This is a genomic window from Paenibacillus tundrae (assembly GCF_030812775.1).
Taxonomy (GTDB): domain Bacteria; phylum Bacillota; class Bacilli; order Paenibacillales; family Paenibacillaceae; genus Paenibacillus; species Paenibacillus tundrae_A.
On the sequence record NZ_JAUSTI010000003.1, the window covers coordinates 230,686 to 288,356 of the forward strand.

Annotated in this window: 56 protein-coding genes (2 of these 56 only partly in view); all 56 read left to right on the forward strand. The window is 44.3% G+C overall.

The annotated features are described in order from the left end of the window. Nucleotides 1-278 carry the 3' portion of a flagellar basal body-associated FliL family protein gene (locus tag J2T19_RS06815; RefSeq protein ID WP_307214244.1) on the forward strand. The gene continues 184 nt to the left of window position 1, outside the view, so the window shows 278 of its 462 coding nt (coding positions 185-462); its start codon lies off the left edge, out of view; its stop codon occupies nucleotides 276-278. A gap of 41 nt (nucleotides 279-319) precedes the next feature. Beyond that, nucleotides 320-1,318: a flagellar motor switch protein FliM gene (fliM, locus tag J2T19_RS06820; RefSeq protein WP_307214245.1), complete on the forward strand. Its 999-nt coding sequence runs from the start codon at nucleotides 320-322 to the stop codon at nucleotides 1,316-1,318. After that, entirely contained in the window at nucleotides 1,308-2,627 is a 1,320-nt protein-coding gene (fliY, locus tag J2T19_RS06825; protein ID WP_307214246.1) for a flagellar motor switch phosphatase FliY, read from the forward strand. The genes fliM and fliY overlap by 11 nt, the downstream gene beginning before the upstream one ends. A 28-nt stretch (nucleotides 2,628-2,655) precedes the next feature. Beyond that, nucleotides 2,656-3,021, forward strand: a complete 366-nt coding sequence (locus J2T19_RS06830) for a response regulator (RefSeq protein ID WP_128101407.1) — start codon at nucleotides 2,656-2,658, stop codon at nucleotides 3,019-3,021. A 5-nt stretch (nucleotides 3,022-3,026) separates the two neighbouring features. Beyond that, nucleotides 3,027-3,551, forward strand: a complete 525-nt coding sequence (locus J2T19_RS06835) for a flagellar biosynthetic protein FliO (protein WP_307214247.1) — start codon at nucleotides 3,027-3,029, stop codon at nucleotides 3,549-3,551. 8 nt (nucleotides 3,552-3,559) lie between these two features. Beyond that, nucleotides 3,560-4,315: a flagellar type III secretion system pore protein FliP gene (gene fliP, locus J2T19_RS06840; protein ID WP_307214248.1), complete on the forward strand. Its 756-nt coding sequence runs from the start codon at nucleotides 3,560-3,562 to the stop codon at nucleotides 4,313-4,315. Nucleotides 4,316-4,340: 25 nt separating this feature from the next. Beyond that, nucleotides 4,341-4,610, forward strand: coding sequence for a flagellar biosynthesis protein FliQ (gene fliQ, locus J2T19_RS06845; RefSeq protein ID WP_056700610.1), 270 nt, complete (start codon nucleotides 4,341-4,343; stop codon nucleotides 4,608-4,610). A 10-nt stretch (nucleotides 4,611-4,620) separates the two neighbouring features. Next, entirely contained in the window at nucleotides 4,621-5,409 is a 789-nt protein-coding gene (gene fliR, locus J2T19_RS06850) for a flagellar biosynthetic protein FliR (protein WP_239289520.1), read from the forward strand. A gap of 23 nt (nucleotides 5,410-5,432) precedes the next feature. Beyond that, nucleotides 5,433-6,515 carry a flagellar biosynthesis protein FlhB gene (flhB, locus tag J2T19_RS06855; RefSeq protein ID WP_307214249.1) on the forward strand — a complete coding sequence of 361 codons (1,083 nt, stop codon included), beginning with the start codon at nucleotides 5,433-5,435 and terminating at the stop codon, nucleotides 6,513-6,515. A gap of 25 nt (nucleotides 6,516-6,540) precedes the next feature. Further along, nucleotides 6,541-8,574, forward strand: coding sequence for a flagellar biosynthesis protein FlhA (gene flhA / locus J2T19_RS06860; protein WP_145046320.1), 2,034 nt, complete (start codon nucleotides 6,541-6,543; stop codon nucleotides 8,572-8,574). Next, on the forward strand, nucleotides 8,571-9,920 hold the full coding sequence (gene flhF / locus J2T19_RS06865; RefSeq protein WP_307214250.1) for a flagellar biosynthesis GTPase FlhF: 1,350 nt from the start codon (nucleotides 8,571-8,573) through the stop codon (nucleotides 9,918-9,920). Before flhA ends, flhF begins: the two co-directional genes overlap by 4 nt. Continuing rightward, nucleotides 9,917-10,804: a MinD/ParA family protein gene (locus tag J2T19_RS06870; RefSeq protein ID WP_307214251.1), complete on the forward strand. Its 888-nt coding sequence runs from the start codon at nucleotides 9,917-9,919 to the stop codon at nucleotides 10,802-10,804. Before flhF ends, J2T19_RS06870 begins: the two co-directional genes overlap by 4 nt. 31 nt (nucleotides 10,805-10,835) lie before the next feature. Continuing rightward, complete coding sequence (locus tag J2T19_RS06875; RefSeq protein ID WP_307214252.1) at nucleotides 10,836-12,281, forward strand: protein-glutamate methylesterase/protein-glutamine glutaminase; 1,446 nt, start codon at nucleotides 10,836-10,838, stop codon at nucleotides 12,279-12,281. Between the two features lie 33 nt (nucleotides 12,282-12,314). After that, on the forward strand, nucleotides 12,315-14,387 hold the full coding sequence (locus J2T19_RS06880; protein ID WP_307214253.1) for a chemotaxis protein CheA: 2,073 nt from the start codon (nucleotides 12,315-12,317) through the stop codon (nucleotides 14,385-14,387). A gap of 44 nt (nucleotides 14,388-14,431) precedes the next feature. After that, a complete protein-coding gene (locus tag J2T19_RS06885; RefSeq protein ID WP_056700626.1) occupies nucleotides 14,432-14,893 on the forward strand; it encodes a chemotaxis protein CheW in 462 nt (153 codons plus the stop codon). A gap of 37 nt (nucleotides 14,894-14,930) precedes the next feature. Continuing rightward, on the forward strand, nucleotides 14,931-15,524 hold the full coding sequence (locus tag J2T19_RS06890) for a chemotaxis protein CheC (protein ID WP_307214579.1): 594 nt from the start codon (nucleotides 14,931-14,933) through the stop codon (nucleotides 15,522-15,524). Next, entirely contained in the window at nucleotides 15,517-16,014 is a 498-nt protein-coding gene (locus tag J2T19_RS06895; protein WP_128101415.1) for a chemotaxis protein CheD, read from the forward strand. The genes J2T19_RS06890 and J2T19_RS06895 overlap by 8 nt, the downstream gene beginning before the upstream one ends. A gap of 5 nt (nucleotides 16,015-16,019) precedes the next feature. Further along, complete coding sequence (locus tag J2T19_RS06900; RefSeq protein ID WP_056700631.1) at nucleotides 16,020-16,463, forward strand: hypothetical protein; 444 nt, start codon at nucleotides 16,020-16,022, stop codon at nucleotides 16,461-16,463. A 15-nt stretch (nucleotides 16,464-16,478) separates the two neighbouring features. Beyond that, nucleotides 16,479-17,267 (forward strand): FliA/WhiG family RNA polymerase sigma factor, encoded by a 789-nt coding sequence (locus J2T19_RS06905; RefSeq protein WP_056700634.1) that lies wholly within the window; start codon nucleotides 16,479-16,481, stop codon nucleotides 17,265-17,267. A 58-nt stretch (nucleotides 17,268-17,325) separates the two neighbouring features. Next, nucleotides 17,326-18,735 (forward strand): flagellar assembly protein A, encoded by a 1,410-nt coding sequence (locus J2T19_RS06910; RefSeq protein ID WP_307214254.1) that lies wholly within the window; start codon nucleotides 17,326-17,328, stop codon nucleotides 18,733-18,735. Between the two features lie 51 nt (nucleotides 18,736-18,786). Then, a complete protein-coding gene (locus J2T19_RS06915) occupies nucleotides 18,787-19,101 on the forward strand; it encodes a hypothetical protein (protein ID WP_307214255.1) in 315 nt (104 codons plus the stop codon). 125 nt (nucleotides 19,102-19,226) lie between these two features. Beyond that, nucleotides 19,227-19,799 (forward strand): hypothetical protein, encoded by a 573-nt coding sequence (locus J2T19_RS06920; RefSeq protein ID WP_307214256.1) that lies wholly within the window; start codon nucleotides 19,227-19,229, stop codon nucleotides 19,797-19,799. Between the two features lie 3 nt (nucleotides 19,800-19,802). Beyond that, complete coding sequence (locus tag J2T19_RS06925) at nucleotides 19,803-20,426, forward strand: endolytic transglycosylase MltG (protein WP_307214257.1); 624 nt, start codon at nucleotides 19,803-19,805, stop codon at nucleotides 20,424-20,426. 285 nt (nucleotides 20,427-20,711) lie between these two features. Beyond that, complete coding sequence (gene rpsB, locus J2T19_RS06930; protein ID WP_024630243.1) at nucleotides 20,712-21,410, forward strand: 30S ribosomal protein S2; 699 nt, start codon at nucleotides 20,712-20,714, stop codon at nucleotides 21,408-21,410. A gap of 114 nt (nucleotides 21,411-21,524) precedes the next feature. Continuing rightward, nucleotides 21,525-22,175 carry a translation elongation factor Ts gene (tsf, locus tag J2T19_RS06935; protein ID WP_145046345.1) on the forward strand — a complete coding sequence of 217 codons (651 nt, stop codon included), beginning with the start codon at nucleotides 21,525-21,527 and terminating at the stop codon, nucleotides 22,173-22,175. 232 nt (nucleotides 22,176-22,407) lie between these two features. Continuing rightward, on the forward strand, nucleotides 22,408-23,136 hold the full coding sequence (pyrH, locus tag J2T19_RS06940; protein WP_056701161.1) for a UMP kinase: 729 nt from the start codon (nucleotides 22,408-22,410) through the stop codon (nucleotides 23,134-23,136). Next, nucleotides 23,136-23,690: a ribosome recycling factor gene (frr, locus tag J2T19_RS06945; protein WP_307214258.1), complete on the forward strand. Its 555-nt coding sequence runs from the start codon at nucleotides 23,136-23,138 to the stop codon at nucleotides 23,688-23,690. Before pyrH ends, frr begins: the two co-directional genes overlap by 1 nt. Before the next feature lie 88 nt (nucleotides 23,691-23,778). After that, complete coding sequence (gene uppS / locus J2T19_RS06950) at nucleotides 23,779-24,546, forward strand: undecaprenyl pyrophosphate synthase (RefSeq protein WP_056700645.1); 768 nt, start codon at nucleotides 23,779-23,781, stop codon at nucleotides 24,544-24,546. Nucleotides 24,547-24,562: 16 nt separating this feature from the next. Beyond that, entirely contained in the window at nucleotides 24,563-25,357 is a 795-nt protein-coding gene (locus tag J2T19_RS06955) for a phosphatidate cytidylyltransferase (protein WP_307214259.1), read from the forward strand. Between the two features lie 75 nt (nucleotides 25,358-25,432). Continuing rightward, nucleotides 25,433-26,578, forward strand: a complete 1,146-nt coding sequence (locus J2T19_RS06960) for a 1-deoxy-D-xylulose-5-phosphate reductoisomerase (RefSeq protein ID WP_307214260.1) — start codon at nucleotides 25,433-25,435, stop codon at nucleotides 26,576-26,578. A gap of 657 nt (nucleotides 26,579-27,235) precedes the next feature. Next, nucleotides 27,236-27,370, forward strand: a complete 135-nt coding sequence (locus tag J2T19_RS06965; RefSeq protein ID WP_307214261.1) for a hypothetical protein — start codon at nucleotides 27,236-27,238, stop codon at nucleotides 27,368-27,370. Between the two features lie 75 nt (nucleotides 27,371-27,445). Next, nucleotides 27,446-28,717: an RIP metalloprotease RseP gene (rseP, locus tag J2T19_RS06970; RefSeq protein ID WP_307214581.1), complete on the forward strand. Its 1,272-nt coding sequence runs from the start codon at nucleotides 27,446-27,448 to the stop codon at nucleotides 28,715-28,717. Between the two features lie 61 nt (nucleotides 28,718-28,778). Further along, a complete protein-coding gene (gene proS, locus J2T19_RS06975; RefSeq protein ID WP_307214262.1) occupies nucleotides 28,779-30,233 on the forward strand; it encodes a proline--tRNA ligase in 1,455 nt (484 codons plus the stop codon). 189 nt (nucleotides 30,234-30,422) lie between these two features. Next, nucleotides 30,423-34,742, forward strand: a complete 4,320-nt coding sequence (locus J2T19_RS06980; RefSeq protein ID WP_307214263.1) for a PolC-type DNA polymerase III — start codon at nucleotides 30,423-30,425, stop codon at nucleotides 34,740-34,742. A gap of 252 nt (nucleotides 34,743-34,994) precedes the next feature. Next, nucleotides 34,995-35,456, forward strand: a complete 462-nt coding sequence (rimP, locus tag J2T19_RS06985; protein ID WP_145046355.1) for a ribosome maturation factor RimP — start codon at nucleotides 34,995-34,997, stop codon at nucleotides 35,454-35,456. Between the two features lie 123 nt (nucleotides 35,457-35,579). After that, nucleotides 35,580-36,677 (forward strand): transcription termination factor NusA, encoded by a 1,098-nt coding sequence (gene nusA, locus J2T19_RS06990; protein WP_062326087.1) that lies wholly within the window; start codon nucleotides 35,580-35,582, stop codon nucleotides 36,675-36,677. Between the two features lie 25 nt (nucleotides 36,678-36,702). After that, the gene (gene rnpM / locus J2T19_RS06995) at nucleotides 36,703-37,011 is read left to right on the forward strand and encodes an RNase P modulator RnpM (protein WP_056700658.1); all 309 of its coding nucleotides are present in this window, start codon (nucleotides 36,703-36,705) and stop codon (nucleotides 37,009-37,011) included. Further along, entirely contained in the window at nucleotides 37,001-37,330 is a 330-nt protein-coding gene (locus J2T19_RS07000; RefSeq protein WP_145046357.1) for a YlxQ family RNA-binding protein, read from the forward strand. The genes rnpM and J2T19_RS07000 overlap by 11 nt, the downstream gene beginning before the upstream one ends. After that, nucleotides 37,323-39,896: a translation initiation factor IF-2 gene (gene infB, locus J2T19_RS07005; protein WP_307214264.1), complete on the forward strand. Its 2,574-nt coding sequence runs from the start codon at nucleotides 37,323-37,325 to the stop codon at nucleotides 39,894-39,896. The genes J2T19_RS07000 and infB overlap by 8 nt, the downstream gene beginning before the upstream one ends. Nucleotides 39,897-39,921: 25 nt before the next feature. Continuing rightward, entirely contained in the window at nucleotides 39,922-40,281 is a 360-nt protein-coding gene (gene rbfA, locus J2T19_RS07010) for a 30S ribosome-binding factor RbfA (protein ID WP_056700664.1), read from the forward strand. A 19-nt stretch (nucleotides 40,282-40,300) separates the two neighbouring features. Next, nucleotides 40,301-41,278, forward strand: a complete 978-nt coding sequence (locus tag J2T19_RS07015; protein WP_307214265.1) for a DHH family phosphoesterase — start codon at nucleotides 40,301-40,303, stop codon at nucleotides 41,276-41,278. Then, on the forward strand, nucleotides 41,272-42,195 hold the full coding sequence (truB, locus tag J2T19_RS07020; RefSeq protein ID WP_307214266.1) for a tRNA pseudouridine(55) synthase TruB: 924 nt from the start codon (nucleotides 41,272-41,274) through the stop codon (nucleotides 42,193-42,195). Before J2T19_RS07015 ends, truB begins: the two co-directional genes overlap by 7 nt. Before the next feature lie 67 nt (nucleotides 42,196-42,262). Then, nucleotides 42,263-43,201, forward strand: a complete 939-nt coding sequence (locus J2T19_RS07025; protein ID WP_307214267.1) for a bifunctional riboflavin kinase/FAD synthetase — start codon at nucleotides 42,263-42,265, stop codon at nucleotides 43,199-43,201. Nucleotides 43,202-43,360: 159 nt separating this feature from the next. Then, nucleotides 43,361-43,630, forward strand: a complete 270-nt coding sequence (gene rpsO / locus J2T19_RS07030; RefSeq protein WP_056700672.1) for a 30S ribosomal protein S15 — start codon at nucleotides 43,361-43,363, stop codon at nucleotides 43,628-43,630. Between the two features lie 275 nt (nucleotides 43,631-43,905). Further along, nucleotides 43,906-46,008, forward strand: coding sequence for a polyribonucleotide nucleotidyltransferase (pnp, locus tag J2T19_RS07035; RefSeq protein WP_307214268.1), 2,103 nt, complete (start codon nucleotides 43,906-43,908; stop codon nucleotides 46,006-46,008). A gap of 192 nt (nucleotides 46,009-46,200) precedes the next feature. Further along, entirely contained in the window at nucleotides 46,201-47,196 is a 996-nt protein-coding gene (locus J2T19_RS07040) for a polysaccharide deacetylase family protein (protein ID WP_307214269.1), read from the forward strand. A gap of 102 nt (nucleotides 47,197-47,298) precedes the next feature. Continuing rightward, nucleotides 47,299-48,582 (forward strand): M16 family metallopeptidase, encoded by a 1,284-nt coding sequence (locus J2T19_RS07045; RefSeq protein WP_307214270.1) that lies wholly within the window; start codon nucleotides 47,299-47,301, stop codon nucleotides 48,580-48,582. Then, nucleotides 48,542-48,988: a dUTP diphosphatase gene (dut, locus tag J2T19_RS07050; protein ID WP_307214583.1), complete on the forward strand. Its 447-nt coding sequence runs from the start codon at nucleotides 48,542-48,544 to the stop codon at nucleotides 48,986-48,988. The genes J2T19_RS07045 and dut overlap by 41 nt, the downstream gene beginning before the upstream one ends. Before the next feature lie 178 nt (nucleotides 48,989-49,166). Further along, on the forward strand, nucleotides 49,167-50,066 hold the full coding sequence (gene dpsA, locus J2T19_RS07055) for a dipicolinate synthase subunit DpsA (protein WP_307214271.1): 900 nt from the start codon (nucleotides 49,167-49,169) through the stop codon (nucleotides 50,064-50,066). After that, nucleotides 50,063-50,659 carry a dipicolinate synthase subunit B gene (locus J2T19_RS07060; RefSeq protein ID WP_239289487.1) on the forward strand — a complete coding sequence of 199 codons (597 nt, stop codon included), beginning with the start codon at nucleotides 50,063-50,065 and terminating at the stop codon, nucleotides 50,657-50,659. Before dpsA ends, J2T19_RS07060 begins: the two co-directional genes overlap by 4 nt. 413 nt (nucleotides 50,660-51,072) lie before the next feature. Next, nucleotides 51,073-52,290 carry an aspartate kinase gene (dapG, locus tag J2T19_RS07065; RefSeq protein ID WP_145046377.1) on the forward strand — a complete coding sequence of 406 codons (1,218 nt, stop codon included), beginning with the start codon at nucleotides 51,073-51,075 and terminating at the stop codon, nucleotides 52,288-52,290. Nucleotides 52,291-52,332: 42 nt separating this feature from the next. After that, nucleotides 52,333-53,208, forward strand: coding sequence for a 4-hydroxy-tetrahydrodipicolinate synthase (gene dapA / locus J2T19_RS07070; protein WP_056700689.1), 876 nt, complete (start codon nucleotides 52,333-52,335; stop codon nucleotides 53,206-53,208). A 490-nt stretch (nucleotides 53,209-53,698) separates the two neighbouring features. Further along, complete coding sequence (locus J2T19_RS07075) at nucleotides 53,699-55,378, forward strand: ribonuclease J (protein WP_056700691.1); 1,680 nt, start codon at nucleotides 53,699-53,701, stop codon at nucleotides 55,376-55,378. A 214-nt stretch (nucleotides 55,379-55,592) separates the two neighbouring features. After that, entirely contained in the window at nucleotides 55,593-56,366 is a 774-nt protein-coding gene (locus J2T19_RS07080; protein ID WP_307214272.1) for a ClpP family protease, read from the forward strand. After that, nucleotides 56,363-56,581: a YlzJ-like family protein gene (locus J2T19_RS07085; protein ID WP_307214273.1), complete on the forward strand. Its 219-nt coding sequence runs from the start codon at nucleotides 56,363-56,365 to the stop codon at nucleotides 56,579-56,581. The genes J2T19_RS07080 and J2T19_RS07085 overlap by 4 nt, the downstream gene beginning before the upstream one ends. Nucleotides 56,582-56,683: 102 nt before the next feature. Beyond that, nucleotides 56,684-57,671: the beginning of an FtsK/SpoIIIE family DNA translocase gene (locus J2T19_RS07090; protein ID WP_307214274.1), read on the forward strand. 1,739 nt of this gene lie beyond the right edge of the window; 988 of the gene's 2,727 nt are visible here — the first part of the coding sequence; the start codon lies at nucleotides 56,684-56,686; its stop codon lies off the right edge, out of view.

Here is a 57,671-nt window from a genome sequence, read left to right on the forward strand (position 1 = left end):
TAAAAACGAATCTAGCAGATACAAATCACATTTTACAAGCGAAGTTATCCTTTGAGCTAGCAGATGCTAAATCAAAAGAAGAATTTGAGAAGATCAAAGAAATTACTGTAAAACCGATTATTATTCAGACCCTAGCAGATACACAACCAGAAGAATTAAAAACAGCTAAAGGCCGTTCTGATTTTAACATCAAGCTTACAGAATTAATTAATACTGCCTTACCAGAACCGAAATTGAGCAGTACTAGCTTCACTGATTTCTTAATGGTACCTATGTAATATGAACAGAACACGCTGTAAACCTGTAAGGGGGTGAGAACATGGTGGATGTATTATCACAAAATGAGATTGATGCCCTATTAGCAGCACTTTCCTCAGGTGAGATGGATGCTGAGGAATTGAAAAAGGAAGAAACTCAGAAGAAAATTAGATCTTACGATTTTAAGCGGGCAGTGCGCTTTTCAAAGGATCATATTCGAAGCTTGACCCGGATTCACGAAAACTTTGCACGCTTTCTCACCACTTATTTTTCAGCCCAACTGCGGACGTTCGTTCAGATCAATGTCGTTCAGGTTGAACAATTGCCCTATGATGAATTTATCCGTTCGATACCCAAAATGACCATATTAAATATCTTTGAGGCCGAGCCTTTGCAAGGTCGAATGGTTATGGAGGTACATCCTAACGTTGGTTATGCAATGCTGGATCGGCTGCTTGGTGGAACGGGCAGTGCACCTGCCAAAATAGCTTCAATGACTGAAATTGAGACAACCATTATGGAGCGGATTTTTAGCCGGGCATTTGAAAGCTTGCAGGAAGCATGGAAAACGGTGATGGATATCTCACCCAAATTGGAAGCGTTGGAGACTAACCCTCAATTCATGCAAATTGTATCACCCAATGAAACGATTGCGCTGATCTCACTGAGCACTAAAATCGGTGACACAACAGGTATGATCAATTTGTGTATCCCGCATGTCGTTCTTGAACCCATTATGTCACGTCTGTCTACGCACCAATGGTTTGTTTCCGAGAAAAAAACCAGAGCCCCAGAAGAGTATGAAGCTCTTAGGGAACGTGTCAATAAGGCTAAATTGCCAGTGGTGGCCGAACTTGGAGAGTCCAAAATTTCCATTTCAGAGTTTTTGGGTTTATCGGTTGGGGACGTCATTACGTTAAACAAACCGGTTGAGGAGGGCTTATCCATTAAAGTTGGCGACAGGCTGAAGTATATGGGTAGTCCGGGAACGATTAAAGATCGTGTGGCTATACAAATAGACGAGATTGTCACCGAAGGAGTTGAAGAATTTGACGAGTAAGGATTATTTATCCCAGGACGAGATTGATGCTTTGCTCAGGCAATCTGAATCGATCAACAGCTCTGAACCAGCGGAGAAAACGGTTGACGATTTCTTAACCGAGCTGGAGCAAGATGCACTGGGTGAAATTGGTAATATTACATTTGGCAGTGCAGCAACGGCTTTGTCCACTTTATTGGGACTCAAAGTGGATATTACAACACCTAAGGTTTCGGCGATTAGCCGATCACAATTTGAAGATGCGTTCCCTAAACCTCATGTTGCCGTCCATGTCAATTATGTCGATGGATTCGAAGGAATTAACTCGCTCGTTATCAAAAAACGCGATGCTCAAGTTATTGCTGACTTGATGCTTGGGGGCGAGGGCAATCCAGCGGATGAGGAATTGAATGAAATTCATATCAGCGCTGTGCAGGAAGCTATGAATCAGATGATGGGTTCTTCTGCTACATCCATGTCTACGATATTTAATCGTTTCGTGAATATTTCTCCTCCAGGGATTGATATTCTCAACATGGAAAGTGGTGAGGGTGTAAGCAACCTTCCAGAAGATGAGACTCTCATTCAAGTATCCTTCCGGTTGTTGATTGGTGATCTGATTGATTCCAATCTCATGCAATTGCTTCCTGTTCATTTCGCGAAGCACATGGTTGAATTGTTGATTGGCGGTGCACAGGAGTCTACAGCGAATACACCTGCTCCAGCGGCACAAGAGCCTGTACAGACGCCAGAGCCTCAGGCACCAACACCGGCGGCAGCTCCACCACAACCACCGGTACAGCAGCAGATGCCACCACAGGCGGCACCGCAGCCACCAGCGCAGGATTATAACAGTTATGGACAACCACCAATGGGGATGCCGCAAGGAATGCCTCAGGGAATGCCGCCACAGCAACCGTATGGAATGCCACCACAGCAACCATATGCTATGCCACCACAGCCGCATTATGGTGAACCACAGCACTACGGCGGTGTACCGAATAGGAATGTAAATGTACAGCCTGTACAGTTTGCTAATTTGCAAAATGGTGCATACAGTCAGGTTGATGAAAACAATTTGAATTTATTGATGGACATTCCCCTTAAAGTCACCGTAGAATTAGGAAGGACCCAAAAGCAAATTAAGGATATATTGGAACTATCACAAGGTTCAATTGTCGAGCTTGACAAACTAGCCGGCGAACCTGTCGATATTTTAGTTAATAACAAGCTGATCGCCAAGGGAGAAGTTGTCGTTATCGACGAAAACTTTGGTGTTCGTGTTATAGATATCGTAAGCCAATGGGACCGAATTCAGAAATTACAATAAGCACAATTTAGGGAGGACTTGAATCAAGATGGCAAACCGAATTTTAGTCGTGGACGACGCTGCATTTATGAGAATGATGATCCGGGACATTTTGTCCAAAAACGGATATGAGGTCGTTGGCGAGGCTCAGGATGGAGCACAAGCAATTGAGAAATTTAAGGAACTTCGTCCTGATCTGATCACGATGGATATCACCATGCCTGAGATGGATGGAATCGCGGCTCTGAAAGAAATTAAAAAAATTGATGGCAATGCTAAAGTGATTATGTGCTCTGCAATGGGGCAACAAGCAATGGTAATCGATGCAATTCAAGCAGGAGCCAAAGATTTCATCGTTAAACCATTCCAGTCCGACCGCGTTATTGAAGCGATCAGCAAAACACTGGGCGTGTAAGAGATATGATGATGGCTCAGGATGAAAGTCAATTTGTGGGTACCAATTATTATTTGCAGCTTGTTTGGGTGATTGTTGTCCTGGCCGTCATCCTAGCCCTTATCGTCTACTTGATTCGTTTTCTCAATAAACGGAATCAGCAGTGGTTTCGTAACGGCACAGTCCGGATTTTAGGCGGAGTTGGGCTCGGACCTAATAAATCACTACAGATTATTGAAATTGGCGGTAACGTTTATCTACTTGGTGTAGGTGAGGATATTCAACTTGTAGATAAAATTTCTGATCTGGATGAGGCACAGCGAATCATTGATTCGTTTGAACGAGAAGCTTCTGCATCAAATGGAAGCCTCTCGCCTCTCATCAGCAAGCTAGCTGCTCGTTTCCGCAAAGAAGAACCACCACGGGAAATAGAGCTAGAAGATACAACCTCTTTTCACGAATTGTTTGAATCCAAACTTCGGCAGATGCCTAACCGAAAAGAGAAGATGGAGAAGCTGCTTAAAGAAGAAGACAATACTACAGATCGGTAGAGGGATTCATGAAGAAAAAGATTTGGCTAGCATGTTGTTTGATGGGGCTGATCAGCCTGGCGTCCGTAACAGTCGCCTTTGCCGAACCGATACCGAATATTGATATTCAAATCGGAAATGGGGATGGGGGAGCACCAAGTACAAGCTCATTATCGCTCATCCTATTAATTACGGTACTGAGTATCGCACCGGCATTACTGGTACTGATGACCAGTTTTACCCGAATTGTTATCGTTCTTGGTTTTGTGCGAACTTCCTTGGGGACACAGCAAATGCCACCCAATCAGGTGCTTGTCGGGTTAGCGCTCTTCTTGACATTATTCATTATGTCACCGACATTGTCTTCGATTAATCAGGTAGCACTTCAGCCCTATCTTCAAGGAGAAATTACGCAAACTGAGGCATTGGAAAAGGCAGCAGACCCGATAAAGAAATTTATGTTCTCTCACACTAGGGAAAAAGATCTATTGCTTTTTATGAAATACAATCAAACCGAACAGCCTAGTTCGTATCAAGATATACCGCTCACTGTTATGGTGCCGGCATATGCAATCAGTGAATTAAAGACAGCATTCCAGATGGGATTTATGATTTTCATTCCGTTTCTGGTCATAGACATTGTTGTTGCTAGTACACTGATGGCTATGGGGATGATGATGCTTCCGCCGGTTATGATCTCATTACCTTTCAAAATACTATTATTTGTCCTCGTGGATGGATGGTATCTGGTGGTGAAGTCACTGTTGCTGAGTTTTAATACTTGAGCCGGAAAAGTAAAGGAGGACGGTCATGACTTCGGAATTTATTATCGGTCTGGCCGGGAAAGCAGTTTATACAGCACTGTTGGCCAGCGCACCCATGCTTATACTTGCTCTGGTTGTAGGTCTAATGATCAGCATATTTCAAGCGACAACTCAGATTCAGGAACAGACCTTGGCTTTTGTGCCAAAAATTGTTGCCGTATTATTGGCAGTACTATTGTTTGGACCATGGATATTGAATATATTGGTCGACTTCACGTACAACATACTCGATAATTTATACAGATATATAGGTTAGGCTTTTGCAGATGGAGACATTGTTGCAAAGTTATCCTGTCGCTCTGCTTATGTTTTGTCGAATTGCATCATTTTTTGTAACGGCACCTGTCTTTTCAGCTCGAAATGTGCCTAATACGTTTAAAATTGGAATTTCCGCATTTGTCACGTTAACCGTGTACTTGGTCTATGGCATTAATCAAGAGGTTCCTACAGATCTAAGTTACATTCTACTGGTTATTAGAGAAATTCTCATAGGCCTGTTGCTGGGCTTCGTAGCGTATCTTATTATGACTGCTGTACAGACAGCAGGAGCATTTATTGATTTTCAGATTGGATTTGCCATGGCGAACGTTTATGATCCAATGACTGGTGCTTCCGCACCACTTACGGGTAACTTCAAGTACGCATTTGCCATGCTGTTATTTCTGACGATGAATGGTCATCATTACTTGCTAGATGCGATCGTATACAGTTATCGTTGGATACCATTATCCAATGCATTTTATATTCGTTTGGCAGATGGAAGTATAGCAGAATTTCTAGTACGAACATTGGGCGAGACATTTATGCTTGCATTTCAGATGTCTGCACCGATTGTCGTTGCTTTGTTCTTGACAGACGTAGGTTTAGGCTTTTTAGCCAAAACAGCTCCTCAATTCAACGTATTTGCTGTTGGTATGCCGCTTAAGGTACTTGTCGGGATTGCTATTTTGCTTTTACTGGTTCCGAGTTTTTCCTTTGTATTTAGTCAATTGTTCGAAGTAATGTTCAGATCCATGGAAAAATTGCTTGGGACCATTGGACAGAGGCCGGGCTGAGTGAAATGGAGGACAAGACCCAAATGAAATATCAACTCGACCTCCAGTTGTTTGCAGGAGAAAAGACTGAAAAGGCAACACCGAATAAGAGGCAGGAAACACGTAAAAAGGGACAGGTCGTCAAAAGTATGGAGATATCCGGTGCTGCGATTCTCCTGTTCACCTTTTTGATCTTTATGTTTTTTAGTGACTTTTATAAGGAACGCATGGTTAGGCTTTTCACGGATATCTTCATTAACCGGTTAAGCATGCAAATCACTGGTGAGAATGTAATGGCGCTTATGATGCGTTATGGCATCGAGGTTATGTTGTTACTTGCTCCAGTGTTGCTAGGGGTTGCCCTTATTGCTCTGATTGTAAACTATATGCAGGTTGGGTTTCTACTTGTAGGAGAAGGGCTTAAGCCAAAGCTTGAAAAGCTTGATCCAATCAAGGGATTTAAAAATATTTTCTCATTGCGTTCAGTAGTGGAATTCGCTAAATCCGTATTAAAAATGTCGATTATTGGTTATCTCGTGTACAGCACAATTATCAGTTACCAATCAGACATTGCTTCACTTTCACATTTTTCGGTGGATGCTATTTTACACTTTGCAGCTTCAATTACATTAAGTTTAGGCGTGAAAATTGCAGTAGCGCTTATGATTCTTGCGATTTTCGATTACATGTATCAGAAATATGATTATGAGAAAAACATTCGGATGTCCAAACAAGACATTAAGGATGAGTACAAAAAAATGGAGGGTGACCCACTGATCAAGGGTAAAATTCGAGAGCGCCAGCGTCGTATGGCTATGCAGCGCATGATGCAGGAAGTTCCAAATGCTGACGTGATCATCACAAACCCAACTCACTTTGCGGTTGCGCTGAAGTATGAGGGGTCAGAGATGGAGGCACCTCAAATTATTGCCAAAGGTCAGGACTACGTCGCCTTACGTATTAGAGAAATAGCTAAAGAAAACGGCGTCATTACGATGGAAAACAAGCCGCTGGCACGGGCGTTGTTCCAGAGAGCTGAGATTGGAGACGCCATACCTGCTGATTTGTTTCAAGCGGTAGCCGAAGTGCTGGCTTATGTATATAAATTAAAGGGCAGAACGAAATAAAAGGGGATCGGAGGCCGTACATTCATTGAAAACTAAAGATATTGCTGTCCTTGCGGGTATCATCGGCATCGTATTGATGATGATTCTCCCGATCCCAACCTGGTTGTTGGACATGCTACTCGTTATCAACATTTCAATTGCGCTCATGATTTTGCTCGTTGCAATGAACAGCAAAGAAGCACTCCAGTTCTCGATCTTCCCGGCGATGTTGTTGATTACAACGTTGTTCCGACTAGCGCTGAACATCTCTACAACCAAATTGATCCTTGGTGAAGGGGATGCGGGATCGGTCGTAGCGACCTTCGGTAGCTGGATTGCGGGTGGACAGATTGCAATAGGATTTATCGTGTTCCTGATCCTCGTTGTAGTTCAGTTTATCGTTATCACAAAGGGTTCCGAGCGTGTAGCTGAGGTTGCAGCTCGTTTTACTCTCGATGCGATGCCTGGTAAACAAATGAGTATTGATGCGGATTTGAATGCTGGTCTAATTAACGAGCAACAAGCCCGTGAACGTCGTACTAAGATTGAGCGAGAAGCTGACTTTTACGGAGCTATGGATGGAGCAAGTAAGTTCGTTAAAGGGGATGCGATAGCGAGTATCATCATTCTCATTATCAACCTCATTGGCGGATTTATAATCGGAATGACAGTACATGGAATGGCTTTTGCTGATGCGCTCTCTACTTACTCTGTCTTGACCATCGGGGATGGTCTGGTAAGTCAAATTCCTGCGCTTCTGATCTCGACAGCTGCCGGTCTGATCGTTACACGAGCGTCATCAGAAGGAAATCTTGCGGATGATATTACGGGGCAATTATTTACATACCCGACGCTCATTTATATTGTAGCTTTTGTCATTGCTATGTTGGGCTTCTTTACACCAATTCATGTTATTACAACATTACCTTTAGCTGTTTTACTTGCTTTTACCGCCTGGAAGATGCAGAACACGCTGAAATCCAAACAAGTGGCTGAGGAGCAGCTGGAGGAGGAGCAACAGATCGAAGAAGTTAGAAGCCCTGAGAGTGTGATTAACCTTCTTCAAGTGGATCCGATCGAATTCGAATTTGGGTATGGATTGATTCCACTTGCTGATAATCAGCAAGGTGGAGATTTGTTGGATCGGATTATTATGATTCGTAGACAGTGTGCGCTTGAACTGGGTTTAGTGGTTCCTGTCATTCGCATTCGAGACAACATTCAATTAAGACCTAACGAATATGTGATCAAAATCAAAGGTAATGTTGTAGGTGGTGGTGAGTTGCTTCTGAATCATTACTTGGCGATGAGTCCAGGGTATGAAGAAGAATCTGTAACCGGTATTGAGACGACAGAACCTGCCTTTGGACTTCCGGCTTTGTGGATTGATGAACTGACTAAAGATAGAGCAGAGCTCGCTGGTTATACGGTTGTTGATCCTCCTTCGGTAGTAGCAACACATCTGACTGAATTGATTAAGAAACATGCACATGAATTGCTGGGCAGACAAGAAACGAAAGCTCTTGTGGATAATCTCAGAGAAAATTATGCCGCTCTTGTGGATGAATTGATTCCTTCCGTTCTAGCTATTGGTGATGTACAAAAAGTACTTGCCAAACTATTGCGCGAGAAAATATCCATACGAGACATGGTTACCATCTTTGAGACACTAGCCGATTATGGTACGTATACCAAAGATCCAGACGTTCTGACTGAGTATGTCAGACAATCGCTCTCACGTCAGATTACGCAGCAGTTCTCGCAAAAAGGTGAGACGTTAAGAGTCATCACGGTTGGGCCTGGCTTGGAGAAAAAGATTGCAGAGTCTGTACAACAATCGGATCAAGGTAGCTACCTTGCGTTAGATCCAGTTTCTACACAGAGTGTCTATCAAAAGCTGACAGAACAGGTGAATCGATTGATTCAGTCCGGTCAGCAACCCGTTGTATTAACATCTCCAACGATTCGGATGTACTTGCGGCAAGTGATTGAACGTACTATGCAGGACATACCGGTGCTTTCCTATAGCGAGTTGGAACCGAATGTTGAAATCCAAAGTGTCGGGGTGGTGAACTTATGAGAGTAAAACAATACGTTGTTGAGACCATGCCCGAAGCGATGCTTCAAATTCGTAAAGACTTGGGAAGTGATGCCGTTATCTTGTCTACCAAAGAGATTAAGGTAGGCGGGGTACTCGGTATGTTTCGCAAAAAGAGGATTGAAGTTGTAGCTGCAGTTGATAAGGAAGAGAAAAAAGAAGCGAAGAAGCAAGCTCAACCTCAGTTTGCACCTGTACCGCGCGCTTTTGTTCCTGAAGCCTATCGTCAAACAGCTCGTACGTTTGATAAGGCTTCAGATGCGCCAGCTTCTAAACCAACCGATCATTCGTTAACTGAAGAACGTGCGGATGCTAATCCTGTGTTTGAAACGAGTCAGCTTGATTCAAACACTGATAAGAGCAAATCTGATTTGAACCTCGATTATAAACCGCGACCGGAAGGGGCGGATTTTTCGGGTTCAAGCTCTCCCTCTATACAGCAGGGCAATAATTTAGATCAACAACAACTGATGTCTGAACTGCAAGATCTAAAACAGATGATGTCCAAGATATCCAAGCTAGGAGTCGCGGAAGACAATTTACCAGAACAACTGCGCCTCGTAAGAGATCGTCTGAACGCGCAAGAAGTTTGGGCAGATGTATCGGAATCTTGGATTGAAGTTGTACAGCGGCAAATCAATAATAACGAGTTGAATGAAGATAACATTCATGATGCCCTTGAACAAGAAATTACTCATTTCTTGAAAGATCGTATCGCAGAAGGTATTCTTCCTACCACTCGAATTGTGTATGTAGCTGGACCCACGGGGGTAGGGAAAACAACCACGATTGCCAAGTTGGCTGCCGAACAGATGTTTAAGAACCATCGTAAAGTTGGATTCATCACTTCCGATACTTACCGGATATCAGCAGTGGAACAGCTTAGAACGTATGCTTCTATCTTGAATGTTCCACTTGAAGTGGTACAATCTCCCGGTGATACTCAGCGAGCTATATCTCGACTACAGGAATGTGATCTGATCTTTATGGACACGGCCGGAAGAAATTATAGGAATGAGCTACTGGTTTCCGAGTTACAAAGCCTATTGGCTCCAGTTGAGAACAGTGAAACTTTTTTGGTTATGAGCATGACATCCAAAAGTACAGATATGGTTCAGATCACAGAACACTTTAGCAAATATGGTCTGGACAAGGTAATCTTCACGAAGATGGACGAAACAGGCAGTTGTGGCTCCATGTTCAACCTGTTGTATCAGTTCCCGCTAAAACTCGCGTATGTCACGAATGGACAAAATGTTCCTGATGATCTGCTGAAACCTGAGGCGAGAGCGCTCACGAAACAATTATTGGGAGAGCGAGCACAATGAAAGACCAGGCAGCCTCACTCAGAAGCATGGTTCCTTCCCGAGATGGTATAAACGGAGTCGATTCGGCGAAACGTTCCTCCAAAATCATTACCATTGCTAGTGGAAAAGGTGGAGTTGGAAAATCAAATTTCACTTTGAATTTTGCGCTGGCCTTGCAATCCTTAGGAAGGAAAGTACTCGTTTTTGATGCAGATATAGGGATGGCTAATATTGATGTATTGATGGGAACTTCTTCTCCTTATAATCTGTATCATTTATTGTATCGGCAGAAATCCATTCAGGAAATTATCCAGCTTGGTGCAGGCGGCCTGCCATATATCGCAGGTGGTTCAGGAATGAAAGAGTTATTTTCGTTGTCTGACCGAGATCTTGAGTTTTTTGCACAACAAGTAGAAGAGATTGCCAAGGAAATGGATTACGTGATCTTTGATACAGGGGCCGGACTCTCAAGAGAAAACATGAAATTTATTGGTGCTGCTGATGAATGCTTAATCGTAACCACACCTGAACCGACCTCAATAACCGATGCTTATGCTTTAGTTAAAGTTATGCATGGCCAAGAAAATGCTACACCCTTTCGAATGATTGTTAACCGGGTGGAAGACGAACAAGAGGCGCAGCGAGTGGCAGAGAAGATAGCTGGAGTAGCAAAGCGTTTTTTGCAGACGGATATCCCACTTCTAGGGTACATCTCAGAAGATATCCAGGTGGTAAAGGCGGTTAAAAGGCAGGTGCCTTTTAGCCTAGCATTCCCAAATACCAAGGCATCAAGAGACATAACGCGACTTGCTCTTCGTTATTTGGCTGAACCTGCTACAACCGGATCCGAAACCTTGACAGGAATCAGGGGATTTATGAGAAAGTGGCTTAAGAAGACAACGTGATTTCTGAAAAAAGGAAACAGGGGTGAACAACATGGCGGTGTATCAAGTATTGGTTGTCGATGATTCCGCTTTTATGCGTAAGATTGTTTCAGATTTAATTGAAGCAGATTCGGAATTCAAGGTGGCAGCAACAGCAGCAAACGGGAAAGAAGCTATTCAAAAAGCACTGGATGTAAAGCCCGATATTATAACTATGGATGTTGAAATGCCTGAGATGAACGGTCTTGACGCATTGCAGGTTATCATGAAGCAGTCGTATGTTCCAGTTATTATGTTATCGGGTATTAATGAACAAGGCATGAAAGAGACCATCATGGCTCTGGAGGCCGGGGCATTTGACTTTATTCGTAAGCCATCTATATCGCATGATCAAGATATAGCCCAGGTAGGGAAAGCATTGGTTGAGCGTATGAGAGCAGCGATGAATGAAGTTGAACGAAAAGCGAACCGTGAGGCGTCCCTGCAGAAACGAGAGGAGGCTCAGGGTAACCTGATGAATCAATCTCAGCGAATACAGCGGGATGTAGCCGCTGTGCCGTCGCGTAGGGAACTTGACCAGAAAAAAATAGAACCTGCAAAACTTGAAAAACGAGCGAGTAGTGAACAAACTCCCTCTGTTCAGTCCAAAGTTATACCGAAGAACACACCGCTACTGAGTCAAAAGCCAGCACGTGTGGATCAAAAGACAGAGGTTTCTAAGAGTTCAGATCGTAAGCTTGAACCTAAAGAAATTAAAGAGTTGAGACCGAACAAGCCTGCTGCACCGTCCAAAGAAATCCAATCCGCACGTATTCAACGAGTGGCAGCCGACCAAGTGGCTGCTAAGTCTAACCCGGAGAATACACCTGAAAAAAGTCGAGTAGCTCCTATGCAACGAGGTGTACCGTCCTTAGAGGTTGGATTTAACAAGCTTGTGGCTATTGGGTGCTCAACAGGTGGGCCAAGGGCTCTCAAAACGTTGCTAGAGCAGTTGCCTGCTGATCTTCCGGCGCCTGTGATTATTGTGCAGCACATGCCACCCAATTTCACCAGATCACTTGCCCAGCGATTAAATACGTTCAGTCCACTTCATGTAGTAGAAGCCGAAGAAGGAATGATTCTGAAAAAAGGAACAGCGTATATTGCTCCTGGCGGATATCACATCAAAGTAAACAGAACGTCGGATGGCAAATTCATTCTGAAGCTTACAGAGGAACATCCGGTTAATGGCCACAGACCATCAGTCGATACGATGTTCGAATCTCTTTTGCCGCACACATCGCTGCAGCGTCATTTGGTCTTACTGACTGGGATGGGAAGTGACGGGGCTCGTATGATGAAGAAATTATACGAATCAGGTGTCACTTCAACGTTTGCAGAGAATGAAGAAACATGTGTTGTATATGGAATGCCGCGTTCTGCTGTAGAGCTGCAATGCGTACGGCATCTCCTGCCTTTGCAGGAGATTGCGCCAAAACTTGTTCAAGCTGTGAAATAAATGGAGTGAAACTCATGGAGGAGGTGCCTCACAATGGACATGAACCAATATTTATCCATGTTTATTGATGAGTCTAATGATCATCTGCAGTCGCTTAATGAAAACATGCTACAACTCGAAGGTAACCCGGAGGATTTAGGAATCGTTCAGGTTATATTCCGTTCAGCTCATACCCTGAAAGGTATGGCTGCAACAATGGGCTTTGAAGATTTGGCATCACTGACACACAAGATGGAGAATGTGTTAGATATGGTGCGTAATGAGAAGTTGAAAATGCAAGATTTTATCTTTGACACGCTATTTAAAAGTTTAGATGCGCTCGAAACAATGGTTCAGGATATTACAAATGGTGGAGAAGGTAAAGCGGATGTCTCCGCAATCGTTACTTCACTTCAAGCGATTGAAAGTGGCGAATGGACTGGAGGCGATGCGCCAGCAGCAGCTGTAGCTCAAACGACAGTTCCTGAAACCTTAGCTGCAGTGCAACTGGATGAGTTCCAATATTCAGTACTGGATCAATCCATTGCTGAAGGACACCGGGTATTCTACATTGAGGTGCTGGTAAGTGAACATAGCCAGTTAAAAGGCGTACGTGCTTACATGGTATTTGACCTGTTAGAACGCTCTGGTGAGGTTGTAAAAGCATTCCCATCCGTTCAGGATATTGAACAAGAGAAGTTTGAGCGCAATTTCTCGTTATATTACATAACAACCAAAGAAGCGCAGGAACTTGAACAAGGAATTTTAAGTATTTCTGAAATTGAAAGTGCCAAAGTGATTCAGTTGGATCAAGAAACGCTTGAGCAAATGACGAACCAGGCAGCCGTTGCAGCCGAAGCTGAAGTCGTTGCTGTAAACGATGCGATTGCGGCATCCCAGGTTAAAGAAGCTCCTCCTAAAGCAGAAGCGAAGCCTACCGAAACTAAAGCAGCGGCACCGAAGCAAGCGGCAGCTCCTTCACGTACAATTCGTGTAGATATTGAACGACTTGATGTACTTATGAACCTGTTCAGTGAGTTGTTAATCGACCGTTCACGATTAGAACAATTGGCTAGCGAGACAGGAAATAATGATCTGTCGGATACGGTAGCTCATCTGAGCAGAGTTAGCACTGATTTGCAAAATATTGTATTGAAGCTGCGGATGGTTCCTGTGGATACCGTGTTCAACCGTTTCCCTCGTATGATTCGTGACCTAGCAAAAACACTGGACAAAAAAATCGATCTAGTGATTACTGGTGCCGAGACAGAATTGGATCGTACCGTTATTGATGAGATTGGCGACCCGTTGGTGCACTTGCTGCGTAACGCAGTTGACCATGGTGTTGAGTCGATTGCAGAGCGTGTAGCGGCAGGTAAACTAGAGATGGGAACCGTAAACCTACGGGCATTCCATAGTGGTAACCATGTATTCATTGAGATTGAAGATGATGGCAAAGGGATCTATCGTGAGAAGCTGTTGAAAACAGCCATTTCCAGAGGTGTTGTTACAGAAGAACAAGGTGCCAAAATGAGTGACGATGAAGTCAATCAACTGTTATTTGCACCTGGTTTCAGTACGGCTGATGTGATCTCTGATATTTCCGGACGTGGAGTTGGATTGGACGTAGTTAAATCAAAAATCACTTCACTTGGTGGAAATGTAACCATTCACTCCACACCTGGAAAAGGAACGAACTTTTCTGTTCAACTCCCATTGACCTTATCCATTATTGCAGCAATGCTTGTACGAGTGGGTTCTGAGAAATATGCTATTCCATTGTCCTCAATTGTAGAGACAGCCATTGTGCAACGTGAACAAGTTCGCAATATTCATGGCAACAAAATGATTACGTTCCGTGAGTCATTGATTCCATATCTCTCATTAAATGAAGTGTTCTCTGTACCAGACTTCAATGATGCAGAAGAAAAAGAAACGGAAATTGTTGTTATCCGCAAAGGAGACCGACTTGCAGCCGTATCTGTAGAGGAATTCATTGGACAAAGCGAGATTGTACTCAAATCGATGGGAACTTATCTTCCTGCGATTGAAGGCATTTCAGGAGCAACGATTCTTGGAGATGGACAAGTCGCTCTAATTGTTGATCCTAACGCATTCATCAAATAAACCAATTACGTTTAAGCTCTACATCTAATAGGGAGGTTTTTTACATGGAAGAAGAGTTGAAAGTTATCGTCTTTAAGTTAGGATCAGAGGAGTACGGCATCGAAGTTGAGAGAGTTCAGACGATTGAACGCATGATGCCAATTACACGTGTCCCAAAAACATTTTCATTTGTTAAAGGGGTTATCAATTTACGCGGGGTAGTTATCCCTGTTATTGATCTGCGTGGTCGCTTCTCATTGCCAGAAACGGAATATACCGATCAAACACGTATTGTCATTGTAGGTGTAGGCGATATGCAAGTAGGTTTTATCGTTGACGCTGCTAATGATGTTATTGATATTAAGAGCAGTTCAATCGATAGCCCGCCTGAAGTGGTTGGTGGTGTCAAGGCTAGATATCTTCGTGGTGTAGCGAAGCTTGAAAATGAACGTTTGCTAATCATGTTGAATCTGCATGAAGTCTTAAATAAAAGCGAAGTCGTTCAGCTGGAAAGTGTCGAGGGATAACTCCGTGGAACTATTCAACCGATTTGAGGGATTCCAGATGGATGTGCTCAAAGAGGTCGGTAACATAGGAGCAGGCAACGCCGCAACGGCGTTGTCCCAGCTCCTTAATAGACCGATTGACATGGGCGTTCCAACGGTACAAATGCTTCCGTTCGAAGAAGTTTCTGAGAAAGTAGGCGGAGATGAACGGATCGTCGTTACTGTTTTCTTACGTGTAGAAGGCGAAGCACCAGGGAATCTGTTTTTCATGATGACACCTGAAGCAGCTAAGATGTTGCTTAATCGTCTTGCTGGTTTTGATTTGAGGGAAGGGTTTGACTTCACAGATATGGAACAATCTGCTCTGTCCGAGATTGGAAACATATTGGCTGGGTCTTATCTATCTTCACTTGCGGATTTCACGAAACTGTCCATGTATCCAACGGTTCCAGGACTTGCCATTGATATGGCAGGTGCCATTCTCAGTTATGGTCTATTGCAATTTGGTGAAATGGGCGATGCTGCATTACTGATTGACACATCGTTCTTTGAAGGACAAGATGAAGTGGAAGGTCAGTTCTTCCTCATTCCCGATCCGACATCATTTGCAAAGATATTCGAATCATTAGGGGTGCCGCTAGATCATGATTGAAGATAAAAGCGTCGTTAAAGTCGGTATGGCGGATTTGAATATTGCTCATCTTCCTGGCATAATCCGTACGACTGGCCTTGGTTCATGCGTGGGCTTAACAATGTATGACCCACAATTGAAGCTGGCCGGAATGGCGCATGTCATGCTCCCTACTTCAGATATTGCCCGTGAGGGGAATTTGAATAGAGCCAAATATGCGGATACGGCATTGCCTGAATTATTGGAGAAGATGGTTAAGCTCGGCGCTTCTCAATCACGTATCGTGTCCAAAATGGCGGGAGGATCACAGATGTTTGCTTTTTCGGGAGCTGGTGACACTATGCGCATTGGACCGCGAAATGCTGATTCTTGTCGGGAATGGTTACAAAAGCTCGGTATTCCTCTTCTGGCTGAAGATACGGGCGGCAACTATGGACGAACTATTGAAATGGACTGTGAGACTGGACTTTTAACTATTAGAAGTGTACAAATGGGTGTAAAGGAACTATAACCAATATGATAGGAAACTACCGCATTAATCTTGGAGCAGGCATAGTCGGATTTATTCTGACTTTTTTTGTAGCTTACAGCAGCAATGTGTTGATGACCAGTTTAATTCGCGGGTTAATCGGATTCGTAGCCTGGTTTGCCCTTGCTTATGCATTACGCTGGGGATTGGGGTTGCTGCTGACTCCATCCTTAGATAGCAAGGGATTCGATTATGATCCCCTAAACGGTCAAGAATTAAGAGGTTCACAGGTGGACATTAAACTCGAAGACGATGGTCAAGAGCTAAACGATTTGCTCAAAAATGGACAGAACGCCTCCTCCGGGGAAGATCTTCCGCCATCTGAGACGAAAGCTCCAACGGGTTTTGCCCCATTGGATCCGCCTAAACTCGTTCGGACCAAAGAGCCGGAAGAATTGGCGCAGGCCGTTCGTCACCTGACAGACAAATAAGGAGGGTGAAATCAATTGAACGAGCGTAAAGCTTCACATTTGAACCATGCAGATCTGTGGGAAAAGTGGAAGGAACATGGAGATCTTGAAGCCAAGAAAAATTTAATCGAGAAGTATCTTCATATTGTCAATTATGTATCTGGACGACTGGCAGTCGGATTGCCAAAAAATGTTCCCAAAGATGACTTGGAAAGCAATGGTGTTATGGGTTTAATAGATGCGTTGGAAAAGTTCGATTATGAACGTGGACTCCAGTTTGAAACGTACGCTTCTTGGCGTGTTCGGGGTGCGATACTCGATGGACTAAGACAAGGGGACTGGGTTCCACGTTCCGTGAGGGAGAAAGCTAAGCGCATCGAAGACGCGTATCAGCAACTGGAACAATCGTATCTTAGATCCGTAAGTGATGAAGAGATGAGTGCGTATCTGGATGTGTCCACAAAGGATTTCCAACACATGCTTCAGGAGGTGGCGGTAATGTCACTTTGCTCACTTGAAGACCCTATTCGAGAAGAAGAATCCGAGACACGTCTGTCTTTAATGGTTGACGAAAAGGCGAAAAATCCTGATTATAAGGTCAATGAGTTTTATTTAAAAGAAGCCTTGGTACAGGGTCTTGAGAAGCTGACTGTTAAAGAGCGCACAGTGGTTTCCCTTTTGTATTATGAAGATCTGTCTCTTAGCGAGATTGCAGAGGTCATGTCCTTGTCTCCATCACGAATTTCTCAGCTTCACTCTAAGGCGATCTTAAGACTTAGAGGAACGTTAGATAAACAGAAGGATCTATTACTACGTAAAGATTAATAGAGAGAGTTATGCTGGATTATAGGGAGTGGAAAGTCTAAAAGGGGGAAGAATTGCATTGACACAGCGAATTGCTTTGGAACAATGCTTGAGCATTATTTTATCGGAAGATAAAAGCACGGCCTACCTTGAAGTTTCCAAATTGGAAGAGGGCTTTACCTTCACTTTAGATGAACTCGAGCAATATATTGATAGTAAAGGGATCAAGTATGGTATTTTACGAGAGGCATTGCTTTCATTCGCAAGTCATCCGGAAACCTATCTCAATGATCAGTGTAAAATTGCCGAGGGCATTGCTGCTGTAGCGGGCGAAGATGGATACATCAAGGTACTCGTAGGCATGGACGATTCCAATGAGCGTCGACCACAGGAATCGGAAGATGGTACGGTGGATTACAAAGAAGTGACACGCCTTAATAATGTTCGAGCAGGTCAGATTATTGCAGAACGAATTCCTCCTATGGATGGCATAGTAGGTAGGGCAGTAACGGATGTTGAAATCCCTTTTCGTCCTGGTAAAGAAGCACGTTTTAAAGTTGGAAAAAATGTAGTTGTTAACCCAGATGGAACCGCAATGTATGCTGCACTGGATGGGTTGGTTACCAAAACAGAAGGCAATAAACTAAATGTATTCCCCGTATATGAAATCAATGGTGATGTGGACTATAACATCGGAAATATTGATTTTGTCGGTACAGTGGTTATACGCGGGAATGTTCTAACTGGCTTTAAGGTGAAAGCTGCTGGTGATATCCGAGTTGTTGGTGGTGTCGAAGGCGCCGAGTTAGAAGCAGGTGGCTCGGTCGAAATCACGGGTGGGATAATCGGATATAACAAAGGCCTTGTACATGCTGGGCATAATGTTAAATGTAGCTTTATTCAAGAAGGCAATGTGGATGCCGGTGAAGACGTCCTCGTTTCACAAAGTATTATGCATTCTAATATTCGTGCAGGCAGAGAAGTAATCTGTGCTGGGACAAAAGGGCTTATTGTTGGTGGCTCTATTCAAGCTGGTGAAAAAGTATCAGCACGTATTGTGGGTAATAGCATGTCTACCGTTACTTCCATTGAAGTTGGTGTTCTGCCTAGACTACGTAATGAATTGAACGATCTCCGCAAAGTCATACGAGAACAGATGGATTCATTGGATAAAACCAAGAAAGCTCTGACTCTTTTAGACCAACTGGCAGCAGCAGGACAATTAAGTCCTGATAAAATGTCCATGCGAATTAAATTGACAGCCACACAGAAATCATCCATGCGTCTTAATGAAGAAACAAAGACTCGAATATTTGAAATCGAAAAGGCACTTGAGGATACGAGTAGGGCTCGTGTAGACATTCTCAAGATGATTTATGGTGGCTCTAAAATAGTTATCGGCAGATACACCAAATTTATTAAAGATCCAGTGAGTAGAATTTCATTTTATTATCATGATGGTGATATTTCGATGGTTCCTTACGTGTAAGTACAGCATTCAAGCAGATCAAGAATCCATTCGAAACCGTGAGGTGAGCGTATGAGTTTCAAAGCGGTTGAGTTGCAGATTGCCGTACCAAGGACGAGTGAGGCCGGTCGTTATCAAAATGAATTTCAACAGCGGCCGGTCATCGACCAGAGTTTGCTCGCAGAGCAAACAGCCAAGGAAGCTGAGGCGGCCAGGCATCGAAGTGAAGCGATGGACGAAACATCTAACGCTGCATTGCGTGATAATCATAGTCATGATTCAGAGCAGAAAAATGGTTCGCAGGCACCAGAATCTTCTGAGAATCAAGAGAATATTAAACCGGCTGAACACCCGTACAAAGGAAAACATATTGATTTTTCCTTATAACGTAACTTAGTAGAGAAGCACCCCATAGTTTTGCCTTTTGACAAACGAAGTAGAACATGAATGGAAACTTGCATAGAGAAGAAGTCTTGCGCATCGACTGCTGCATCAAAAGGAGAGAACCGAATTTGTCACCATGGATTATTATTGTCATATTAGGTGCCTGTGCAATTGCATACGCCTTGATTATGCCTAAGAAAGACAAGTCACAGGAGCACGGGAATCAACTGGTGCAGGAGATGGAATCCACGCTTGAACACTACATGACTGAGATGGAAAACGATAATGATGCCCTCATTCAGCGTGTTGCTGAAATGAAGGGGGAGGCTATAGCTGCAGATCAGCGTATGCAGTTGCAGCTGGAAGAGATGCAACAACGTCTTGAGCAATTAGAACAGCGCAAAGCGGTTGAGCCAAATTCAGTTTCCCATCTGTCTACGGTAACCAGTACCAATGGACTTCAGGCTCAAGGGCTGGTAGAGAGCGTAAGAGTGGAGGCAGCTGAGTCGGTTGCTGAACCGGAAAATCAGCTAAACGACCAAGCGACACCAACCGTTGGAGAGTCGATCAAAGATCGGTACGCAGAACTCTTTAATTTGTATGCAGAGGGTAAGTCAATCGACGCAATTACGAAGCAAACAGGTATACAGCGTGGGGAAGTTCAATTGATACTTCAACTCGCAGAACGGGAGGAGAGCTAGAAGATGGATAAGCGCTCCTTATGGATCGGACTTGGAAGTGGCATGATTGTTGGAGCGGTTTTGCTACAGCTTGCTACAGTAGGACAAAATGCATTATCGGATAGCGCTTTGGATACGGATCAGGTCGTTGCAGATTTAACGAAAGAACAATTGGAAGTGGCTGCGAAAAACTTGGATATGAGACTCGTAGATTCGGATGAAGAGTTGTTCACCGAAACAGAGTGGGTGCAGAAGAAAACACAGGAGAGCAGTGAACTACAAGGTACTACAGCAGAGCCTCCCAAGGATACGGAGACAGTAGAGACGCCAAGCACACCTGCGAATCCTGAAAAGCCTACATCTACTGATAAACAGACTCAGGTTAATCAGCCCACATCAACAGAGCCCTCAACTCCAGTAACGCCAAAAGACGCTACGGTATCGTTTAAAGTCCGTTCAGGAAACAGCTTGGCTATGGTAGCAGAGAATTTGAAGAAAGCGGGTATCGTGGACGATGCAGAAGCATTCATTCAAGCAGGCCGTGCAGAACGAATCAACACGAAAATACAAGTTGGCACATATGCACTGGAAAAGGGCGAAAGCTTTAAGTCCATTATCGCCAAAATTACCAAAGAACCGTCACGCTGAGAGCTTCAGGCAGGACGGTTCTTTATATTTTAAATTTGACCGCGATTCATTGTTCCTAGCCCTGCTTGTATCAAAGCTTGGCATAGTTCAGAATAATATGCTGAAAATATCATATTTTGTTTGAAAGATAGTTGCAACGGTTAGGCGTTTGTGCTATATTAGATAACGGTGTTAAAACACACGCATGTGCTAATTTTGTTAAGGGTGCTTTCCTTACTGGAGAGTCTTGGCGAAAAATGATGCCGGCGGAGGACACAATAAAACCATACTAGGAGGTGTGTGAAGATGGCAGTAATCTCCATGAAGCAGCTTCTCGAAGCTGGGGTACACTTCGGTCACCAAACACGTCGTTGGAACCCAAAAATGGATCGTTATATCTTCACTGAAAGAAACGGAATTTATATCATTGACTTGCAAAAGACAGTGAAAAAAGTCGAAGAGGCTTACAACTTCGTTAAAGGAATCGCAGGCGAGAATGGTACTATTCTTTTCGTTGGTACTAAAAAACAAGCTCAAGATTCTGTTAAAGAAGAAGCTGAACGCGCTGGTCAGTTCTACATTAACCAACGTTGGTTGGGCGGTACCCTGACTAACTTCTCAACTATTCAAAAACGTATTGATCGTTTGAAACAGTTGGAAGCTTGGGAAGAAGACGGTACTTTCGCTGTATTGCCTAAAAAAGAAGTTATCTTGCTTCGCAAAGAAAAAGATCGTCTTGAGAAATTCTTGGGCGGTATTAAAAATATGAAAGGCCTGCCAAGCGCCCTGTTCATCATCGATCCACGCAAAGAGCGTATCGCTGTTGCTGAAGCTCGCAAATTGGGTATCCCAATCGTTGGTATCGTTGATACTAACTGCGATCCAGACGAGATCGATTATGTTATCCCGGGTAATGACGACGCGATTCGCGCTGTTAAATTGCTGACAGGTAAAATGGCTGACGCTGTTATCGAAGCTAACCAAGGCGAAGAAACTTCCGCTTAATAGTTTCGAACATAATTCATGAACTAAATGAAAAGGGTGGTTGGTAGGTGGATAACCTCTCACTGCCCTTTTTTTAGAGTGTACGTACAATACTTAATCTGGAGGGAATTTATAATGGCAGTTAATGCGAGTGCAGTAAAAGAACTTCGCGAAAGAACGGGCGCTGGTATGCTCGATTGTAAAAAAGCACTGGAAGAAGCAAACGGTGATGTAACGAAAGCGGCTGAATTGTTGCGTGAAAAAGGTCTTTCTGCAGCAGCAAGCAAAGCAGGTCGTGCAGCTACTGAAGGCACTGTAGAATCTTACATCCACGCTGGCGGACGTATTGGTGTCTTGGTTGAAGTTAACTGCGAAACTGACTTCGTTGGTAAAACAGATCAATTTAAGGATTTCGTTAGAGACGTAGCTATGCAAATCGCTGCAGCTAATCCTAAATATGTTACACGCGAAGAAGTTCCTACAGATGAGCTGGAAAAAGAAAAAGAAATCTTGAAAGCTCAAGCTCTTAACGAAGGTAAACCAGAAAAAATCATTGAAAAAATGGTTGAAGGCCGTATTGGTAAATACTACGAAGAATATTGCTTGATGGAACAAACTTTTGTTAAAGATCCAGACAAAACAATTTCCCAATTGTTGAATGAAAAAATCAGCCAAATTGGTGAAAACATCTCCATCCGTCGTTTCGTTCGTTACGAACTGGGTGAAGGTCTTGAGAAAAAAGTTGATAACTTCGTAGAAGAAGTTATGTCCCAAGTAAACAAATAAGACGGTTTTCTAAACCGGCAAGCAGGATTGATTTTCGAAGATATAAGAATGATGAAACTTCGAAGCGCAAACTCCCTTATATCTCAGGAAAACAGTGCCTTACCGGTCGATCGTTTTTCCTAAAAGAGCGGAACACTACTGTGTTCCTTTCTTTTTAAGCAGGAGGCCGTGCGCGAGAAGTTTTGTTGGTTGAATGCCGCAGGGCGTTCAATTTAAAGTGGAGGGTGAACAATTGGAACAGCCAGTATTTAAACGTGTTGTCTTAAAAGTCAGCGGAGAGTCCCTTTCCGGTCAAAATGGCTATGGTATTGATGCAGAGACGATTTCGTCCATTGCGCAACAAGTAAAAGAAGTCGTTGAACTAGGTGTGCAGGTTGCTATTGTATGTGGCGGCGGAAACATCTGGCGCGGTATTGCTGGTAGTGAAAATGGCATCGATCGAGCAACTGCAGATTACATGGGTATGCTGGCGACAGTAATGAACTCGCTGGCACTGCAAGATGCATTGGAACAGATTGAAGTCCCAACACGGGTTCAAACATCTATTGCTATGCAACAAATTGCAGAGCCTTACATTCGTCGTAGAGCTATTCGTCATCTTGAGAAAGGTCGGGTCGTTATTTTTGCATCAGGTACAGGCAACCCGTTCTTCTCCACAGATACAACAGCAGCACTACGCGCAGCGGAGATCGAAGCAGAAGTGATCTTGATGGCTAAGAATAAAGTGGATGGTGTGTATTCAGCCGATCCGTTTAAGGACAGCACAGCTGTGAAATTTGATCAGTTGACTTATATGGATATTCTCAACAAAGACCTTGGTGTAATGGATTCGACGGCGTCGTCACTGTGTAAAGATAACAACATTCCGTTGATCGTCTTTGCTATTACAGAACAAGGTAACATTAAGCGTGTTGTTCTAGGTGAACGCATCGGAACAATCGTTAAAGGGAGTGTAGATTAATGCCACAAGCGGTTAAAAAACATGCCGAAGAACGTATGGAAAAAGCAATTCAAGCGTTACGACGTGATCTTGCCACTTTGCGTGCAGGGCGTGCTACTCCAGCTCTTCTGGATCGGGTTCAGGTAGAGTATTATGGTGCAATGACACCACTTAATCAGCTTGCTAATATCAGTACACCAGATTCACGCACACTGATGATCCAACCATGGGATAAGTCATCCATGAGTGATATCGAACGTGCGATCATGAAGTCCGATCTTGGACTTACACCAGCTAACGACGGCAACATGATTCGTCTGTCTATTCCGCCACTTACGGAAGAGCGCAGAGCCGAGCTTGTGAAGCTGACTAAAAAGTTTGGTGAAGAGGGCAAAGTGGCGATTCGTAACATCCGCCGTGATGCTAACGATGATATCAAAAAAATGGAGAAGTCAGATATCTCTGAGGACGAGTCCCGGAGACATCAAGACGATATCCAAAAATCGACAGATAAATTTATTGCTGAAGTCGATAAGGTACTCGCTGCCAAAGAAAAAGAAATCATGGAAGTGTAAGACAAGCGCAGCCCCTCCGATCCGGTGGGGTTTTGTCTCTTTTTTAAGCTTCAGGTGAAGAAACTTCAGGGATTTTGGAGGAACAGGAATGATCAAACGGGTTCGGTCGTGGTGGAATGGGGCTGAAAAGCAGGAAACGCTGACTATATCCGAGGATAATATCCCGCAGCATGTAGCTATTATTATGGACGGAAATGGACGATGGGCCAAACGTCTCGGCCTTCCGCGGATAGCTGGACATCAGAATGGGATGAAGGCAGTCAAACGTGCGACCATCGCGGCGGATGAACTGGGCATCAAATATCTGACGATGTATGCTTTTTCGACAGAAAACTGGACGCGTCCAAAAGAAGAAGTGGATTTTCTGATGCGACTTCCGCAAGAGTTTTTGGCGATTGAGCTGGATGAGCTTATCGAAAAGAACGTGCAGATTCGGATGATGGGTCAGGAGGAACATTTACCTTCTCATACCATTAATGCTTTACGTGAAGCTATACGTCTAACAGAACATAACACAGGTCTTGTGCTAAACTTTGCAATGAATTACGGAAGCCGAAGAGAAATGACAGACTGTGTTAAAAAAATAGCTCTACAGGTTCAGTCGGGGGAACTGTCTGCAGAGGAGATTACACCGGAGCTCATCGACAGACATATGTTAACGAGTGATATGCCTGACCCGGATCTGTTGATTCGAACAAGCGGAGAGCTCAGACTCAGTAATTTCATGCTCTGGCAACTTGCTTATAGCGAACTATGGTTTACGGATATATACTGGCCCGAATTTGGCAAGCAGCATTTAATTGAAGCAGTAGCCGAATATCAGCGCAGAACAAGGCGTTACGGCGGTTTGAAATAGATGGAGGATGAAGCCGTTGAAACAGCGATTAACGACAGGAATAATAGCAGGTGTTTTGTTTTTGGGTTTTTGCTTGCTAGGCGGACCCTGGTATCATGGCTTGGTATTAGTGATGGCTCTCATCGGTTACTATGAGTTTGTGAAAATGACGGGAGTACAGCCTTTTTCAGGTGTAGCTCTAATTGGATACGTAGGCGTTTTTTCGCTTGTATTTCCTTGGGAAATGGTATGGGAAGCCAGACCGCTGACTCTATTTCAGATCGGCTGGCTTGTGATGTTGGTATTAATGGCGGCATCGGTCATTACTAAAAATAAGATTCCGGTTAATACCGTTGCGATGCTCTTTCTTGGTGTGTTGTACATTGGTATTGGTTTTTATTACATTGCCGAGTCAAGACATCTTCAACATGGGTTGTTTTGGACTTTTCTACTGCTGGGCTCTATTTGGGCAAGTGACGCCGGAGCCTATTTTGTCGGAAAGCTGATTGGCAAAAACAAATTGTGGCCTTCAATTAGTCCTAACAAAACGGTGGAGGGTGCCCTAGGTGGTATCATCATTGCCATTATAACCTCACTCGTTTTTGCAGGAGTATCGGACGGTTTGCTTACCTGGCCGAGGGCGATATTAATTGGAGTCGCTTGTGCTGTAGTAGGTCAGATGGGAGATCTCATACAATCTGCGTACAAACGAGTTTATAATATTAAGGATTCCGGTACGTTGCTACCGGGGCATGGTGGCATTTTGGATCGGTGCGACAGTTGGATCGTCGTTTTTCCGTTCATACATATACTGATGCTACTGCCCTATTAATTTTGCAAACAAGACAGGTGTAGTGAGTCGTCATTTCACTACACGTGCATTGGATAAATGAAGATGAGGTGCAGCATGAAGAAAATTGCGATTCTTGGGTCAACGGGCTCAATTGGAACTCAGACACTTGATGTAGTAGATATGCATCCTGAGTTATTTCAAGTGGAAGGGCTTGCTGCAGGTGGTAATGCAGAGCTGCTCATTGAGCAAACAAAGCGTTACAAACCGAAGAAAGTTTCTGTTGGCTCCAAAGAACTGGCAGACTATATTGCACCCCTAATTCCTGCAGGGACGCAGGTTTTTCACGGTAAAGAAGGATTAGTCGAAATTGCTGCAGCTACAGAAGCGGATACAGTTGTAACAGCAGTAGTGGGAAGTCTGGGACTGGAGTCTACTCTAGCTGCCATTGAAGCTGGAAAACAGATTGGTTTAGCGAACAAAGAAACCTTAGTTACAGCAGGTCATATCGTTACGTCAAAAGCAGCAGCAAAGGGAGTTTCGCTCTTGCCCGTGGATAGTGAACACTCTGCTATCTTCCAATGTTTGAATGGAGAGAGACGGGAGCAATTGCTGGGGATTACACTTACCGCTTCCGGAGGGTCTTTCCGCGATTTAACGCGTGAACAACTCAAAGAGGTTACTGTAGAGGATGCGCTGAAACACCCGAATTGGTCGATGGGTTCCAAAATTACGATTGATTCCGCAACAATGGTGAATAAAGGTCTGGAAGTTATTGAAGCACATTGGTTATTTGGACTTCCATACGATCAGATTAATGTAGTGCTCCACCCTGAGAGCATTATCCACTCATTTGTTGAGTTTAAGGATACCAGCATCATTGCTCAGTTAGGTAATCCAGATATGCGTGTACCAATTCAATATGCGTTAACTTATCCTGATCGCCTACCATCGCAAGCGACACGTCTATCCTTAGCTCAAGTGGGTAAGTTGAATTTTCGTGAGATGGATATGGAGCGCTTCCCTTGTTTAAGATTGGCATATGAATCTGGCAAACTTGGAGGGACTGCACCAACTGCGTTCAATGCGGCCAATGAAATTGCTGTCGCGAGATTTCTAAAAGGTGAGATCTCCTTTTTACAAATAGAGTATACGATTGAGAAGATCCTGGAAAAGCATAGTAACATTCAAAATCCAAGTTTAGAAGAAATTCTGGATGCTGATGAAACTTCTCGTAAGCTAGCCAATGAGTTGCGCTTCTAAACACTTTATAGATGTCCAACTCTTTTTGTTAGTATGTTCTTTCATGCAAACGATAGGCTGTGTAGGATGACAGATTGAGAGACTATAGCTTAAGAGAAATAGCAACCGAAAGAAGGTCACTTTTTAAGATCAATGGCTGATCTAAAGGGGTGACCTTTTTATGTCAAATTAAGTTTAAATTAGAGTTTGGTTCAAGCAATTTAAATGAAGATCTATAACTCTGAAAATCGCTATCATGATCATTATGCTGTATTATTATAAAATAGAGCGTGTATCGAGTCCGATTTAGTCATGCACCCCGTGCAAAAGAAATCCTAATTCACATGCACAAGAAAATAGATACCATATAAAAGAAATGAGCATGGAATCGCGTGTACTAGAGAGGATTTTCACAAGTGATGGTGAATCTCATTCTAAAGATCGTACTGTATGCGTACTCTATTTAGGTGGCGGACAAAGGCTGACTGGCATTTATAAGTACAATAAGTGTGTGTAACCGAGGAAGAGATCCAAAGACCGCTACCATTGCCGTGATAAACGGATTATATAGATGAAGGAGATTGGATCGGTCTATCGTTAACATGGGTTATCAAGGGTTTGGAATTTTCACTACAAGAACTTGGCGTTGAAATATGCTTGAAGTATAATAGTATTTCGGTGAGAGACTTCCAATTAGGGCTGATGACGGGAGCAGCAGGCTTAGGTGATGGACGATTACGACTAAATAATTCTGAAATTTCTTCTGTTCTATCCTTGGAGATTCCAGTACTTGGTGCGTTGACTGCAGCCTAAAAAACTTCTTGGTATTTAATGAAGAATAATGTTATTCTAGAGCATGCATAATAAGTTAAGGAGGTGTAGTGTTTGTTGGAGACTCTTAAAATCGCGTTCTATATATTCATGATGTTCTTTGTTATTGTAGCCATTCATGAATGGGGCCACTATTATTTTGCGAAGCGCGCTGGTATTTTGGTTCGTGAATTTGCAATTGGATTTGGTCCTAAAATGTTTTCATATAAGAAGGGTGAAACTCAGTTCACGTTCCGTCTGCTTCCTTTTGGTGGGTATGCAAGAATGGCAGGTGAAGATCCGGATACTACGGGGATTGATGTAGGACAAACGATATGTGTTAGAATTAAGGACGATAAGGTTGAGAAAATCTTCACGAGCAATCTTGAAAAGTACAAGAATGTAATCAAAGGTGAAGTTTTGCAAATAGACCTGGAAACAGCTCTTAAACTTGAACTTGATGTTGACGGCGAGCGCATGACCTATGATGTTCATCCTCAGGCTGTTATTGTGAACAAAAATGCTAGTATGCAAATTGCACCTAAAGATCGTTGGTTTAGCAGTAAAACCGTTGGACAGCGATCATTGGCTATTTTTGCCGGTCCGATGATGAACTTTATTCTAGCATTTGTATTGTTTGCGATATTTGTTCAAGTAAGCGGTGTTCCTGTCGAGAATCCCTCCTACATAAAAATAGCTGATGTATCAGCAAACACGCCTGCGGAGAAGGCTGGATTTAAAGAGGGAGATATCATTAAGAGTATTAATGGTACGCCGGTTGGCATTGACCAACAACAAGTCATTGCTTCTATCTCTGAGTCAAAAGACAAGGCAATGAACTGGACAGTGATTCGTGATGGGAAGGAACTTGACGTTGCAGTTACTCCAACATCACTACCAGGCCAGGAAGGCGGCAAAGTAGGGATCTCACTAGGATTTCCTACGAGACAAGCTGGATTTGTGGAAACCTTCACATTATCTGGTAAATATACGATTGAAACATCCAAATTAATTTTCAAAGGCCTTCAACAGCTCGTACAAAACTTCGCTCTTGATGATATTGGTGGCCCAGTCAGAACCATCGAGTTAACGGGAGAGATCGCAAAATCCGGGTTGGATCGTTTATTATACTGGAGTGCAATGATCAGTATTAATCTAGGAATTTTCAACCTATTGCCGATTCCGGCATTGGATGGCAGCCGCCTTGTATTTTTGGGGATTGAAGCTCTGCGTGGCAGACCGGTTGACCCGAATCGAGAAGGCATGGTTCACTTTATTGGATTTGCGATGTTGTTTGTACTGATGCTTGCTGTAACATATAATGATATACTACGTTTAATTAACGGATAATATGGTTTGACTATCTTCTGATAAGTCGAAGGTAGTCGTAATGGGAGGACGCTGGAGTCTTATGTCAAAGGAAAATGAAAAACAGTTTGTAACTGAAATTACACCACAGAGTGAAGATTTCTCTCGTTGGTACATTGATGTAATCAAAAAAGCAGATCTGATGGATTACTCTCCAGTTCGTGGGTGTATTGTTTTTAAACCTGATGGATTTGAAATTTGGGAACATATCAAGGACGAGATGGATCGCCGTTTCCGTGAAACGGGTCACCGGAATGCATACTTCCCAATGTTTATTCCAGAGAGCTTTTTCCAGAAGGAAAAAGAGCACGTAGAAGGCTTTAACCCTGAATTGCCATGGGTTACGGAAGCAGGAGGAGAGAAGCTGGAAGAGCGTCTTGCAATCCGCCCTACATCTGAAACGATCATTGGCCACATGTACTCCAAATGGATTCAGTCATATCGTGACTTGCCAGTTCTGATTAACCAGTGGGCTAACGTTGTGCGTTGGGAGAAGAGAACGTTGCCTTTCCTTCGGACAAGCGAGTTCTTATGGCAAGAAGGACATACTGCACATGAGACGGAAGAAGAAGCACGCGAGGAAACGATGAAAATGCTTGAGATTTATCGTGAAGTGGTTGAAGAATACCTTGCAATTCCGGTCATTACAGGACAGAAAACAAAATCGGAGAAGTTTGCCGGTGCGGTAGACACCTTCTCAATTGAAGCAATGATGAAAGATGGCCGTGCGGTGCAAGCAGGTACATCTCACTATATGGGTACTAACTTTGCCAAAGCTTTTGAGATTCAATATCTCAGCCGTAACAATGAGTTGGAGCTTGCTCACACGACTTCGTGGGGAACAAGTACTCGTCTCATTGGTGCGCTGATTATGGTGCATGGTGATGATCGTGGTCTGGTGCTGCCGCCTAAAGTTGCTCCTACTCAAGTGGTTATGATTCCGATTGGACCGCCAAAAACACGTGATGCTGTTGTAGGCCGTGCGGATGAATTATTTGCGGAGTTGAAACAAGCTGGGGTTCGTGTCAAAATGGATGACCGTAGCGATGTACGTCCTGGTTGGAAATTTAACGAGTATGAGATGCGTGGTGTGCCGATTCGTCTTGAGATCGGGCCACGCGATATGGAAAACGGTGTTTGTGTTCTTGTATCTCGGATTACAGGTGAGAAGAAAGTTGTAAAACAGGCTAACCTGGTTGAAGAAATTCAAACGATGCTGGCACAAGTTCAGTCCGATATGTTGGCACGTGCACGTACATTTATGTCGGACAACTTCTATTCTGTAGATACATTGGATGAGATGAAAGAGTTAATGGAGAATAAACGTGGTTTCACGCTAGCAGGATGGTGCGGCTCAGAAGCGTGCGAAGATAAAGTAAGAGAAGTAACGGGCGCTACAAGCCGGAACATCCCGTTCCAGCCTGCAGAAGAAAAACATACGTGCCTGGCTTGTGGAGAAAAAGCACAACATACCGTAGTATTTGCAAGAGCCTACTAAGTAACACAGGCTTCGTTATATTGCATTGAAATTATATAATCATAATTTCAATCTAGCAAAAGGATGTTTGCTGGTTAAGGTAGGAATGAAAAGCTTCTGTCGGATAAAATGAGTCGGTGCCGTTCGGATCGGGGACATTTTTGATTACAGAGGCTTTTCATGCTTTGAGGGGCAACGAGGAGGAACATTATGAGTGGATTCGAGGAGAAGAGAAAAAGATTTGAATTATTGATGAAACAGACGGATCTTCCAGCAGGGCTCGTAGAGCCATATTTTATGGATGGTTGGATTGAACAGGTGGAAACAAGCCGTAGTAATCGAGACTGGACTATTTTAATTGCCAAGGATACCTTGGTTCCTGCTCCGATCTACCGCACATTCTGCCTGCATATTCAGGAGAAAATGAACCATATTGCCAAAATTTCATTTGGCTTTAAATATAGTGATGCTGTCTTGTCTACAGATATTGTAAGTGAGTACTGGAATTTGTTCCTTGAATGGGTTGCTCGTGAAATTCCATCGGTTAATGGCTGGATGAGCCGTACCAAATTTGAATGTGAAGCGGACTTACTGCAATTAACTATGAGTGATGCAACATCGATGGAGCTTGCGAAGAAGAAGCAAATTGATCAGGCGATTACACGTTTTTATGAAAAGTATTTCCATACACCTCTGAAAGTCAAAATGCAGGTAGGCCAGATGGAAAGTAACAAAGAGGCATTAGAGCAGTTCCAGCTTAAAAAACAGGAAGAAGAGCGTCAGGTCATCGAGAAGATGATGAGCGAGGTAGAGCCTGAGATGCCTGAAGAAGAAGAGCAAGGGGATGTCCGTCTGCAGATGGGATACGACATCAAAGAACCCGCTGTTCCAATGCAGGAAATTCAAGATGAAGAGAAGAAGGTCACCTTGCAAGGGACGATCTTTGGATTGGATCGTAAGGAATTGCGTAATGGTAACACATTGTTTACCTTCTATCTGACAGACTTTACGGATTCCATGCAGATGAAAATGTTTGCGAAAACAAAAGAAGATGTCCGAATTCTTAGTTTGCTAGCGAATGGGAAATGGGTGAAAGTGCGTGGTCGTGTTGAATATGACCGTTTCATGCAGATTCCTGAACTTGCTATGATTCCTTCAGACTTGATTGAAGTAAAGGCACCGCCATCACGTAAGGATAAAGCTGCTGAGAAACGGGTAGAATTCCATTTGCACTCTACCATGAGTACGATGGATGCCGTGACCTCTATTGATAAGTATGTGAAAACTGCAGCAGAGTGGGGACATAAAGCCATTGCTGTGAGTGATCATGGTGGTGTTCAAGTTTACCCGGAGGCAGCGAAAGCAGCTAAGAAAAACGGAATTAAGATGATCTATGGACTAGAAGCCAACGTGGTGAATGATTCCGTGGCTGTCGTTTTGAATCCTCAGCCATTGGATCTCAAATCCACTACGTATATCGTTTTTGATATTGAGACCACCGGTCTGTCTGTAACGCAGAATAAAATTATCGAGATTGCAGCAGTAAAGGTAGAGGATGGCAAAGAGATTGATCGGTTTGCTACGTTTGTAAACCCACACGAACGAATTCCTTATAACATTCAGCAATTGACTAACATCAATGATGATATGGTGAAAGACGCTCCAGAACTTGAACCTGTCATTCAGGATTTTGTGAAATTTGCAGGGGATGGCGTGTTGGTCGCTCATAACGCACGTTTTGATATGGGCTTCATTCAAGCTTCGTTAAAACAACTAGGTATGCCTGAGTTAACGAATCCTGTACTTGATACGCTGGAACTAGCAAGATTGTTATATCCAAAAATGAAAAACCATCGTCTGAATACACTCGCAGACAAATATAAAGTGGCTCTAGAGAGCCATCACCGAGCGATTGACGATACGATTGCGCTCGCAGGTATTCTCAATGGATTGGTGAATGATGCTGCTCAGCTTAAAGGACTAACGATGCTTGATCGTCTGAATGATTATGTTGGTGTCGATCTATCGAATACGCGTCCATTCCATTGCGGAATATATGCACTGAATGATATTGGTAAGAAAAATCTCTACAAATTGGTTTCTCTTTCACATACGGAGCATTTTAAACGAGTGCCCTGCATTCCTAAATCCAAACTGGTCAATTTACGCGAAGGTCTGATTATCCTGTCTGGCTGTGAAAAAGGCGAGTTCTTCGAAGCGGTGCTTAATAAATCGCTCGAAGAAGCTGAGGAGATTGCAGAGTTTTATGACATTTTGGAGATTCAACCACTGACGATGTACATGCATTTGGTTGATAAAGGGCTGGTAGCTACTCCAGAAGAGATCAAAACAGCAATACAAAAAGTCATTAGTATTGGTGCTAAACTGGAGAAACCGGTTGTAGCGACGGGCAATGTTCACTATTTGGAGCCACGCGACAAGCTATATCGAGATATTACAATTCACGGGATTACAGGATTTAGCCCGTTGAAAGATCAGCGTAAGCCTGATGCCCATCTGAGAACGACGGATGAGATGCTGGAAGAGTTCCAATTCTTAGGTCAAGAAAAAGCATACGAGGTTGTTGTAACCAATACGATTGAACTTGCTGACCGCTTTGAGGAAATCAAGCTGTTCCCAGATAAGCTGTTTACTCCAATTCTAGAAGGTGCGGACGAAGAAATTCGTAACACTTGCTATAATACGGCCAAGTCCATCTATGGAGAAGAGCTACCAGAGGTCATTATCGCACGTTTGGAAAAAGAACTGATTCCGATTATTAAATACGGTTTCTCTGCCAACTATCTCATATCGGAACGGCTGGTTAAAAAGTCGAACCAAGATGGTTATCTTGTAGGTTCTCGGGGCTCGGTTGGTTCATCAGTTGTTGCTACATTCCTCGGCATCTCTGAGGTTAATCCATTACCTGCGCACTATATCTGTGTGAATTCGGAATGTAAACACAGTGAATGGTTCCTTGACGGTAGTGTACGGAGCGGGTTCGACCTTCCTGCGAAAGAGTGTCCGAATTGTGGAAACACGCTGAAGGGTGAGGGTCAAGATATCCCGTTTGAGACATTCCTCGGATTTAAAGGCGACAAAGTTCCCGATATCGACTTGAACTTCTCAGGTGACTATCAGCCACACGCTCATAACTATACCAAGGTGTTATTTAGTGAGAAGAGTGTATTCCGTGCGGGAACCATCGGAACCGTAGCTGAGAAAACTGCATTTGGGTTTGCCAAGAAATACGAGGAAGAGCATCATAAGAAGTGGCGCGGCGCCGAGCTGAATCGATTAGCTTCAGGATGTACGGGCGTAAAACGGAGTACTGGACAGCATCCCGGCGGGATCGTCGTCGTACCCGATTACATTGAAGTAGAAGATGTAACCCCGGTACAATACCCGGCAGATGATGTTACCGCAGAGTGGAAAACGACGCACTTTGACTATCACGCTTTTGAAGAAAACCTGTTGAAGCTCGATATCTTGGGTCACGATGATCCAACGATGATGCGGATGCTGCAGGATCTGACAGGAATCGATCCAACCACAATTCCTATGAATGATCCGAAAGTCATGAGTATGTTCAACTCTACGGAAGCTCTTGGCGTAACGCCTGAACAGATTCGTTCCCCTGTTGCCACATTTGGAGTACCGGAGATGGGAACGAAATTTGTACGTCAAATGTTAGTTGAATCTCAGCCTACTTCGTTTGCCGATTTGCTGCAGATATCTGGTCTGTCTCACGGAACGGGAGTATGGTTAGGTAACGCACAAGATCTCATCAAAAACGGAACATGTAATATCAAAACCGTAATTGGTTGTCGGGATGATATCATGTTGTTCCTCATTTATAAGGCCGGTATGGATGCAAGTCTGGCATTTAAAATTACGGAAAGTGTACGTAAGGGTAGAGGTTTGCCGCAAGAATGGATCGATGAGATGAAAAATTGCAAAGTACCGCAATGGTACATTGATTCTTGTCTTAAGATCCAGTACATGTTCCCTAAAGCCCATGCGGCTGCTTATGTCATTTCCGCAGTTCGTACTGCTTTCTTCAAGCTATATCACCCAATCGAATATTATGCGACATACTTCACAGTACGTGCAGATGAATTTGACATTGGACTGGTATGTCAGGGGTATGAAGCGATCTATAAGAAGATCGTAGAAATTGAACAATTAGGCTTCCAAGCACCACCAAAAGAAAAAAATATGCTACCAATTCTCGAAATGGCGCTAGAGATGACGGCTCGTGGGTTCTCGCTGAAGCCAATCGATCTGTATCGTTCTGAAGCGACTAAATTTATCGTAGATGGCAACTCATTGGTTCCTCCATTTTCCGCTTTGGCTGGAATTGGTGACAATGCTGCGCGTAATATCGCAGGTGCCAGAGAACATGGCGAGTTCCTGTCGATTGAGGACTTCCAGCAGAAGTCTAAAGCGTCTAAAACGATTGTAGAGCTGCTGTCTAATATGGGTTGTTTCCGGGGTCTTCCTGAGAGCAATCAACTATCTCTTTTCTAATGTAGCTCTTACTGGGAAAGCATGGTTGAAGTCAACTCATAATTTTTTCTTCATTAGTGTGTAATTTGCCTTAAAGATCGCTTACTTGTCACTATTACCAGACTATGTTATAATTTTTGAAGTGAACGAGATAGTACGAATTTCTGAAGAGTGGGGAAACCCACTCTTTAGTCTTTGGTATACAAGAATCTTGGGTATTTAATCATCTGCCAGCGATGATGCTGGTGTAACCTAAGTTGGAGGTTATCGGTTTTGAGCACAACGAACATTAAAGATACCGTGGAAGAAATGATCCAACCCTACTTGAATGAACAAGGCTTCGAGCTGGTTGACATCGAATACGTCAAAGAAGGCAGCAACTGGTTTTTACGGGTGTATGTCGACAAAGAAGGTGGCATCGACATCGACGATTGCGTCTTGATCAGCGAAAAGCTGAGCGCCAAGCTGGATGAGAACGATCCGATTCCTACCGTCTATTTCCTTGAAGTGTCTTCTCCCGGTGCGGAACGTCCACTGAAAAAAGCAGAGGATGTTGCCAAAGCCGTAGGCAAAAATGTGTTTGTAACAACCTACGAGCCGGTGAATGGATTGAAGGAATTTGAAGGTAAGTTACTTTCCTTTGATGACGGAACACTTGTGATCGAAGCAGGCAAGAAACAGCATACCGTTTCTTATGAAAAGGTTGCCAGTGCGCGCCTAGCTATTTTGTTTTAAGTGCCTTGTTCACTTTATTAATGAAAAAGACACATCTCACGATAACGGCAAGGTGCTCAGGAGTTCAGAGCCTTTCGCCGTTTTACGTATGAGATGCCATGTTTGAAAGGGGGATCAACATTCATGAGTATGGATTTTATTGAAGCAATGAATGAGTTGGAGCGTGAAAAAGGGATCAGTAAGGATGTGCTGTTCGAAGCGATCGAGGCTGCCCTGATCTCCAGCTATAAGCGGAATTTCAACACCGCTCAAAACGTGCGTGTTGATATGAACCGCAATACTGGGGTTATCCGGGTATATGCTCGCAAACTGATCGTGGAGGAAGTCCTGGATTCACGTACCGAAATTTCATTGCCTGCTGCACGAGAAATCAACCCACACTTCCAGCTGGAAGATATTGCGGAGATCGAAGTAACGCCGCGCGATTTTGGCCGTATCGCCGCACAAACTGCCAAACAGGTAGTGACCCAGCGGATTCGTGAAGCTGAACGTGGCCTGATCTACAACGCTTTCGTTGATAAGGAAGAGGATATCGTTACGGGAGTAGTGCAGCGTCAGGATTTGCGCAATATCTACATCGATCTGGGCAAAATCGAAGCGGCTTTGCCGCTGACCGAATTGATGCCGAACGAGAAATTTGTTCATGGTGATCGTATCAAAGCCTACATCACCAAGGTCGAGAATACGACCAAAGGGCCACAGATCATTTTGTCCCGTACACACCCGGGCTTGTTGAAACGCCTCTTTGAACTGGAAGTTCCTGAAATTTTCGACGGTGTAGTTGAGATTAGATCCGTTGCGCGTGAAGCTGGCTTCCGCTCCAAAATTGCTGTGCATTCCCGTAATGAGGAAGTAGATCCAGTTGGATCTTGCGTAGGTCCCAAAGGGATGCGCGTGCAGACCATTGTGGGTGAGCTGCGCGGTGAAAAAATTGACATCGTTCGTTTCTCCGATCAGGTGGACGAATATGTGGCTAATGCACTGAGTCCTTCCAAGGTGTTGGAAGTTCAAGTGTTTGAGGAAGAAAAGATGGCTCGGGTTATCGTTCCTGACTATCAACTTTCCCTCGCTATCGGGATTAAAGGTCAAAATGCCCGATTGGCAGCCAAGCTGACCGGCTGGAAAATCGACATTAAGAGCGAGAGCCAGGCGGAACAGGAATTCGGCAGAGAAAAAGATTCTTCTTCGGAAATGCATCAAGATTCCGTCTCCGTCGACTAAAGTAAAGCACGGGGGGCGTTAACGTATGAAAACCAAAAAAGTACCGCTGCGCAAATGTGTGGCGTGCCAGGAAATGATGCCTAAAAAGCAACTGATCCGAATCGTTAAAACGCCAGAGGATGAAGTGCTAATTGATTTAACTGGCAAAAAATCCGGACGTGGTGCTTATTTATGCGGTAAGGAATCCTGTTTTAAGCTTGCACTCAAAAACCGATCTTTGGATCGCGCGCTGAAAGGCAAGGTCTCACCGGAAATTTATGAGCAATTGGCTGCTGACTTTATTAAGGTAGAGGATGCATTCAAAGCTGCACAGGAGCGTGAAGATGATGAATAATAAGGCTTTGTCTTATCTTGGACTTTCCATGCGTGCAGGTAAGCTTGTAACAGGTGAAGAAATTGTGCTCAAAGCAGTCCGTTCTTCCGAAGCTAAAATGGTTATTGTTGCGGGCGACGCCTCGGCCAATACACAAAAGAAATTTCGCGACAAATGTGGAACGTATAAAGTTCCGCTTGTAATCGGATTTGACCGGGATAGTCTAGGTTCAAGTATCGGTAAAGAAACGCGGGTTGTCCTTGCAGTAACGGACCGGGGGTTTGCAAAAATGATCTCCAAGCAAGTCGGTATAATGTCGGAGGTGGAGTATATTGAGTAAACAGGAAAACAAGGATAAATTGCGGGTTTATGAATATGCGAAGTCCCTTAATATGAGCAGTAAAGAAATTATAACCATTCTTAAAAAGCTGGATATTCCCGTAAACAATCATATGAGTGTCATGGAGAATGGATCAGTGGGTAAGGTGGAACAATTTTTTAAAGATATAAAATCCACTGCAGCCTCAAAACAAAGTAACGAAGTAAAACAAGTTGCTACTTCCGCAGTGGGTAGCAATAAAACAGTGGACAACAGCAAGCCGGCCGGCGGAGTGAACACGCCGAGTGACAGTAATTCATCCGGTAGTCCCGTACTAAAAAAAATACAACAGGAAAAGCAGGTAGGTATGAACAATAGACCAAATTCCAACAATAACAATGGCTCCCAAAGACCTAGCGGCCAAGATAGCCGCAACAGAACAAACTCTTCCCAAGGCTCCAGCCAAGGAGGACAATCAAGTAACCGTCCAAGACCAGCTCAAGGCGGACAAAGCAGTACTTCATCCCGTCCACAAGGTTCAGGACAACAACGTCCAAACAATAGCGGTGGCGGTCAAGCAAGAAGCGGAGGACCAAGCAGTGGTAGCACTGGTGGCAACCGTACTGGCGGCCAAGGTCAAAGCCAAGGGCAAGGACAACGCAGAAGCGGACAAGGCAACTCAGGTAATAATAACAACAGTGGCAACCGTTCTAACAGCGGTGGCGGCGGTCGTCGTTATGACGACAATCGTGGCGGTAACTTCCGTGGCCGTGGCGGAAAAAACAATCGCAACAGAAATCAACAACAGTACCAACAACGTGAGAAAATTGATAACACGCCTAAGAAAATCATCGTTCGCGGTGACATGACTGTAGGTGAAACTGCTAAGCTGCTTCACAAAGATGCTTCCGAAGTTATCAAAAAACTCATCGGTATGGGCGTTATGGCTACAATCAACCAAGAACTCGATATTGACACTATTCTTCTGCTTGCAGGCGAATTCGGTGTTGAGGTTGAAGTGAAGATTGTACTTGAAGATGATCGTTTCGAAACGGTAGAAGAGAATGATGATCCAGCAGATCTTCAATCCCGTCCTCCAGTTGTTACGATCATGGGTCACGTTGACCATGGTAAAACAACATTGCTTGATGCGATTCGTTCTACCAACGTAACGGGCGGCGAAGCTGGCGGAATCACGCAGCATATCGGTGCTTATCAAGTTGAAATTAACAACAAAAAAATTACGTTCCTCGATACTCCGGGTCACGAAGCTTTCACAGCGATGCGTGCACGTGGAGCTCAAGTTACGGATATTACGATTATCGTCGTAGCTGCTGATGATGGTGTTATGCCACAAACGGTTGAGGCAATCAACCATGCCAAAGCAGCAGGCCTACCGATTATTGTTGCTGTTAACAAAATCGATAAGCCAGGTGCAGATGCGGATAAAGTGAAGCAAGAATTGACTAACTATGAACTCGTTCCAGAAGAATGGGGCGGAGACACGATCTTTGTTAACGTTTCTGCGAAACAAAGAATCGGTTTAGAAGGTCTGCTTGAGATGATCTTGCTCGTTGCAGAAGTGAATGAATACAAGGCGAACCCGGACAAACGTGCCCGTGGTACAGTGATCGAAGCCGAGCTGGATAAAGGACGTGGCCCAGTTGCACGTATCCTCGTACAGCACGGTACATTGAAAGTCGGAGATGCATTCGTAGCTGGTAACTGCTTCGGTCGTGTGCGTGCGATGGTCAATGACAAAGGACGCAGATTAAAAGAAGCAGGACCATCCACACCTGTAGAAATCACAGGTTTGACTGAGGTACCAGGTGCTGGTGATCCGTTTATGGTGTTTGAAGATGAGCGTAAAGCTCGTTCTATCGCTGATAAGCGTGCGATTACACAACGTGAATCCGATCTGGGTACAAACACTCGCGTAACGTTGGATGATCTGTTCCAACACATCAAAGATGGTGAAATCAAAGACTTGAACGTAATCATCAAAGGTGACGTACAAGGTTCGGTTGAAGCATTGAAAGGTTCCCTTGCTAAAATCGAGGTTGAAGGTGTGCGCGTGAAGATCATTCACAGTGGTGCTGGTGCGATTACAGAATCCGATATCATTTTGGCAGCTGCATCTAATGCGATTGTGATTGGTTTCAACGTTCGTCCAGATAACCAAGCGAAGGTTACAGCAGATCAAGAGCAAGTAGACATTCGTCTGCATCGTGTTATCTACAGTGTTATCGAAGAAATTGAACAAGCAATGAAAGGTATGCTTGACCCGGTTTACAAAGAAAAAGTTATCGGTCATGCTGAAGTTCGGAGCACATTCTCGATTAGTAAAGTGGGTACAATTGCTGGATGTATGGTTACTTCAGGTAAAATTACACGTTCCGCAGAGGCACGTTTGATTCGTGATGGCATCGTCCTTTACGAAGGCAAACTGGATTCCTTGAAGCGTTACAAAGATGATGCTAAAGAAGTAGCTCAAGGCTACGAATGTGGTATCACGCTGGATAAATACAATGATCTCAAAGAAGGCGACGTTATCGAAGCCTTCATTATGGAGAGCGTACAACGATAAGCAAGGAAGCATGAGGTGAACAACAATGGCTAAGATTCGTACAGGTAGAGTGGGCGAGCAGATCAAGAAAGAACTCAGTGTGCTCATCCAGTCAGAACTGAAAGATCCACGGATCGGTTTTATTACCGTAACGGGAGTTGAAGTAACTGGCGACTTGTCGCAAGCCAAAGTTTATCTGAGTGTCTTCGGTGAACAGGAACAGAAGGATAACTCGCTCAAAGCTCTGGAAAAAGCAAATGGATTTTTGCGTTCTGAGCTGGGCAAGCGTATCCGGTTCCGCCATGTTCCCGAGTTGATATTCAAGATCGACGAATCCATCGCTTATGGTAGCCGGATTGAGAAGCTACTTGGCGATATTGGTTCAGACAAGAACGAATCCCAGTAACAGAATAGAGGAGACGGCAATGCACACTTATGAACAGGCGCTTCAAAGTGGAAAGAAATTTCTACTGGAGCATGATGATTACCTGGTCGTGTCGCATGTACAGCCGGACGGTGACGCAGTCAGCTCGACGGTAACGGTGGGCTGGCTGCTGTCATGTCTGGGCAAGACATTCACGATGATTAATGAAGGTGAAATCCCCGGACGTATGCGCTTCTTATGGGGAGCAGATGACATCGTGAACATGACCGAACAACCACCAACGCGAAAATTTAAAGCAGTCATTTGTGTGGACTGTGCTGATTTTGCACGAGTAGGCTTAACTCGTCATTATTTTGAAGAGGATGCAGTCATCTTAAATATTGATCATCATCCAACTAATAATGCATACGGAACTGTGAATATTATTAAATCAGATGCTGCAGCAACGGCAGAGATTTTGTTTGATTTGGTAAGTCTGTTTCCAGTGACGTTGAATAAAGATGCAGCGACTGCCATTTATACGGGGTTATTAACCGATACAGGTGGTTTTCGTTATGCCAATACAAGTCCAAATGTAATGACAACAGCATCGAAGTTGCTCGAACATGGTGTGGACGGTCCGTACCTAGCACAGATGTTACTAGAGCAAGTTACTCTTCCTCAAGTTCGTATTTTGAATCAGGCACTGAATAGCCTGCAAATGACGGATGATGGCAAGATTGCTTGGGTTGTTATCACGCCTGAAGATATGACTACTTGTGGTGCGGCTAATGAAGATCTTGAAGGTATTGTGAACTACCCGCGTAATATTCAAGGGGTGGAAGTAGGGATCTTTTTCAAAGTGATTAATGATTCAGCCGTAAAAGTATCGCTTCGCTCTGCAGGTAAGGTCGATGTAGCTGAACTTGCACAAACATTTGGTGGGGGTGGCCATGTACTTGCTGCAGGCTGCCGACTGGAAGGTACGCTGGAAGACATCGTAGCTAAGGTTCTGAAGCAGGTGAATGTACAATGGTAAAACCGTTTGAAGGAATACTAGCGGTATATAAACCAGCAGGTTATACTTCACATGATGTCGTTGCCAAATTGCGTCGCATTCTGAAAATGAAGCGCATTGGACATACAGGAACATTAGATCCACAAGTTACGGGAGTTCTTCCGCTTTGTCTTGGACGTGCAACACGGGTGGTTGAGTATATGCAGGAACTACCTAAGGAGTATGTGGCTACACTACGTCTTGGTCTCTCTACAGATACAGAGGACATGACAGGTGAAGTTATTGAGCGTTCGGAAGAAGCTGTTAATGTGACGGAGGAGCAGGTACGTTTGGCGTTAGAGAAGTTTCAGGGTACGATCTCTCAGGTTCCGCCGATGTATTCAGCCCTCAAAGTGGATGGCAAACGTCTATATGAACTGGCACGTGAAGGAAAAACGGTCGAACGCAAAAGTCGCGAAGTGACGATCTATGAGCTTGAATTCACCGGGATTGAGACTCATGGAGACACAACGGATATTTCATTCCGTGCATTGTGTTCTAAAGGTACGTATATTCGAACGTTATGTGTGGATATTGGGCGTGAGCTAGGTTATCCTTCCACGATGGTACAGCTCGAACGCACCATGTCTGCAGGGATTCCCGCAGATCGTTGTTTGACAATGGAAGAGGTTGAGCAGCGTATGGCAGAGAATACAATAACCGAAGCATTCATACCAGTAGACGAAGCAATTTACTTTATACCTTCACACACGGTTAATGATGAACTAGCCAAAGGAGCTCTTCAGGGTCAGAAGTTGTCTGCGCGTTTGTTAGAGCCACCTGTAGAACAACCTGGCCTTCTGCGGTTATACACCCAGGATGGGACGTTCCTGGGCATTTTTGAACGAGACGAACTTAAAGCGACAGTCAGAGCAGTCAAGGTATTTTTACCCGAATAACGGATCTTGAGTTTAGACTGTGTAGATGATAAGCTCTGTCTATCAAGTGAAATGCAGGTGAATGATTGTGAAAACCGTAATGCTAACATATCCGCAGACATTGACTTCCGATGAGCTGCATACACAGCCCCAAGTGCTAGCTATTGGTCAATTTGACGGACTGCACCTCGGACATGCAAGCGTCATTTTGTCAGCTGTCCGCATTGCGCGTGAAACTGGTGTGCAAGCGGCGGTAATGACCTTTCATCCTCATCCGAAGGAAGTTATGCGCAAAGGCGATTACGAAGGATATCTGACTCCACTGCAAGACAAAGAAGAGATCCTGGCTGGGCTTGGCGTAGACATACTATATGTTGTTGAATTTAACGATGAATTCTCGAAATTGACTCCGGAGCAATTCGCTCACGATCTGTTGTTGCCACTTCAGACGCGTACGGCTGTTGTCGGTTTTGATTTCCGATTTGGACATCAAGGAGCAGGCGACGAACAATTGCTTCGGTCGTTAGGTGGTAACGACATGACGGTTGAGACGGTACCTCCGTTCTTGTTAAACGGGGAGAAGGTAAGCAGCTCCCTTATCCGAGGATTGCTCAAACATGGGCAGATGGATGAAGCTAGTCAGTGGCTAGGTCGACCTTACAGTATCCGAGGAACCGTGGTTCATGGGGAAAAGCGTGGTCGTACCATTGGTTTCCCGACGGCTAACCTTGAACTGTTGGATCGTTATGTGATTCCAGCCAAAGGTGTATATGCGGTTCGTGTGCAATATGGAGAACAGATGCTGCGTGGAGTTATGAATTTAGGGGTGAAGCCGACTTTCCACGAAAGTGGGATGAAGCCTACGTTTGAAGTGCATCTGCTTGATTTTGAAGGGCAGTTGTATGATCAGGAATTGAAGGTAGAACTTGTTCACTATATTCGTGAAGAGCGTAAATTTGCTTCAATTGATGCATTGATCAGCCAGATCCGTGAGGATGCATTGACGGCTGCTCGTTTGTTATCCTAAAAAAATGAAACAAAATGTAGGTTGAGATTTACTTTAGCCTACGAACTATGATACAATGTACTACGTTGTCGATTGAGACAACAGACAACCTTAGCTTGGTTGCATGCTCTCACCGGCGGTTACGAGGCTAATGGCGATTATATGAAGGAGGTGAATAGGATGGCATTGACTCAAGAACGTAAACAACAACTGATCGACGAGCACAAAACTCACGAGTCCGACACAGGATCTCCAGAGGTGCAAGTTGCTATCCTTACGGAAAACATCAGAAGTTTGACAGACCACTTGCGTACGCATAAGAAAGACCACCACTCACGTCGTGGACTTTTGAAAATGGTAGGTCAACGTCGTAAGCTTTTGGCTTACGTGAAAAACAAAGATGTTAAACGTTACAGCGCATTGATCGAGAAACTCGGATTGCGTCGTTAATTATCGTACATGTTTTCAAAACCAACCTGGCTGTTATCCGCCTTCCTTTTGTCTAAAAGGACAAGCGGAACCTACAGCCGGGTTGTTTTGTAGATGAACATGTTGCCATATATTTGTAGATGGGAGCTCCGCAAGGGGCTTTTGTTTTGCTAGAGGGCTTGTTGTCCTCTTAATGAAATGTGAAACCTGCCGATGCTAATGAATGTTGGACAAGCAGGAAATACTGTGAAGATGCAGAATCCATTGTGTTAGGAACGATTAAAAGGAGGGATTTCATGGAAAAGCGTGTTGAAATGCAACTTGGTGGAAGAACGCTTGTGCTTGAAACAGGTCGTTTGGCTAAACAAGCTAACGCTGCGGTTAAGGTGACGTACGGAGATACCGTTGTATTGTGTACCGTTACAGCATCCAGCGAACCAAAAGATTTAGACTTTTTCCCATTGACGGTTAACTATGAAGAGAGATTGTACGCTGTAGGTAAGATTCCTGGGGGATTCATCAAACGTGAAGGCAGACCGAGCGAAAAGGCGATCCTTGCAAGCCGTCTGACTGACCGTCCGATTCGTCCATTGTTCCCAGAAGGCTTCCGTAATGATGTTCAAGTCCTCAACATCGTTATGAGTGTTGATCAGGACTGTGAACCACAAATTGCTGCGATGATCGGTACGTCGGCTGCACTCAGCATTTCTGATGTTCCATTCAGCGGGCCAATCGGTGGTGTAAAAGTGGGACGTATTAATGGTGAATTCATCATTAACCCAACGATTGCACAGCTTGAAGTAAGTGAGATCGAGCTTGTGGTAGCTGGAACGAAAGATGCCATTATGATGGTTGAAGCTGAAGCTAACGAAGTGCCAGAAGAAATCATGCTTGAAGCAATCATGTTCGGTCACGATGAGATCAAAAACATTGTTGCTGTGATTGAACAACTGGTAGAAGTAGCTGGCAAAGAAAAAATGGCTGTGAAACTGCATGCAGTTAACGCTGATGTAAATAGCGCTGTTCGTGAATTTGCGAGTGCACGTCTCGTTGATGCAGTTAAAATTGCGGAGAAACATGCTCGTCAGGATGCAATTGATGTAGTGAATGACGAAACGGTTGCTCACTTCGAAGAGAAATATATCGAAACACCTGAACTGCTCAAAGATGTAAAAGAAGTGCTTCACGATATTGTAAAAGAAGAAGTACGTCGTCTCATTACACATGATAAGGTTCGTCCGGATGGTCGTGGCCTGGCTGAGATTCGTCCAATTGAATGTGACACATCCTTGTTGCCACGTACGCATGGCTCTGGTCTGTTTACGCGTGGTCAAACACAAGCACTTAGCATTTGTACGCTTGGTGCGCTCGGTGATGTTCAGATTTTGGATGGCATCAGCCTGGAAGAAACCAAACGTTTCATGCACCATTACAACTTCCCACCGTTCAGCGTAGGTGAAGCTCGTCCATTGCGTGCGCCTGGTCGTCGTGAAATCGGACATGGTGCACTAGGTGAACGTGCCTTGGCGAAAGTGATTCCTTCTGAAACAGACTTCCCATACACAATTCGTCTTGTATCTGAAGTACTTGAATCCAACGGTTCCACTTCACAAGCAAGTATCTGTGCGAGCACACTCGCAATGATGGATGCTGGTGTACCCATTAAAGCTCCAGTAGCCGGTGTCGCTATGGGTCTGATCAAAGACGGCGATCATGTTTCAATCTTGAGCGATATTCAAGGTATGGAAGATCATCTGGGCGATATGGACTTTAAAGTTGCTGGAACACCTGAAGGTGTAACTGCAATTCAAATGGACATCAAAATTGATGGTATTGATCGTCAAATTTTGTCTGAAGCACTGGCTCAAGCCAAAGAAGGTCGTATGCACATCTTGGGCAAAATGACTGAGGTAATGAAAACTCCACGTGAGCAGTTGTCACAATATGCTCCTAAAATCACGACGATGCACATTAACCCGGACAAAATCCGTGATGTTATCGGTGCAGGTGGTAAAATTATCAATAAAATCATCGAGGAAACCGGTGTTAAAATTGATATTGAACAAGATGGACGTGTCTTTATTGCTTCCTCTAATCAGGAAATGAACGATAAAGCAAAAGCAATCATCGAAGGGATCGTGCGTGAAGTACTGGTTGGCGAAATTTATGTCGGCAAAGTAAAACGTGTAGAAAAATTCGGTGCATTTGTTGAAGTTCTTCCGAATAAAGAAGGTCTGGTACACATCTCACAATTGTCCACAGAACGTGTTGCCAAAGTGGAAGATGTTGTAGCTATTGGTGATTCCATTACGGTTAAAGTAACGGAAATTGACCCACAAGGTCGCATCAACCTTTCACGTAAAGCTGTATTAACGGCAGAAGCTCCAGCTCAATCTTAAGTTTACAGCTTGAGATATAAAGGGTTCATTGAATCAAGAGACAGAAGGTTGTATTTCTGGCTCTTTTTTTAACGCCAAAAATAACTTTCATCCACGGAAAGCTGCAAGAAAAGCGATATCACGCTGTGTTTTATTCATATTCTTGCCCTTGTCCTCATATGATGGGGACAAAGACGGCGGGAGGATGGAGCTGTGAGAAACCAATCCAAAAAGCTTGCTGCGGTTCTGGCGGGTATAATCACGGTTATATTGGTCGGACAAGTAGACAGTGTTCGTACATACATCACGGAGATCCGTGATGGACCGGGAGCTCAAAATGCATTTGACATGTTCAAAGAGGCTACGGGTGAAGATGCTTTGTTAACAGCTATTCGGGAAAAAGCGGCTGAAACCAAAATTGCTCCAATGAATGCCAGAGTAGATCGGGTATGGAAAGCAATTCCCGGATATAATGGAACAGAGATCGATGTGGAGGCTACGTATCGAAAGGCGCTTGGGGGAAACCTGAACACCAAAATTTCGTATGTTTATCGGCAAACGGAACCGGAGATTGGCCTCAAGGATCTAGGGGCACATCCGATATACCGCGGTAATCCAGAGAAGCCTATGGTATCTTTTATGATCAATGTAGCTTGGGGGAATGAATATATTGTCCCGATGCTCGATACACTCGATGCAGAGCAGGTCAAAGCGACTTTTTTCTTGGATGGTAGTTGGTTAAGCAAAAATGCGGAACTTGCAAAAGAGATTCAAAAACGTGGACATGAGTTATCGAACCATGCGTATTCCCACCCCAATATGAGTCGATTGAGTGCAGAACGGGCAAGGCTGGAGATTAGTAAAACTCAGGATTTACTGCAAAAGACGTTGGGGGTAGAAAATCGTTGGTTTGCACCTCCATCTGGAGACTTTAATCAAAAAACGGTAGATATTGCCTCCAGCATGGGTTTACAGACGGTGTTATGGACACTGGATACCGTGGACTGGCGTAAACCAAGCTCAGCGTCGGTTGTAGCCAAAATTGCCAAAAACGTGGATGCTGGAACCTTAATCCTAATGCACCCAACGGCTGCTTCCTCAGGTGCGTTAAAAGGCATGATTGATTCTATTCGAGCCAAAGGACTTATCTTAGGTACCGTCACGGAAACCTTGTCTTCGGAGCGAGTGAAGGCTAAGCCGGTTGAGTGAACGATGTTTTTTTGTTAATATCAAACAGTTGGAACCAAATGTCGATTTCAATTTTAATTTTATTGAGATCAGCACAATTATAGAGATGTAGGAGGGCCAACCGTGAAAAAAATTCAGCTGGGCAATGGCCTCAGAGTTGTCATGGAACAGATCCCGACCTGTCGTTCCGTGTCTTTCGGTATATGGGTCAAAACAGGTTCGCGTAATGAACAGCTTGCAAGCAACGGGGTTTCTCATTTTATTGAGCACATGTTGTTCAAGGGAACCGATCGTTATGATGCAAAAGCGATTGCGGAACAATTTGATGCTATTGGTGGTAATGTTAATGCCTTTACTTCCAAAGAATACACTTGTTATTATGCAAAAGTATTGGACGAACATCTGCCGATTGCAGTAGACGTATTGTCTGATATGTTTTTCCGATCCAAAATGGATGAGGGTGAACTAAGTAAAGAAAAGAATGTCATCCTTGAAGAAATATCGATGTACGAAGATACACCAGATGATATGGTGCATGATCTTATGGCACTTGCTGCTTATGGCGAGCATCCGCTGGCTTATCCGATCTTAGGTACGGAAGAACGTCTCAAGATGATGGATTCGAGCCATCTGCGCGCATATATGAAAGAGCACTATACCATTGAAAATACAGTCATTAGTATTGCTGGTAATATTGACGACAGTGTCATTGAATTAATGGAAAAGCATTTTGGTGAATTCGATGTGAATGGGGTTGCCGAGCAAGTTACAGAGCCTAAATTCCAGAGTGGACAGCTTTTCCACAAGAAGAAAACCGAACAGAATCATATTTGTATTTCCTTCCCAGGCTGCAAAATTGGTGATCCGCTTCAATTCGCTATGGTTGTGTTGAACAACGCCATTGGTGGGGGAATGAGTTCTCGACTGTTCCAGGAAATTCGGGAGAAACGTGGTTTGGCCTATTCAGTCTATTCCTATCATAGCTCTCATGCGGATAGCGGACTCTTCACAATCTATGCAGGTACTGCACCGAAACAGACGAAGGAAGTATTGGATCTGACAAAAGAGGTGCTTAATGATCTGGCAGTTCATGGTTTGTCCGAAGATGAACTACGCAAAGGAAAAGAGCAGCTCAAAGGCAGTCTGATTCTCAGTTTGGAGAGCACGGGTAGTCGTATGAACCGTCTGGGTAAAAACGAGCTTATGCTGGGCAGACACCATACGTTAGATGAAATGATTGCCAAAATTGAACAAGTAACCATGGATGATATCGATGCTGTACTAGACCTGATGTTCGCAGAGCCTTTTGCTCTTGCGATGGTTGGGGCTTCGGATCGAACTATTGCTGGACTCAGAAGGGATGATTTTGTTGCATTACGTTCAAATTCAAAAGCTACCGGGCAATGAAGATATTAAACTGCCACAAAAAATGTCGGAGCTTGCTTCCGGCTTTGATGTAGTGGCCGCATTACAGGAAGACGTTACATTGCAACCAGGTCAACGTACACTTATTCCAACAGGTCTCGCAATGGCTATGCCGGCAGGCCTTGAAGCACAGATCCGTCCACGTAGTGGACTTGCATTCAAACACGGGATCACGTGTCTGAACACACCAGGCACCATTGATGCCGACTATCGTGGAGAAGTAAAGGTGTTGCTCATTAATCTTGGGCAAGAGCCATTTACTATTGTACGTGGTGAGCGTATTGCTCAAATCGTTTTCCAAACCGTACCTGTAGTGGAGTTATCTGAAGTTAGTGAGCTTTCGGAAACGATTCGTGGAGAAGGCGGATTCGGCCATACAGGAAAATAAATGAAGTACATATGCATTCTTGGTGGAGTCGATCGCGATGACCAGGTATGCGCATATGAACGGATCAGGAAGAGTCATCCCGAGACAGTGGGATGGCTCTTTTTTTAATGTGTTTTCACCCCTATGTAGGCAACTGCATACGATAAGGCATACGTGTGGTGAAAGGAGTGACGTCCCGATGCTGACCGGTGTCCGGATAGTAGTCCTGGGCGGAGATGCGCGGCAGCTTGAAGTCATTCAAAAGTGCGCAGAGTTGGATGCTACGGTAACCGTGGTTGGATTCGACAGGCTGGAGTGCTCTATTCCGGGAATTGAACTTCAGGAATTGGATGATGAAGTATTCGCTTCCGCAGATGTGTTGATTCTACCCGTCGTAGGTTGTGATGATCAGGGTAAAGTGAATACGTCATTCAGTGAGTTGCCGATTTTTCTAAAAAAGGAGCATGTTGCGGCATTGCCGGAGCATTGCATTGTCTTTACAGGCATGGCTAAACCATTCTTACGTAATCTGTGTCAAGAGAATGGGCTGCGATTAATTGAAGTGTTGAATCGTGATGATATTGCGCTCTATAACTCTATTCCGACAGCAGAGGGCGCTATCGCTATGGCGATTCGCGAGACGGACTTCACGATCCACGGATCGGAATGTATTGTGCTTGGTTTGGGTCGTACGGGATTCACAATGGCCAAAACACTGCAGGGACTTGGAGCAAATGTACGGGTTGGAATCAGGCGTGAAGAGGATGTTGCTCGCGCGACAATTATGGGCTGGAAGCCTTTTATGACAACGGATTTGGCTGCTCAAACCGGGGAAGTTGACTTGCTTTTTAATACGATACCGACTATGATAATCACAGCACAAATCCTGTCCAGAATGCCGCAAAAAGCAGTCATTATCGACCTTGCATCTGCCCCTGGTGGCTGCGATTTTCGATATGCTGAAAAACGCGGTATGAAGGCGCTGCTAGCGCCTGGCCTCCCCGGTATAGTTGCTCCCAAAACGGCTGGCGGTATTATTGCCGACGCGCTGATCCGTTTGCTTTTGGAAGAACAAAACGCACGGGAGGTTGAACAATGAACTGGCAGGGAAAAACGGTAGGTTACGCAATTACAGGGTCTCATTGTACGTTTGAAGAGGTTATGCCGGTCATTAGCCGGTTCGTAGCTGAAGGCGCAAATGTGGTTCCTATTATTTCCAATTCAGTTTTAACGACGGATACACGTTTTGGAACGGCTCAGAATTGGCAGAAACAGTTGAAAGATATAACGGGTAATGATATTATTTCTACAATTGTTGAGGCGGAACCGTTAGGGCCTTCCAAATTGCTGGATGTACTCGTTATCGCTCCTTGCACAGGGAATACGACGAGTAAGCTCGCTAATGCAATGACCGATAGTCCTGTGCTGATGGCAGCCAAAGCGCAGATGCGCAATCAGCGTCCTGTCGTACTCGCTATTTCTACGAATGATGGTCTGGGTCTGAATGCAGCCAACATCGCCAAACTGCTTGTAGCGAAATACATGTATTTTGTGCCGTTCGGGCAGGATGATCCGGTGAAGAAGCCTAATTCGTTAGTAGCCAAGATGGAACTGATTCCAGAAGCTTGCTGGAGTGCACTGGATGGTAAACAGCTACAGCCAATGATTGTTGAACGTTCTCCACAAGCTTAATGTAATATATAATCTTGGCCTGTTGTTAAATACGGTTTCGCAGAGGAACAAGTTCAAGGATAACGGTTATACGCTTGAAGAGATGCATAAGGTTCGATAGACAAAGAAAATCATGGGGGACGATAAACCAGGTGTGAATACCAGCCTGTGTCCGCGTTCCTGTCGTGTAAGGGCATTCCTGTTTGCGATGCTTAAGCTCACCGCAAGCGGGATGCGTTCATAGGTCTTGCGTATTATGGCGGTAACATTCGTGACCTGTGTGTAGATTGTCAGGTGCAAACATTCTACTAACGGGAATGCCATGTATGCCGTACAGTGGGTGAAGTTATCGCATCGGGACGCTCCCTAGGTTGATCCATTTGTTGATTTGGCCCGTGTCTAGTCTTCTTGCGTACACAAATGGAGGAATAAAGATGCGCATCATGGTACAGAAATTCGGTGGCACGTCGCTATCTACCGTTCAGGCTAGAGAGCACGTGCTCCGTCATATTAAACGTGAGCTTGAAGCAGGCCTAAGTTTGGTGGTTGTTGTTTCCGCCATGGGTCGCCGAGGTGAGCCTTACGCAACAGATACATTACTGGACTGGACTGCCCAGAACGGAAATGCCATATCTGCACGTGAGAGGGATTTACTGCTGTGCTGTGGTGAAATCATATCAGCAACTACACTTAGCAGTTTGCTGGAACATGAAGGGATATCCACGACAGTGCTGACCGGAGCGCAAGCAGGGTTTGTGACGGACGACAATTTCGGGAATGCCCGGATTTTGGATGTCCGTCCTGTTCGTGTACTGGAGCAACTTGAGCAGGGACGGGTCGTTATTGTTACAGGGTTTCAAGGGCAGACGGAGAATGGAGACTTTACTACGCTTGGTCGTGGTGGAAGTGATACATCGGCTACAGCATTGGGTGCTGCACTACGTGCGGAGATGGTTGATATTTATACCGATGTCAATGGCATATTGACTGCCGATCCGCGGATCGTTGAAGATGCACGTCCTTTGACTGTTGTGAGTTATGCCGAAATCTGCAATATGGCGCATCATGGTGCCAAGGTCATCCATCCCCGTGCGGTAGAGATTGCCATGCAAGCTCAAATTCCGGTGCGTGTACGCTCTACTTTTGCGGACAGTGAAGGTACGCTGGTAACACATCCTGAAGGATTTCAAGATGTACAGACAGGCATTATTGACCGTTATGTAACAGGTATAGCTTATGTAAGCAATGTGACTCAGATTGCGGTTGAAGTTCCTGGCGGTGCGGATCGATTACAGCTCAAGGTGTTTAAAACGATGGCTGAGAATTCGATCAGTGTCGATTTTATTAATGTGACCCCATCGGGAGTCGTATATACGGTGTTTGACAGTGATTCTGAGAAGGCGATTCAAGTTCTGCAGGAGATTGGTCTTAAACCCCAAAGTTTGTCTGGCTGTGCCAAAGTATCAGTGATCGGTGGGGGCATTAATGGTGTACCAGGGATCATGGCTAGAATTGTGGAGTCATTAACGCTAGCCGATATTCAGATTCTGCAATCCGCAGATTCCAACACCACCATCTGGGTACTCGTAAAAAAAGAAGATATGGTTCAGGCATTGAGGGCGCTTCACGCCTCATTCGAACTTCATTTATAAGCTGAATTGAACCGAGCAGACCTGTTTTGAGGAGGAATCGAAGTGGACTTTGGAAGATTGATTACAGCAATGGTCACTCCGTTTAACGATCAAGGAGAGATTCATTGGGAGGAAACAGCACGACTAATTGACTATCTGATTGTAGAACAAAAGTCTGAAACACTTGTTGTTTCTGGAACGACAGGGGAGTCTCCCACGCTTAGCGATTCGGAAAAGGTACAACTTTTCGAGTTTACAGTCAAACATGCTGCTGGCCGTTGCAAAATTATCGCCGGCACGGGAAGTAATAACACGGCTCATTCGATCCATCTAACACAAGAGGCCGAGCGTGTAGGTGCTGATGGGGTATTGTTGGTGGTTCCCTACTACAACAAGCCAAGTCAGGAAGGGATGTTTAAACATTTTGAGGCTATCGCAGCCTCGACTAAACTCCCGGTTATGCTCTATAACGTTCCTGGACGTACGGTAGCGAGCCTTACTGCGGCTACAACGCTTCGTCTTGCTCAGATTCCAAACATCATTGCAACGAAAGAGTGTGCCTCGTTAGAGCACGTTACGTTAATCGCTGCGGATGCGCCTGAGCATTTCAGAGTGTACACAGGAGACGATGCTTCTGGACTACCAGCGCTTGCCGTAGGTGCCCATGGCATTGTTAGTGTAGCTAGTCATGTGATTGGGGCAGAGATGAAAACGATGATTGATTCGTTTGTCGGAGGAGATCCTCTGCAAGCTGCGAAGATTCATCAGAAACTTTTCCCGATATTCAAAGGACTATTTGAGTGTCCACAGCCTCTCCCTAACCCGGTAGCGGTTAAATATGCACTGACAATGCGTGGATTAAACGTAGGTTCAGTGCGTCTTCCGCTCATTGCTCCAACCGAGGAAGAGCAAGTGTATATTCGAGGGCTGTTTAACTAGAGTAAGTCAGCAATACTTAGAATAATTATTTTATTAATATTTTCCAGAATATTAAATGGATCTCAAGAACCGTTCTTCTGCTCTATAAGAAGACGGTTCTTTTTTTATTCCCCTATTTTAGGCTGATTCACATTCAATGTCAGAGGGAAACCTATGTATAACGACACAGTGACTTGTTTTTTTTGTTTTTAATCATGTATAATGATGTCAAGTGACTGGGTGCGGTATTTTTTTGAAATTGAAAGCGACATCGTTAGGTGATGTGGCTTTGCGGTGAAAAGGGAAGGAACGGCTAAGAAGGAATCATTTCAAAAATCCAACTTGTTGGTGAAGGGGAATAACTTCGAAGAACTTCTTCCAAATATCGTGAATAGAGGCGTTCATAACCATTGATACCTAATATTTAGGTTGAAGTGTGAGGACTGCTTTTCTTAACTTACAATAAATAATAAGGTACGACGTCCAACTACCATAGGAGGTTTAGATTCATTTGTCTAAGAAAAATAATAACGATAAACTGATGATTTTTGCACTGGGCGGCGTAGGTGAAATTGGTAAAAATATGTACGTCATCCAATATGCCAACGACATTGTTGTCGTAGATGCTGGTCTTAAATTCCCTGAAGAAGATATGCTTGGAATCGATATTGTCATTCCTGACATCTCTTATCTGACTGAAAATCGTGACAAAGTAAGAGGCATTATTTTGACTCACGGACACGAGGATCATATCGGCGGCTTGCCATATGTTCTGAAACATTTGAACGTTCCGGTATACGGAACAAAACTTACCCTCGGTCTTGTAGAAAACAAGCTGAAAGAAGCGAATTTGCTGGGTGAAACAAAACGGATTTTGATCGATGCTGATTCCGAGATTCAACTGGGTTCTGTGCTGAAAGCAACATTCTTCGCCACTAACCATAGTATTCCGGATTCTGTGGGTGTATGCGTGGAAACACCAGAAGGTGCTGTTGTTCATACAGGTGACTTCAAATTTGACCACACACCAGTCAACGGTCAATATGCGGATCTTCAACGTATGGCACAGATCGGAACGAATGGCGTACTTGCTCTCTTGTCCGATAGTACAAATGCAGAGAAGCCAGGATTCACGCCTTCGGAGAAAAATGTGGGCATCGTTCTGGAAGACATTTTCCGTAAAGCGAGTCAACGTGTTGTTGTAGCAACATTTGCTTCGAACGTACACCGGATTCAACAGGTCATCAATGCAGCGGAAGTGACTGGACGTAAAGTTGCAGTTATCGGACGCAGTATGGTGAACGTAGTAGGGATCGCTTCTGAGCTAGGTTATCTTGAAATTCCAGATGGCATGATCATTGAACCGGAAGAAGTAGGCAAAATGGCTGCTGACCGTGTTGTAATTCTCTGCACAGGAAGCCAAGGCGAGCCAATGTCCGCTCTGACTCGGATGGCCCGTTCGACGCATCGTAAAGTAGATATTCTGCCTGGTGATACTGTAATTATTGCAGCAACACCTGTTCCTGGTAATGAAAAATATGTAGGACGTACAATTGATGAATTGTTCCGTCTGGGTGCTAACGTGCATTACAGCGGTGCCAACAGTGGCGTTCACGTATCCGGTCACGGTAGTCAGGAAGAATTGAAATTGATGCTCAACCTGATGAAACCAAAATTCTTCTTGCCAATCCACGGTGAATTCCGTATGCAACGCCGCCATGCAGTACTTGCAGAATCGGTTGGCATTGATCCGGACAACATTTTTATCACTGACATCGGTGAAGTAATAGAAATCCAAGGTGGCTCTGCTCGTAGAGCAGGTAAAGTTACTGCAGGTAACGTATTGATTGATGGCCTGGGTGTAGGCGACGTAGGTAATATCGTACTTCGTGACCGCAAACTGTTATCTCAAGATGGTATTCTGGTTGTTGTAGTAACGCTCAGCAAACAGGATGGCAAAATTGTATCAGGTCCGGACATTATCTCCCGTGGTTTTGTATACGTACGGGAATCCGAAGGACTGCTTGATGAAGCGAATCGCATTGTAAGTAGCACATTGCAAAAGCTGATGAGTGAGAACGTAAACGAATGGGCTTCACTCAAAACGAATGTCAAAGATGCACTGGGACGCTTCTTGTATGAGCAAACTCGTCGTAGACCGATGATTTTGCCAATCATCATGGAAGTTTAAACGTACGATAAACAAACATATATTCAGGCACACAGTCGCCCCTTCTCTACGAGTAATATTGGACGGTTCCTCGTAGAGAAGGGGCTTTTTTGTGTTTGTTACATCTTTTCTGCCACGTGACACACCTATTTGAATATGAAGTGGGTATAAGGAGGCTGGAAAATTCCCCATACTAAGGCAAACATCAAATGTATTGGAGAAGGGGAATAGCCTAATGAATAATGAAATGAATAAGAGACAAATGTCTAAATCGAATCAACCTGAGACAGAGCTACCAGAAGTACCCGACAAAGAGGACAAAGGCATGGCGCCTGTCACGGAGGCGATCCAGCAATTTGGACAAACACAGTCACCTGCAGGCGAGTCCAATATTTTTTGTATGACCATCATTGGTCAGGTGGAAGGCCATCTGATTTTGCCTCCTCAGAACAAAACGACAAAATATGAACATATTATTCCGCAGTTGGTTGCAGCTGAGCAGAACCCACGTATTGAGGGAATATTGATTATTTTGAATACAGTAGGTGGGGACGTTGAGGCGGGTTTGGCAATTGCTGAGATGATTGCTTCTCTGAGCAAACCTACAGTTACGGTTGTGATTGGAGGAGGACACAGCATCGGTGTTCCAATTGCGGTAGCCTCGACTTATTCGCTAATTGCAGGAAGTGCAACGATGACCATTCATCCGATCCGTATGAACGGACTGGTCATTGGAGTACCTCAGACGTTTGAATACATGGAGAAGATGCAAGAACGGGTTGTACGCTTCGTCACCACACACTCTAATATTTCAGAAGAGATGTTCAAGGAACTGATGTTTAAGACAGGTGAGCTGAATCGAGATATTGGAACTGCGGTAGGAAGTGCAGATGCTGTTAAGTATGGATTAATGGATGCTGTTGGCGGAATTGGTCAGGCCATTGCTCAATTGAATCAGTTGATTGGAGACAAGAAACAAACGATACAAGTAGGAGGATATACGCAATGACCATGTATACCGTAATGCCTCCTGAACAGCTCTGGTCTGGAATGTGGCAAGAGGGTGAGGCTACAAGAGAGGTTAAGGTAAACGGTTTGTTAATGCAGGTTAGACCTGTCAGTGAGACGGAGGCTGTCATTATTCGTTTGCTTGATTGCCCGCTTGAAGCGTATCTCGATGCTTCCAATGCGCCTGGATCGAGGGTGCCACTTTCCGGTAACTAGGAATTAACATGACGCGACGAAATAAGACAAATAGAGCAAGAAAAGAACATATGTACGGATTATATTTGTATGGTATAATATTCTTCTGGGGGTGACCTGATTTTGGCCAGAAGAAAAAAGAAGAAGAAAAAGGCTGCTGCGTTTGGTGGCGTTTTAAAATATGAAATCTACGGGATTGTTCTGATTACCCTTGCGGTCATTGCACTTTCGGGTGAAGCAACGGTAGGACGTTCCCTGTCCAAGATGTTTGGACTAATGTTAGGCAAATTTTATTTTATCATTCCGCTGATTGGAATTTATTACGGATTAATGGTAATGATTCACCGGAAATGGCCGAGTGGTTGGACTACACGCAAGACGGGACTAGTCCTTCTAGTGTTCGCCTTAACTTTAATGAGTACTGTTTCCGCGATGCACCAGAAGCTAATTCCCGTAGGAGCACTTGAACCAGGTGCGGTAATTACGCAGGTACATAATGATATGCAGACGGAGTTGCTTCAACCTGCACCGGGTGAACGAGAATCGATGCTGGGCAAAGATATTAGTGGCGGATACCTTGGAGCAGGTCAGTTTGCTCTTTTCTTATGGTTGTTTGGCAGTTTAGGTGCACGTTTGATTATGATTGTCATGTTTATTATCAGTTTCATGCTGATTACGAATCTTTCCTATGTCGACCTGATTCGTATCTTCAGAACAAAGGTGTGGGATGCGGGCACTACCATGTACAAGAAGTTTGAATCCAGACCTACACGAGTTGCTACGGCAGGTAAGAAGTCGGGCAACAAACGTAAAGTGGTACCTGTCCCAGCAGACACTTATGAAGATGATGAAGATGACGATCTTGAAGATGCGCAGCTTCCTAAACGCAAGACGCCAATCTTCCTCCAATTGTTTGGGAAATGGGGGGCAGATCGTGAACAGACGAATGCTGAACCGAGCAAGCATCAAGATGATGTGTCTGCTTCAGAGCAGGTTTTGTATCGAGCGGCTCAAGAGGATGTAGCGGAAACATGGCGTGAAGAGTCTCGCTATACTGCGGAGTCAACGCCTACACCGGCTGGAGCTATGCCAACTAGAGCCAGTTCTGCTC

Coding starts and splice junctions, on each gene's coding strand:
- fliQ (WP_056700610.1), top strand. CDS start 4,341: ATGACTTCGGAATTTATTATCGGTCTGGCCGGGAAAGCAGTTTATACA.
- fliR (WP_239289520.1), top strand. CDS start 4,621: ATGGAGACATTGTTGCAAAGTTATCCTGTCGCTCTGCTTATGTTTTGT.
- J2T19_RS07060 (WP_239289487.1), top strand. CDS start 50,063: ATGAACTGGCAGGGAAAAACGGTAGGTTACGCAATTACAGGGTCTCAT.
- flhB (WP_307214249.1), top strand. CDS start 5,433: ATGAAATATCAACTCGACCTCCAGTTGTTTGCAGGAGAAAAGACTGAA.
- pnp (WP_307214268.1), top strand. CDS start 43,906: ATGGAAAAGCGTGTTGAAATGCAACTTGGTGGAAGAACGCTTGTGCTT.
- J2T19_RS06870 (WP_307214251.1), top strand. CDS start 9,917: ATGAAAGACCAGGCAGCCTCACTCAGAAGCATGGTTCCTTCCCGAGAT.
- J2T19_RS06960 (WP_307214260.1), top strand. CDS start 25,433: ATGAAGAAAATTGCGATTCTTGGGTCAACGGGCTCAATTGGAACTCAG.
- truB (WP_307214266.1), top strand. CDS start 41,272: ATGGTAAAACCGTTTGAAGGAATACTAGCGGTATATAAACCAGCAGGT.
- J2T19_RS07000 (WP_145046357.1), top strand. CDS start 37,001: ATGATGAATAATAAGGCTTTGTCTTATCTTGGACTTTCCATGCGTGCA.
- J2T19_RS07080 (WP_307214272.1), top strand. CDS start 55,593: ATGAATAATGAAATGAATAAGAGACAAATGTCTAAATCGAATCAACCT.
- tsf (WP_145046345.1), top strand. CDS start 21,525: ATGGCAGTTAATGCGAGTGCAGTAAAAGAACTTCGCGAAAGAACGGGC.
- rpsO (WP_056700672.1), top strand. CDS start 43,361: ATGGCATTGACTCAAGAACGTAAACAACAACTGATCGACGAGCACAAA.
- dapG (WP_145046377.1), top strand. CDS start 51,073: ATGCGCATCATGGTACAGAAATTCGGTGGCACGTCGCTATCTACCGTT.
- J2T19_RS07085 (WP_307214273.1), top strand. CDS start 56,363: ATGACCATGTATACCGTAATGCCTCCTGAACAGCTCTGGTCTGGAATG.
- J2T19_RS06890 (WP_307214579.1), top strand. CDS start 14,931: ATGGATGTGCTCAAAGAGGTCGGTAACATAGGAGCAGGCAACGCCGCA.
- nusA (WP_062326087.1), top strand. CDS start 35,580: ATGAGTATGGATTTTATTGAAGCAATGAATGAGTTGGAGCGTGAAAAA.
- J2T19_RS06830 (WP_128101407.1), top strand. CDS start 2,656: ATGGCAAACCGAATTTTAGTCGTGGACGACGCTGCATTTATGAGAATG.
- rnpM (WP_056700658.1), top strand. CDS start 36,703: ATGAAAACCAAAAAAGTACCGCTGCGCAAATGTGTGGCGTGCCAGGAA.
- J2T19_RS06915 (WP_307214255.1), top strand. CDS start 18,787: ATGAGTTTCAAAGCGGTTGAGTTGCAGATTGCCGTACCAAGGACGAGT.
- rbfA (WP_056700664.1), top strand. CDS start 39,922: ATGGCTAAGATTCGTACAGGTAGAGTGGGCGAGCAGATCAAGAAAGAA.
- uppS (WP_056700645.1), top strand. CDS start 23,779: ATGATCAAACGGGTTCGGTCGTGGTGGAATGGGGCTGAAAAGCAGGAA.
- J2T19_RS07015 (WP_307214265.1), top strand. CDS start 40,301: ATGCACACTTATGAACAGGCGCTTCAAAGTGGAAAGAAATTTCTACTG.
- J2T19_RS06880 (WP_307214253.1), top strand. CDS start 12,315: ATGGACATGAACCAATATTTATCCATGTTTATTGATGAGTCTAATGAT.
- fliP (WP_307214248.1), top strand. CDS start 3,560: ATGAAGAAAAAGATTTGGCTAGCATGTTGTTTGATGGGGCTGATCAGC.
- J2T19_RS06875 (WP_307214252.1), top strand. CDS start 10,836: ATGGCGGTGTATCAAGTATTGGTTGTCGATGATTCCGCTTTTATGCGT.
- dpsA (WP_307214271.1), top strand. CDS start 49,167: ATGCTGACCGGTGTCCGGATAGTAGTCCTGGGCGGAGATGCGCGGCAG.
- J2T19_RS06900 (WP_056700631.1), top strand. CDS start 16,020: ATGATAGGAAACTACCGCATTAATCTTGGAGCAGGCATAGTCGGATTT.
- frr (WP_307214258.1), top strand. CDS start 23,136: ATGCCACAAGCGGTTAAAAAACATGCCGAAGAACGTATGGAAAAAGCA.
- J2T19_RS06925 (WP_307214257.1), top strand. CDS start 19,803: ATGGATAAGCGCTCCTTATGGATCGGACTTGGAAGTGGCATGATTGTT.
- flhF (WP_307214250.1), top strand. CDS start 8,571: ATGAGAGTAAAACAATACGTTGTTGAGACCATGCCCGAAGCGATGCTT.
- J2T19_RS06895 (WP_128101415.1), top strand. CDS start 15,517: ATGATTGAAGATAAAAGCGTCGTTAAAGTCGGTATGGCGGATTTGAAT.
- J2T19_RS06980 (WP_307214263.1), top strand. CDS start 30,423: ATGAGTGGATTCGAGGAGAAGAGAAAAAGATTTGAATTATTGATGAAA.
- fliM (WP_307214245.1), top strand. CDS start 320: ATGGTGGATGTATTATCACAAAATGAGATTGATGCCCTATTAGCAGCA.
- J2T19_RS06885 (WP_056700626.1), top strand. CDS start 14,432: ATGGAAGAAGAGTTGAAAGTTATCGTCTTTAAGTTAGGATCAGAGGAG.
- rpsB (WP_024630243.1), top strand. CDS start 20,712: ATGGCAGTAATCTCCATGAAGCAGCTTCTCGAAGCTGGGGTACACTTC.
- J2T19_RS06835 (WP_307214247.1), top strand. CDS start 3,027: ATGATGATGGCTCAGGATGAAAGTCAATTTGTGGGTACCAATTATTAT.
- proS (WP_307214262.1), top strand. CDS start 28,779: ATGTCAAAGGAAAATGAAAAACAGTTTGTAACTGAAATTACACCACAG.